Source organism: Enterococcus sp. BSD2780061688st2 D3, assembly GCF_005844145.1.
Taxonomy (GTDB): domain Bacteria; phylum Bacillota; class Bacilli; order Lactobacillales; family Enterococcaceae; genus Enterococcus_B; species Enterococcus_B durans.
Genome location: NZ_SPHN01000009.1, coordinates 57,672 through 115,342, shown reverse-complemented (window position 1 = coordinate 115,342; position 57,671 = coordinate 57,672). Strand labels below are relative to the sequence as shown.

At 37.9% G+C, this 57,671-nt stretch carries 55 protein-coding genes, 1 tRNA gene and 1 other annotated feature (2 of these 57 cut by a window edge); of the genes, 10 read left to right on the top strand and 46 right to left on the bottom strand.

Annotated elements, in window-relative coordinates; genetic code table 11:
• From FGQ66_RS09025 to FGQ66_RS09005, 5 genes are all read right to left on the bottom strand, one after another.
• A protein-coding gene (locus FGQ66_RS09025) for a methionine ABC transporter ATP-binding protein (protein ID WP_016176964.1) crosses the window boundary here: on the bottom strand, positions 1-926 show its 5' portion. 109 nt of this gene lie to the left of the window's left edge; 926 of the gene's 1,035 nt are visible here — the first part of the coding sequence; its start codon is at positions 924-926; its stop codon lies off the left edge, out of view.
• 65 nt (positions 927-991) lie between these two features.
• Positions 992-1,257: a binding site (T-box leader), on the bottom strand.
• 85 nt (positions 1,258-1,342) lie between these two features.
• The gene (locus FGQ66_RS09020) at positions 1,343-1,681 is read right to left on the bottom strand and encodes a glycine cleavage system H family protein (RefSeq protein ID WP_005879218.1); all 339 of its coding nucleotides are present in this window, start codon (positions 1,679-1,681) and stop codon (positions 1,343-1,345) included.
• A 1-nt stretch (position 1,682) separates the two neighbouring features.
• Complete coding sequence (locus FGQ66_RS09015; protein ID WP_005879220.1) at positions 1,683-2,039, bottom strand: arsenate reductase family protein; 357 nt, start codon at positions 2,037-2,039, stop codon at positions 1,683-1,685.
• Between the two features lie 6 nt (positions 2,040-2,045).
• Positions 2,046-3,233 carry an FtsW/RodA/SpoVE family cell cycle protein gene (locus FGQ66_RS09010; protein WP_081134546.1) on the bottom strand — a complete coding sequence of 396 codons (1,188 nt, stop codon included), beginning with the start codon at positions 3,231-3,233 and terminating at the stop codon, positions 2,046-2,048.
• A gap of 168 nt (positions 3,234-3,401) precedes the next feature.
• Entirely contained in the window at positions 3,402-4,241 is an 840-nt protein-coding gene (locus FGQ66_RS09005) for a LysR family transcriptional regulator (protein ID WP_005879224.1), read from the bottom strand.
• 478 nt (positions 4,242-4,719) lie between these two features.
• Between FGQ66_RS09005 and FGQ66_RS09000 the strand changes: the two genes are divergently transcribed.
• Positions 4,720-5,682 carry a TDT family transporter gene (locus FGQ66_RS09000; protein WP_138302240.1) on the top strand — a complete coding sequence of 321 codons (963 nt, stop codon included), beginning with the start codon at positions 4,720-4,722 and terminating at the stop codon, positions 5,680-5,682.
• Between the two features lie 159 nt (positions 5,683-5,841).
• A complete protein-coding gene (locus tag FGQ66_RS08995) occupies positions 5,842-6,882 on the top strand; it encodes a YeiH family protein (protein ID WP_138302239.1) in 1,041 nt (346 codons plus the stop codon).
• A 797-nt stretch (positions 6,883-7,679) separates the two neighbouring features.
• Here FGQ66_RS08995 and FGQ66_RS08990 read toward each other — a convergent pair.
• Positions 7,680-8,165 (bottom strand): methylated-DNA--[protein]-cysteine S-methyltransferase, encoded by a 486-nt coding sequence (locus tag FGQ66_RS08990; protein ID WP_113845309.1) that lies wholly within the window; start codon positions 8,163-8,165, stop codon positions 7,680-7,682.
• Positions 8,166-8,400: 235 nt separating this feature from the next.
• Here FGQ66_RS08990 and FGQ66_RS08985 point away from each other — a divergent pair, with 235 nt between their 5' ends.
• Entirely contained in the window at positions 8,401-9,348 is a 948-nt protein-coding gene (locus FGQ66_RS08985; protein WP_113845308.1) for a glycosyltransferase family 2 protein, read from the top strand.
• Positions 9,349-9,392: 44 nt separating this feature from the next.
• Here the strand turns inward: FGQ66_RS08985 and FGQ66_RS08980 are convergent, their stop codons facing one another.
• From FGQ66_RS08980 to FGQ66_RS08965, 4 genes are all read right to left on the bottom strand, one after another.
• Positions 9,393-10,622, bottom strand: coding sequence for a MalY/PatB family protein (locus FGQ66_RS08980; protein WP_138302238.1), 1,230 nt, complete (start codon positions 10,620-10,622; stop codon positions 9,393-9,395).
• Positions 10,623-10,644: 22 nt separating this feature from the next.
• A complete protein-coding gene (malX, locus tag FGQ66_RS08975; protein WP_171024590.1) occupies positions 10,645-12,210 on the bottom strand; it encodes a maltose/glucose-specific PTS transporter subunit IIBC in 1,566 nt (521 codons plus the stop codon).
• Positions 12,211-12,310: 100 nt separating this feature from the next.
• Entirely contained in the window at positions 12,311-13,084 is a 774-nt protein-coding gene (locus tag FGQ66_RS08970; protein ID WP_016176958.1) for a MurR/RpiR family transcriptional regulator, read from the bottom strand.
• A 489-nt stretch (positions 13,085-13,573) separates the two neighbouring features.
• Positions 13,574-13,646 (bottom strand) — tRNA-Thr (locus FGQ66_RS08965).
• A gap of 119 nt (positions 13,647-13,765) precedes the next feature.
• Here FGQ66_RS08965 and FGQ66_RS08960 point away from each other — a divergent pair.
• A complete protein-coding gene (locus FGQ66_RS08960; RefSeq protein WP_005879241.1) occupies positions 13,766-14,008 on the top strand; it encodes a hypothetical protein in 243 nt (80 codons plus the stop codon).
• 125 nt (positions 14,009-14,133) lie between these two features.
• Here the strand turns inward: FGQ66_RS08960 and upp are convergent, their stop codons facing one another.
• From upp to FGQ66_RS08905, 11 genes are all read right to left on the bottom strand, one after another.
• The gene (upp, locus tag FGQ66_RS08955; RefSeq protein WP_005879244.1) at positions 14,134-14,763 is read right to left on the bottom strand and encodes a uracil phosphoribosyltransferase; all 630 of its coding nucleotides are present in this window, start codon (positions 14,761-14,763) and stop codon (positions 14,134-14,136) included.
• A gap of 238 nt (positions 14,764-15,001) precedes the next feature.
• Positions 15,002-15,946 carry an alpha/beta hydrolase gene (locus FGQ66_RS08950; protein WP_138302236.1) on the bottom strand — a complete coding sequence of 315 codons (945 nt, stop codon included), beginning with the start codon at positions 15,944-15,946 and terminating at the stop codon, positions 15,002-15,004.
• 277 nt (positions 15,947-16,223) lie between these two features.
• Complete coding sequence (gene glyA, locus FGQ66_RS08945) at positions 16,224-17,468, bottom strand: serine hydroxymethyltransferase (RefSeq protein ID WP_113845304.1); 1,245 nt, start codon at positions 17,466-17,468, stop codon at positions 16,224-16,226.
• A gap of 145 nt (positions 17,469-17,613) precedes the next feature.
• A complete protein-coding gene (locus FGQ66_RS08940; RefSeq protein ID WP_095443733.1) occupies positions 17,614-18,639 on the bottom strand; it encodes an L-threonylcarbamoyladenylate synthase in 1,026 nt (341 codons plus the stop codon).
• A 191-nt stretch (positions 18,640-18,830) separates the two neighbouring features.
• Positions 18,831-19,670: a peptide chain release factor N(5)-glutamine methyltransferase gene (prmC, locus tag FGQ66_RS08935; RefSeq protein ID WP_005879253.1), complete on the bottom strand. Its 840-nt coding sequence runs from the start codon at positions 19,668-19,670 to the stop codon at positions 18,831-18,833.
• Positions 19,663-20,736, bottom strand: coding sequence for a peptide chain release factor 1 (prfA, locus tag FGQ66_RS08930; RefSeq protein ID WP_005879255.1), 1,074 nt, complete (start codon positions 20,734-20,736; stop codon positions 19,663-19,665). Before prfA ends, prmC begins: the two co-directional genes overlap by 8 nt.
• A 2-nt stretch (positions 20,737-20,738) precedes the next feature.
• Positions 20,739-21,323 carry a thymidine kinase gene (locus FGQ66_RS08925; protein WP_081134559.1) on the bottom strand — a complete coding sequence of 195 codons (585 nt, stop codon included), beginning with the start codon at positions 21,321-21,323 and terminating at the stop codon, positions 20,739-20,741.
• A 233-nt stretch (positions 21,324-21,556) separates the two neighbouring features.
• Positions 21,557-22,126 (bottom strand): signal peptidase I, encoded by a 570-nt coding sequence (lepB, locus tag FGQ66_RS08920; RefSeq protein ID WP_081134560.1) that lies wholly within the window; start codon positions 22,124-22,126, stop codon positions 21,557-21,559.
• 176 nt (positions 22,127-22,302) lie between these two features.
• Complete coding sequence (locus FGQ66_RS08915; protein WP_005879261.1) at positions 22,303-23,085, bottom strand: DUF6681 family protein; 783 nt, start codon at positions 23,083-23,085, stop codon at positions 22,303-22,305.
• Positions 23,082-23,573 (bottom strand): hypothetical protein, encoded by a 492-nt coding sequence (locus FGQ66_RS08910; RefSeq protein WP_171024591.1) that lies wholly within the window; start codon positions 23,571-23,573, stop codon positions 23,082-23,084. The genes FGQ66_RS08915 and FGQ66_RS08910 overlap by 4 nt, the downstream gene beginning before the upstream one ends.
• A 154-nt stretch (positions 23,574-23,727) precedes the next feature.
• Positions 23,728-24,459, bottom strand: a complete 732-nt coding sequence (locus tag FGQ66_RS08905) for an epoxyqueuosine reductase QueH (RefSeq protein ID WP_115235196.1) — start codon at positions 24,457-24,459, stop codon at positions 23,728-23,730.
• Positions 24,460-24,616: 157 nt separating this feature from the next.
• On the opposite strand from FGQ66_RS08905, the gene FGQ66_RS08900 reads away from it, so the two are divergent.
• From FGQ66_RS08900 to FGQ66_RS08890, 3 genes are all read left to right on the top strand, one after another.
• A complete protein-coding gene (locus FGQ66_RS08900) occupies positions 24,617-26,011 on the top strand; it encodes a TrkH family potassium uptake protein (RefSeq protein WP_373170868.1) in 1,395 nt (464 codons plus the stop codon).
• A 325-nt stretch (positions 26,012-26,336) separates the two neighbouring features.
• Complete coding sequence (locus FGQ66_RS08895) at positions 26,337-27,689, top strand: Mur ligase family protein (protein ID WP_005879268.1); 1,353 nt, start codon at positions 26,337-26,339, stop codon at positions 27,687-27,689.
• Positions 27,682-28,380 carry a type 1 glutamine amidotransferase gene (locus tag FGQ66_RS08890; protein ID WP_005879270.1) on the top strand — a complete coding sequence of 233 codons (699 nt, stop codon included), beginning with the start codon at positions 27,682-27,684 and terminating at the stop codon, positions 28,378-28,380. Before FGQ66_RS08895 ends, FGQ66_RS08890 begins: the two co-directional genes overlap by 8 nt.
• 273 nt (positions 28,381-28,653) lie before the next feature.
• Here the strand turns inward: FGQ66_RS08890 and FGQ66_RS08885 are convergent, their stop codons facing one another.
• The 21 genes from FGQ66_RS08885 to FGQ66_RS08785 form a co-directional block, all read right to left on the bottom strand.
• A complete protein-coding gene (locus FGQ66_RS08885) occupies positions 28,654-29,685 on the bottom strand; it encodes a hypothetical protein (protein ID WP_138302233.1) in 1,032 nt (343 codons plus the stop codon).
• Positions 29,686-29,733: 48 nt separating this feature from the next.
• The gene (locus FGQ66_RS08880) at positions 29,734-30,258 is read right to left on the bottom strand and encodes a hypothetical protein (protein ID WP_138302232.1); all 525 of its coding nucleotides are present in this window, start codon (positions 30,256-30,258) and stop codon (positions 29,734-29,736) included.
• Positions 30,258-31,937: a peptidoglycan amidohydrolase family protein gene (locus FGQ66_RS08875; RefSeq protein ID WP_230315275.1), complete on the bottom strand. Its 1,680-nt coding sequence runs from the start codon at positions 31,935-31,937 to the stop codon at positions 30,258-30,260. Before FGQ66_RS08875 ends, FGQ66_RS08880 begins: the two co-directional genes overlap by 1 nt.
• The gene (locus tag FGQ66_RS15575) at positions 31,906-32,028 is read right to left on the bottom strand and encodes a hypothetical protein (RefSeq protein WP_260607666.1); all 123 of its coding nucleotides are present in this window, start codon (positions 32,026-32,028) and stop codon (positions 31,906-31,908) included. The genes FGQ66_RS08875 and FGQ66_RS15575 overlap by 32 nt, the downstream gene beginning before the upstream one ends.
• Positions 32,029-32,118: 90 nt before the next feature.
• Positions 32,119-34,614 carry a VirB4-like conjugal transfer ATPase, CD1110 family gene (locus FGQ66_RS08870; RefSeq protein WP_138302230.1) on the bottom strand — a complete coding sequence of 832 codons (2,496 nt, stop codon included), beginning with the start codon at positions 34,612-34,614 and terminating at the stop codon, positions 32,119-32,121.
• Complete coding sequence (locus FGQ66_RS08865; protein WP_138302229.1) at positions 34,553-34,936, bottom strand: PrgI family protein; 384 nt, start codon at positions 34,934-34,936, stop codon at positions 34,553-34,555. Before FGQ66_RS08865 ends, FGQ66_RS08870 begins: the two co-directional genes overlap by 62 nt.
• A gap of 22 nt (positions 34,937-34,958) precedes the next feature.
• A complete protein-coding gene (locus FGQ66_RS08860) occupies positions 34,959-35,792 on the bottom strand; it encodes a VirB6/TrbL-like conjugal transfer protein, CD1112 family (RefSeq protein WP_138302228.1) in 834 nt (277 codons plus the stop codon).
• Positions 35,793-35,814: 22 nt separating this feature from the next.
• The gene (locus FGQ66_RS08855; RefSeq protein WP_005879285.1) at positions 35,815-36,018 is read right to left on the bottom strand and encodes a hypothetical protein; all 204 of its coding nucleotides are present in this window, start codon (positions 36,016-36,018) and stop codon (positions 35,815-35,817) included.
• A 1-nt stretch (position 36,019) separates the two neighbouring features.
• Entirely contained in the window at positions 36,020-37,567 is a 1,548-nt protein-coding gene (locus FGQ66_RS08850) for an immunoglobulin-like domain-containing protein (protein WP_138302227.1), read from the bottom strand.
• A gap of 144 nt (positions 37,568-37,711) precedes the next feature.
• Entirely contained in the window at positions 37,712-40,726 is a 3,015-nt protein-coding gene (locus FGQ66_RS15200; RefSeq protein WP_171024589.1) for an LPXTG cell wall anchor domain-containing protein, read from the bottom strand.
• Positions 40,727-40,801: 75 nt separating this feature from the next.
• On the bottom strand, positions 40,802-41,002 hold the full coding sequence (locus FGQ66_RS08835; RefSeq protein ID WP_005879291.1) for a hypothetical protein: 201 nt from the start codon (positions 41,000-41,002) through the stop codon (positions 40,802-40,804).
• Between the two features lie 337 nt (positions 41,003-41,339).
• Positions 41,340-41,594, bottom strand: a complete 255-nt coding sequence (locus tag FGQ66_RS08830) for a hypothetical protein (RefSeq protein WP_005879293.1) — start codon at positions 41,592-41,594, stop codon at positions 41,340-41,342.
• 130 nt (positions 41,595-41,724) lie between these two features.
• Positions 41,725-42,612 (bottom strand): ribose/proton symporter RbsU, encoded by an 888-nt coding sequence (gene rbsU / locus FGQ66_RS08825; protein ID WP_081134574.1) that lies wholly within the window; start codon positions 42,610-42,612, stop codon positions 41,725-41,727.
• Between the two features lie 21 nt (positions 42,613-42,633).
• Positions 42,634-43,029: a D-ribose pyranase gene (gene rbsD / locus FGQ66_RS08820; protein ID WP_005879297.1), complete on the bottom strand. Its 396-nt coding sequence runs from the start codon at positions 43,027-43,029 to the stop codon at positions 42,634-42,636.
• 18 nt (positions 43,030-43,047) lie between these two features.
• Positions 43,048-43,956 (bottom strand): ribokinase, encoded by a 909-nt coding sequence (gene rbsK / locus FGQ66_RS08815; protein ID WP_081134575.1) that lies wholly within the window; start codon positions 43,954-43,956, stop codon positions 43,048-43,050.
• Positions 43,957-44,347: 391 nt separating this feature from the next.
• A complete protein-coding gene (gene manA / locus FGQ66_RS08810; protein WP_081134576.1) occupies positions 44,348-45,298 on the bottom strand; it encodes a mannose-6-phosphate isomerase, class I in 951 nt (316 codons plus the stop codon).
• A gap of 38 nt (positions 45,299-45,336) precedes the next feature.
• Complete coding sequence (locus FGQ66_RS08805) at positions 45,337-46,362, bottom strand: serine hydrolase domain-containing protein (protein WP_113845290.1); 1,026 nt, start codon at positions 46,360-46,362, stop codon at positions 45,337-45,339.
• A 187-nt stretch (positions 46,363-46,549) separates the two neighbouring features.
• Entirely contained in the window at positions 46,550-47,398 is an 849-nt protein-coding gene (locus FGQ66_RS08800) for a VOC family protein (protein ID WP_138302226.1), read from the bottom strand.
• Between the two features lie 195 nt (positions 47,399-47,593).
• The gene (locus tag FGQ66_RS08795) at positions 47,594-49,480 is read right to left on the bottom strand and encodes an ABC transporter ATP-binding protein (RefSeq protein ID WP_005879308.1); all 1,887 of its coding nucleotides are present in this window, start codon (positions 49,478-49,480) and stop codon (positions 47,594-47,596) included.
• Positions 49,473-51,203 (bottom strand): ABC transporter ATP-binding protein, encoded by a 1,731-nt coding sequence (locus FGQ66_RS08790; protein ID WP_138302225.1) that lies wholly within the window; start codon positions 51,201-51,203, stop codon positions 49,473-49,475. Before FGQ66_RS08790 ends, FGQ66_RS08795 begins: the two co-directional genes overlap by 8 nt.
• Positions 51,204-51,218: 15 nt before the next feature.
• Positions 51,219-51,863: a TetR/AcrR family transcriptional regulator gene (locus FGQ66_RS08785; protein ID WP_005879313.1), complete on the bottom strand. Its 645-nt coding sequence runs from the start codon at positions 51,861-51,863 to the stop codon at positions 51,219-51,221.
• Between the two features lie 222 nt (positions 51,864-52,085).
• On the opposite strand from FGQ66_RS08785, the gene FGQ66_RS08780 reads away from it, so the two are divergent.
• The gene (locus FGQ66_RS08780; protein ID WP_138302224.1) at positions 52,086-52,706 is read left to right on the top strand and encodes an NAD(P)H-dependent oxidoreductase; all 621 of its coding nucleotides are present in this window, start codon (positions 52,086-52,088) and stop codon (positions 52,704-52,706) included.
• Between the two features lie 122 nt (positions 52,707-52,828).
• On the opposite strand, the gene FGQ66_RS08775 is transcribed toward FGQ66_RS08780, so the two are convergent.
• Positions 52,829-53,986, bottom strand: a complete 1,158-nt coding sequence (locus FGQ66_RS08775; protein ID WP_081134584.1) for an AI-2E family transporter — start codon at positions 53,984-53,986, stop codon at positions 52,829-52,831.
• Between the two features lie 8 nt (positions 53,987-53,994).
• On the bottom strand, positions 53,995-54,348 hold the full coding sequence (locus FGQ66_RS08770) for a PTS glucitol/sorbitol transporter subunit IIA (protein WP_005879320.1): 354 nt from the start codon (positions 54,346-54,348) through the stop codon (positions 53,995-53,997).
• 138 nt (positions 54,349-54,486) lie between these two features.
• Here FGQ66_RS08770 and FGQ66_RS08765 point away from each other — a divergent pair, with 138 nt between their 5' ends.
• Together FGQ66_RS08765 and FGQ66_RS15195 are read left to right on the top strand one after the other, a co-directional pair.
• A complete protein-coding gene (locus tag FGQ66_RS08765) occupies positions 54,487-55,509 on the top strand; it encodes a lactonase family protein (RefSeq protein ID WP_081134586.1) in 1,023 nt (340 codons plus the stop codon).
• 15 nt (positions 55,510-55,524) lie between these two features.
• Positions 55,525-55,686, top strand: coding sequence for a hypothetical protein (locus FGQ66_RS15195; RefSeq protein WP_005879324.1), 162 nt, complete (start codon positions 55,525-55,527; stop codon positions 55,684-55,686).
• A 352-nt stretch (positions 55,687-56,038) separates the two neighbouring features.
• Here the strand turns inward: FGQ66_RS15195 and FGQ66_RS08760 are convergent, their stop codons facing one another.
• Positions 56,039-57,172 carry a cysteine desulfurase family protein gene (locus FGQ66_RS08760; RefSeq protein ID WP_005879325.1) on the bottom strand — a complete coding sequence of 378 codons (1,134 nt, stop codon included), beginning with the start codon at positions 57,170-57,172 and terminating at the stop codon, positions 56,039-56,041.
• A 141-nt stretch (positions 57,173-57,313) separates the two neighbouring features.
• Positions 57,314-57,671: the end of a ribose-phosphate diphosphokinase gene (locus FGQ66_RS08755; protein WP_081134590.1), read on the bottom strand. The gene runs 617 nt beyond the window's last position; only the last 358 of its 975 coding nucleotides appear in the window; its start codon lies off the right edge, out of view; its stop codon occupies positions 57,314-57,316.

The following is a 57,671-nucleotide window of genomic DNA, read 5'->3' as shown; positions in this document are numbered from 1 at the left end:
GAGCCTTCTTTTGCTTGTTTGATTTTTCCGTAGACCACATTGATATCCACATTGTATTTACGGATTGCCTGTGAAATCACTGGTTCATTGGCATTCTTTTCATTAAATGTCAAAGTGACTAAGCGTCCTTTAGGGTTTTCTTTGATCAATGTCGCTAACAATTCACTCGAATCTGCCTCAGGTTCGATATCTTGTTGTACAAACCGTTTTGTGACTTCTTGTCTTGGATTTCTAAAGACCGTCAAGACATCGCCTTCTTCAACGACTTTCCCACGTTCCATGACTGCTACTTTATTACAGATTTTACGAATGACGTTCATTTCATGTGTGATTAAGACGATCGTCAAATTCAATTTTTTATTGATTGCTAACAAGAGATCTAGTACTTCTTCTGTCGTCTGTGGGTCCAATGCACTAGTTGCTTCATCACAAAGCAGGATTTCTGGGTCATTGGCTAACGCTCTGGCAATCCCGACACGTTGTTTTTGGCCACCAGATAATTGAGAAGGATATGCGTTTCCTCGTCCTTCTAAACCAACCAGACCGAGTAATTCTTCCGCACGTGCTTTGCGCTTTGCTTTAGGGACTCCAGCCAATTCTAAAGGAAGCTGAATATTTTCTAACACTGTTCGTGACCATAACAAGTTGAAATGTTGGAAAATCATCCCGATTTTTTTACGAAAACTTCTTAAGTCTTTATTTTTCAATTTAGTGATTTCTTGACCGTTGACGATGACTTCTCCGCTAGTGGGTAGTTCTAATCCATTCAGTAGTCGAACTAACGTACTTTTACCTGCTCCGGAATAACCGACGATTCCATAAATATCACCTTTTTCAACGTTTAATGAAACATCATCTACTGCTTGGATCGTTCCATTTTTTCCGCCGAATGTTTTTTTGACATTCGTTAATTGGATCAATGACATATCGCTCACATCTTCCTTTTATTTTTTACTTAGAAACAAAAAAGCCTTCGTCCCCTTGCTTTGAGCAAAAGGACGAAAGCTTAAACTTCCGTGTTACCACCTTGATTCGCTGCTATTTCACAATAACAACCTTAAACAGTACTTGGATAGAATTCTTCAAAAACAGTTCCGCATACCGCTGTGCTTTAACGGGCACTCCCGTAGTAAGTTTGCCATGGCTCACTTACTCTGCTCTAAGACCATCTTCCATCTCATGTTCGTTACCCATTTTCAGCAGACAGGGCTCTCTTCAAACGTCTATGACATGTACTCTTCTTTTCAAAGCTTTATCTATGATTGTTCTGATTATAGCAGTTGTAAAATTACGTGTCAATATTTTACCCAAAGCTTTTTACTATTTTCTGAAAGTTCTTGTTTTATATTTCTTCAAATTCTTTTGGATCGACCTCTTTGAAACTCAAGATCCATGCATTCATTTCATCTTCATCATTCAAGATGTTGATGTCTTCATTGATTTTTTCATTCACAGAAGAAATGGTTCCTGACAATGGACTAGCAAATTCATTGACTGCTTTTTCTGCTTCCACTTCGATCAACGGTTCACCGCTTTTAAATGTTTGTCCTTCTTTTGGTAAATTCGCAAAAGTGATATCCCCAAGTTCTTCTTGCGCTTCATTCGTTAAGCCAACACAATATTCTTTGCCATTGAACAATATCCAAAGATTATTCTTTTTCTTCAAGTGTTTCCCAGCCATTTTATATCAATACTCCTTCGTATGTTTTTTCATTAAAGCCAATTGCGACGAGTTGTTTGTCTTTGACGATCAACGGACGTTTGATGAGCATTCCATCAGTAGAAAGAACAGCACTAGCTTTTTTTACTGAAAAATCAGCGATTTGGTCTTTCAGCCCTAACTCCCGATACTTCATTCCGCTTGTGTTGAACAAACGGCGCATCGGTATTTCATTATGGGTGAGCCATTCTTCGATAGTTTCTGCTGATGGTGTATCTGCAATCATATCAACGACTTGATAGTCAATGTGATGTGCATCTAACCAAGCTTTTGCTTTTTTGCAAGTTGAACATTTAGGGTACCAATAAAAACGATACAACTGTTGTTACCTCCTAGAAGTTTTTGCAGGTGCCTCATTTTGGTATCTCATTGATAAGATCAAACCGATACCGATCATATTTCCTAAAATGGATGATCCCCCTTGGCTGATAAAAGGAAGAGGAATCCCGGTCAATGGTAATAAGCCAATGTTTGCACCAATGTTTTCGAAGACATGGAACAAGAGCATCATGATCAAGCCACTTGCGATATACGCATAAAATTCATTATTCGTATCAAAGCAGACCCGTATCATACGATAAATCAAGATAAAATACAAGAAAATGACAAAGGCGCCGCCAATAAAGCCAAAATTCTCACCAATGACTGTAAAGATCATATCTGACTCACGCACGGGCACATAGATATTACTTACGTTGAATCCTTTTCCAAACAAACCACCAGTTCCGATGGCTAATAACCCTTGAGCAGGCTGATAGCTCATGCCCGAGGTATCGTGAAACGGATCGAGCCAGGAATCGATGCGGGCAAACTGATATGATTTAAAGCCCACTTTATAGAGCAATTCTCTTCCGCCGTCTGTAGTAACTAAAAAAATCGTTCCTGCGCCAACAAGAACAGCTAAAGCAATCACAGGCACAATGATTCGCCAAGAAATTCCTGACATGAGGAATATTCCTCCAAAAATAGCTAAAAAGACAAGCATCGTCCCAAAATCATCTTGGGCCATTATCAGTGCTAAAACAGGGAGTGTCACGATCAACATTTTCCCTATCAGCCAAAAATCTGATTTTGCTGTCCGTTCTTTTAGTTGCGTGTTATGTTTCGTGACGATCAGTGCCATCATCAATATATACGCGATTTTCATCAATTCAGCGGGCTGAAAAGTGAAGGAACCAAAACTAAACCAGTTTTTCGAACCTGTAGACGCTTCTAAATTACGATCATAAAATTTCAATAAGAGCGCCATGACTACTAATCCTAGTCCGTATAGATAGGGAGTCAGTTTCCAGATCCATTTTGAATTCAAATGCATAATCACTATAATAGCAACCGATCCGACTAAGTACCAAAGAAGTTGCATGCCTACGCCCTTTATTACTGACGGATTGTTGGGATCATGACTAAGCGCAACGTATAAAGACAGTAAACCAATCAAACATAATAAAAAGACCGGTAAAATCACGCCATAATCGATCCGGTTATCGTTAGAAGCTTTTACTTTTTTTTCCATGTTTCATCCCTTTTCTTAAAAACCATACTGTTCTTTATTATAGCGGTCTCCCTAAATAAAAGAAAGTTAAAGCAAGGACATTTGAGAAATTTTAAACTCTCCCTCATTTAAGCATATCTGTCTCACTTTCAAGCTGTTTCTTTGCAGAAATCCCAAAGAAAAGCGACTTTATTCTCGATGGTCTTTTTCTTTTCTTTGATAGATTTCATTGTAAACAAGTATTTCTTTGGCAATCGACTGGAGAACTTCTGAAACTAGATTGGTTCGTTGAACGAGGTAAAATTTCCGTTTATACTCCAAAGATTCAAACTTCACGCCTTCTGGTACCGCACGTTTCGATAAAATCGATCGTCCGACTCCTTCTTTTAGTAAGGCAGCAATCACCTCATTACTTTTAACGAGCATCTTCTTTCCATGAATATTTTTTTCTTCAAAATAGCGTTGGGTGTAGTGAAAAACACCAGAAGTCGATTCTCTGACTAGCCAAAGTTTACTTTCTGGATCACCAGCAATCACCAATTCATCTTCCATCAAAGAAAACCGCTGTACTCCTGACGTTTCCAAGGGCTTTTCAATAAAACCAAAATCAGCGTCATGCTTCGCAATTTGATCCAACGAGTCATGGGAATTGGCAAAAGCTACAACAAAATTTACTTTTGGGAATTTTGGGATCAGATAACGCAAAAGTTTCGGCAACAAATATACTGCAAATGTATGCGAAGCAACGATCCGGCATACTTCTTCTTCATTTTGTTCATCTAATAGTTGCTGTTGTGTTACTTGCCATTCTTCCAACAGGATCAACGCTCGTTCATAGAGAAGATCCGCTTGTTTTGTCGGTCTCATTTCTTTTCTGCCATTCCTTTCAAAAAGAATGACGCCTAGCTCTCTTTCTAACTGTTTCACTTGGTTAGAAACAGCTGGTTGGGATAAAAACAATAGTTCTGCAGTACGTGAAAAGTTTCTCGTTTCGTAAACCACACGAAAAGTTGTCAATAATTTCAACATAAGCTCACTTCCATAACTTTTTATTATAATTACTATAATAACTATTTGATTTAAATATAACAGAATATGACTATAATAGTAAGTGTAAAGCACATCGCTTGAAATTGGAAAGAGAATAATTTCTTTTTCCAATAGTTGCTCAAGGAAGGAGGCTGGGACAGAAGTGTTCAACTCCGAGAAATAAGAAGAAATTAACGAAAATTGCTTTTCAAATTTTTGTGAATTTCGGCTTATTTAAGAAGGAGTTACTTCTACTCCCACCATCTATTCGTTTTTAACGAATAAGACAAAAGTGTTTCTTACTTTTGTCCCACGCTCGTAGCGATAAGTAAAAAACTCTTAACATATTTGTTTATTTCCCACTGAACAGTATAAATTTGTTCGAATTACTATCAACCCTTTCCAAATTACTTATCGCTACACCTTGAGTTTCTTGATTCAGTTTCTGACACAAAAAATTTATAGAAGGAGAATGTAAATGAAGAATTTTTTGAAGATTATTCCAATTCCTATTTGCGGGCTAATTCTTGGTTTAGCTTCTTTAGGAAATCTATTCAAAGAATATCATTTGGTTTCATTAGGTAATCTTGTCGGTGGCATAAGTATGGTATTGATGGTTTTGATGTTTATTAAATTATTCATTCTATTTGAACATACAAGACAAATGTTACACGACCCAATTATCGGTTCTGTTTCACCAACATTCACTATGTCATTGATGGTCATCTGTACTTACTTCGTTTCATTTACGAGTATTGCGCCTCTCGTGAAGGCGATTTGGCTGAGTGCAGTGGTTTTCCAAATTGTGTTGGTCCTTTACTTTACGTATCATCATGTCGTAAAAGCAGATCTATCGATTGAAGCCATTTACCCAAGTTGGTTCATCATTTATGTGGGCTTTGGTGTAATTACTGTAACAGCTGGAAATTTCTTCCCGCTTATCGGTAAAATCTTCTTTTGGATTTCCCTTGCCTGTTACGCATTTTTACTACCGATCATCATCAAGCGTGTCTTTTTTGTTAAAAATATGTCACAGCCAACCTTGCCACTGATCACGATCGTTGCGGCACCAGGATCACTGTGTTTAACAGGATACTTGAAAAACTTTGCACAGCCAAACCTCTACTTAGTTCTTGGACTGTTTATCCTGTCTCAAATTTTGTATTTTATCGTTCTGTCAATGTTACCGCACCTATTGAAATTACATTTCTACCCAAGTTACGCAGCCTTTACTTTCCCATTGGTAATCTCGGCAACTGCTCTATTCACAGCCGTCCATTACTTTGATTCATTGGGAATGAACACAGGTGTTTTAAATATTTTGAAAGTAATCGAATGTGGGATCGCTACAGTGATGGTCCTTTATGTGCTAGGTCATTACCTACTCTTCCTATTAAAGGAACATGGGGGAAATCGCCACTTATTCCCTAAAAAAATTTAATACATCTACACAACTTCTGTCTTTTTCAAAAAATGGAAAGGGCAGAAGAATTTTTGCGTTTCCAACATTTTGTCAAAAAATCGGAACAATGCTACTATTATCAAGATATCATTTACGCTTCTCTTTTTTTGCGTAACGATCATGAAAGGAATTTATGAAATGAATGTACACTCACCCATTAATCGCTTCAAACAATTGAATATACGGAAAATCTTGCCTGGGTTATTACTTGCCTTCTTGGTAGCTGTCGCCAGCAAATTATTGGCACTGCTAGTTCCTCAACTAGGGGCTGCCACCATTGCTATCTTGCTAGGTATCCTATTAGGAAATACTTTTTTTAAACAGGCTTCTCTTGCTACAGGTACAAAATTTGCTGAAAGCAAGTTGCTGGAATGCTCCGTCTTTTTGCTAGGTGCCACCGTCACAGCACAGACGATCGCTCAAATCGGCATCAAAGGAATCCTATTCGTTTTGTTACAGATGAGCGTAACGATTGTAGGCGTTTATTGGATCGGAAAAAAACTACGCTTCAGTGACACTTCTTCTTTGATGATGGCGGGGGGAAATGCCGTTTGTGGTTCTTCAGCGATTGCTTCTATTGCACCCGTCATCCACGCAGATGAAGAAGAAAAAGGCCAGATCATCACCCTGGTCAACTTACTAGGAACCGTTATGATGTTGACCTTACCCTTTTTAGGTTTGCATCTCTTCGGTGACAATCTGATTGAAAAAAGCGCATTGTTAGGCGGAACACTGCAATCCGTTGGTCAAGTCGTGGCAGGTGCCAGCTTGCTTGATGCTTCAGTCGTCCAATTTGCGATGCTCTTTAAAATACTACGCATCATGATGTTGGTCGTTGTCGTCTATCTATTTGAAAAATTTATGCAGAAAAAAACAGTTGCTAATACTAATGTGTCTCATACCAAACAAACGAAAAGAAAGTTGCCCTTACCTTGGTATGTTTTAGGATTTGTCATTTTTTGTTTGATCAATAGCTTGTTTACTCTACCAACATTTATCGATCATACCGCCCATTTTGTTAGTAACTGGTTTGAGATCACTGCCTTAGCTGCCATCGGCTTACGTTTGGATTTTGCTAAATTCATGAAAGAAGGCCCTCGTTTCCTATCCTATGGTCTATCTGTTGGTTTATTGCAGACAACGATGGCATTGCTCTTCATCTGGTTAACGAAATTGTGATGAGAAAGTTCTGAAAAGAGGGATTTTGCTCAAAAACTGGAGAACAGATCATCGAACAAATAACCATCACCACACAGCTTTATTAGTTGCTCTTGCATTTTTCTAGTATTAAAGCAATATAAAAAATTGGCTCATTGTCAAATGATGTTGATAAAAATCTTAGAATAATTGGGACGAGAATAGGACAAAAATCAGAAAAAACCTGATTTTTGTCCTATTCTCATCTCAATCCTACGCACGGAATCGTCACTTGGATCACTCTACTTGTATTCAGTTTATTTGGAATAATAAATTATTTTTATATTTATTGTTCGTATGTACAAGAGAAAGAGAATATTTACACCATCATTTTTCCCATAGTTGTTCTTTTACTTTTATTAAGGTAAAAATAAGAATGCTGTTCTTCATTTGAGCGTGGGACAAAAGTAAAAAACACTTTTGTTTCATTCTTTAAAAACGAATAAACGGTGGGAGCAGAAGCAACTCCTTCGGAAATAAACACTTCTGTCCCAACCTCAAATAAGTTTTAGGATACAAACAAGTACTGAACTAATGATTCAATCGCTTAAAGCTTCTGAATAATCTATCCATTTAACATACATAACGATTTTACGGAAATGAAAGGGGATACTAAAAATAAAATTTATAAAAAGAATTTTGGAATATTCGAAGGAACTATTTCTGCTCGTTTATTCATTTTTTAAGCGTGAGGCAACTACTTTTAAAGTGCGCCTCCAAAATTGTCCTTTACACATACAACTTTTGGAGCGCACCTCATTCTTGCCTACAGCTATTTTCTATTTAGAAACACCCTCTTCATTCTCCGAAAAATATCCTTCTAATACTAACAATTGACGTTTGATCGCAATCCCTTCTTCTGTATTTCCCATATATCCTGTTAATTGACCATTTTGACCAATAACTCGATGGCAAGGAATCACGATTGGCAAAGGATTCGTACGATTGGCTTGTCCAATGGCTCGTACTGCCTTAGGGCTACCTACAGCTATCGCAACCTCCTTATAAGTCCGTATTTCACCAAATGGAATAGCTTGTAGTGCTTGCCAGACTTTCTTTTGAAAAATTGTTCCTTTATTTATTGATAGTGGCACATCAAATGATTGTCGTTGCCCTCCAAAATACTCTAGGATTTGATTTTTTCCCAGCAGCAAAATTTCTTGATTGGCTTGTTGTCCTTCAGCAATTGGTTGAAACGAAACAGCTGTCAACCCGCTATTGTCCGCAGCCAACCATACATCGCCGATTGTTGTTTTTATTTTCATCTCATCGTCTAATGATCTTCATTGACCTAGACTTCCCCCGCTTTTACATATTTTCATTTATCTTCCTTTATTTTTATGAAATTTGCAATTTAAAAGTTTATTAAATTTGCTACAGATGGTAAACTAAAACTGATGTCTTCTCAAAATGACTATTCTTATCTGAGTATGTTATTTAAGGATAAGTTTACTAATCATAATAGTACAAAAGTAATCTCTACGTGAAAGGATCAAAACGATGAAAATATCAATTGTTGTCCCTTGCTTTAATGAAGAAAAAACGATACCGCTTTTTTTCGATGAAGTAGAAAAATTTAAAGGGGCTCATGAATTTGAATACTTGTTTATTGATGATGGTTCGAAAGATGGTACGTTACAAGCTATCAAACAGCTAGCGGGAAAATATCCCTACGTCAGATTCATTTCTTTTTCCCGAAATTTTGGTAAAGAAGCTGCTCTTTATGCCGGCTTACAAGCTTCAACTGGCGAACTGATCACAGTGATGGATGTGGACTTACAAGATCCACCCGAACTACTGCCAGTCATGATTGAAAAAATAACTACTACAGATATCGACTGTGTAGGAACTCGACGCTCGACACGCGAAGGCGAACCAGTGATTCGCAGTTTCTTTGCCCGAACATTCTATCGATTGATCAACAAAATCAGTGATACAGAAATGGTGGATGGCGCAAGAGACTTTCGCTTGATGACTCGCCAAATGGTCGACGCCGTATTAGAATTGACTGAATACAATCGCTTCTCAAAAGGCCTCTTTAGCTGGGTGGGTTTCAAAACAGAATACATCTCCTTTGAAAATCGTGAACGTGTTGCTGGTGAAACATCATGGTCATTTTGGAAACTATTCAATTATTCGATCGATGGGATCATCAATTTCTCTGATGCCCCACTAACAATCGCCTCCTTTGTAGGAGCCTTATCTTGCGTTGGTTCAGGAATCGCAATAATATTTATTATTTTTCGTGCGCTATTATTTGGAGATCCAACTGCTGGTTGGCCTTCTATGGTATCCATCCTCTTATTTATCGGCGGAATCCAATTGCTCTGTCTAGGCATCATCGGAAAATATATTGGTAAGATTTTCTTAGAAACTAAACAACGACCAGTTTATATTATTCGAGAAACAGAAAAGAAAAAAACACCTCGAATTGAAAAAGAAAACTAAAAAAAACTGTCTCGAATTATTCGAGACAGTTTTTTTGCTGATCTTTAGTCCATCCGCTGAACGATTTGATCATCACTTCTTTCGCTAAATGACGATACATCATACATGAAGTCCTTTTGAAGGCTTTTAGTCAATCGACGTAAGCCTTCTTCCAATTTTTGTCTAGGACACCCAACATTCAAACGTAAAAATTGTTTACCAGATGGACCATAAGTAGCTCCTGACATAATAGCGACTTTTCCTTCATCGACTAGTCTTGTCTGCAACTCGTCCATACTGTAAGGTAACGCACCACAATCCAACCACATCAAATAAGTCGCTTCACTTGGCGTAACGATGATCTCAGGATGGTGCTCTTTTAAATAACTCGTCACAAACACGATATTCTTATCAATATAATGATTCAGCTCATCTACCCATTGCGCTTCTTTTTTATAAGCAGCGATCGTTGCCACTAAACCAAAAATACTTGTAGAACTTAATCCATCTGCCCCTTTTAGTTGATCAAAGAATCGTTGGCGTAATCCTTCATCTGGAATCAGTACATAGGAGAAAATCAACCCCGGAAAATTAAACGTCTTACTCCCAGAGGTAACAACAGCCACCCTTTCCTGAACTAAATCAATTAAAGGAGTATGCTTATGCCCTTTTCTCAAAATATCCATGTGTATCTCGTCTGAAATAATGAAGACGTCATATGCTTTGGCCAGTTCGATTATCGCTATTAATTCCTGTTTTTCCCACACCCTTCCCGTTGGGTTATGTGGACTACAAAGCAATAAGATCTTGTTTTCTTTTTTAGCCATTTGCAAAGCTAGATCCTCTAGATCAAGATGGTATTTTCCTTTATCATAAATCAAATCGTTGGCAACAACTGTTCGTTTGTTTCCGATGATCGTCTTATAAAATGCATCATATGCTGGAGTCTGGATGATTACCCCATCCCCTTGAGCACTCAACAACGTAATAAGTTGCTTGACACTATAAATCACAGACGGACTATACCCAAGCCACTCTTTTTCTATAACAGTATCAAAACGATGAACATACCAATTTGTTATAGCTTCCTTGAAATCGTCATGATTCCATCTTGTATAACCAAAAATCGGGTGTTCCATCCGTTCTTTCAAAGCATGTTCGACTGCCGGCGGAACTTTAAAATCGGTATCTGAGATAGTGAAGGGCAACAAGTCGCTCTTTCCAAAACGATCTTCGATATAATCCCACTGTGTGCAATGGGTACCTCTACGATTGATTTGTTCATCGAAAAACATTTTTTTCACTCCTGCCTTCTTCTTATAAAATTGCATCTAATTGGTTTCTGACCGTGGTAACTTTCGTACCAATGATCACCTGAACATTGGTTTTATCCAAATGAATGACACCTAAAGCCCCCAGTTTTTTCAACCGATCGTCATCCACAAGGGAACCATCATTCACAACTAACCGTAGACGTGTGATGCAATTGTCAAGTGAAGTAATATTTGCTGTTCCTCCTAGTGCACGCAATATTTCCTCTGCGTCAAATCCGCCTTTGACTCTGTGCGCCATTTCCGTTTCTGTGTATTCTGCCTCAGCCGTTAGATCCTCGCGACCAGGTGTTTTCAAATTTTTACGTAAAATCACTGTTTTGAAGACAAAGTAATACACTACAAACCACACAACACCAACAAGCAGCACCATCCACCATTTTGTGTAAGAACCTTGCATCACACCGAAAATGATAAAGTCCAGTATCCCACCATCTGTATTTCCAATCGTCACACCTAACAAGCTCATGAGCATAAAGCCAGCACCTGTCATGATCACGTGGAAAATCCATAGTAACGGACTCAAAAATAGGAATAAAAACTCAATAGGCTCAGTGATCCCCGTTACAAAAGTCGCAATCACACCTGAAATCAATAATCCTTTGATCATAGGTCGATTCGAAGGCTTTGCCGTTCGATACATCGCCAAAGCAGCCGCAGGTAAGCCAAACATGAATGTAGGCATTTTTCCTTGAGATAAAAAGGCTGTAGCATTTGGTGAGATAGATAGTCCATGTTGCAATTCGCTATAAAAGATGTTCAATGCGCCAAATACTTGTTGTCCATCGATCAGTTGGCTTCCACCCGCTTCTGTAAAGCGAATCATCGAAACCAAGATATGATGCAACCCGAAAGGAAGTAATAAACGTTCCCCTGCACCGAACAAGAACGGACCAAATGGACCTGATCGTTGAATCAGATGACCGATCCCAGTGATGACCATCGCAAACATTGGCCAAATGATAGGGATCATCACCCCTACGATTGCTAGCGTGACCGAAGTAATGATCGGTACAAAACGCGTTCCTGAGAAAAAGGCAAAACTATCTGGTAATTGAAACTGATAGAATCTTGTGTGTAGCTGATAAACGATCAAACCTACAATGATCCCGCCAAGGACCCCCATCGATAGTGTTTGGATACCAAACACCATTTCTTGTCCTGATTCTCGTAATTGGGCACTCTCCGCTAATTGGTTCGTCTGTTGTAAATAAAAATTAATCGATAATTGCATCACGACATACCCAACAAAGCCAGAAAAAGCCGCTACTCCTTTTTCTTTTCGTGCCAAACCTAGAGGAATAGCCATCGCAAACATGACTGGTAAATAACTAAATGCGAAACCTCCAATCGTCGACATAAACCGAAAAATAACTTGTAACCATTCTGCCCCTAAAAAAGGAAAAGCATCGATCGCAGATTCTGCTGAAAATGCACTTCCTATTCCTAGAAACAACCCCATAAAAGCTAATAGGGCTACTGGCAACATAAATGTTTTTCCTAATCCTTGAAAAATCTCCATGTAACTAGCTTTTTTCCCCTTTTGCATCATTCATCCTCCTCTTCTTTTTTCTAAAATAAATGTAAGCGATTCCTAAGATTGTTACAAGTCTATATAAGAAAGAAGAATGAATATTCATAAATCGGAATGGCTATTCTGTTTTCATTTGTTTCGCATATTGGATCATCACAATATCAAGAAGGATATCTAATGAAGCTCTTGGGCTTAAGTCAATATCGTGGTGGTAGATCGTCATTATTTCTGCAATAAATGCAGCTGTCGAGGCAGCTTCTAAAGTACTTCTTTTTTGTCCTAGAAAAGAAAGAATAGGGACGTTTCGTTTATTTAATAATTCCGCATAGTTAATCATTCCCATCGTTTCGCCGCTATGACTAATAAAAATCGCTAGATCTTGCTCGGTCAATTGTTTACTGATTGCAGTCAGTTCATCCCAATCAGTCGAATGTCCTACGTTTTTCCCTAAAAAATGCAACTTACGATTCACTGAAACTGCCACAGGGATACTTTGCCCTAAAGCAAAAATCTCAATTCGATTCGCTTCTTTGAGCATTTCTACCGCGCGATCGATTTGTACCAAGTCAAGTTCTTCAAAAGTAGTGAGCATTTGTTGGAAAAGTTCATTGATCAATGGACTCAAGGAGGTTTGCTCATTTTCATGGACATCTTCTTGTTCAAAATGAAGATTATTTTTGATGGCAAATTTAAATTCTTGATAACCTTGAAAGCCTAATTTTTTCGCCATTCGAGTAATTGTCGGTTGACTGGTAAATGTTTTGCTTGCTAATTCGGCGGCCGTCATTGAAAAAATGTTTTCAGACGTACACAAACAATAATCAAGAACGTTCTTTTCAACTTGATTCAATTTTGGAATTTTATATTGGATTCGTTTATATACTTTGTTCATTCAATCGCCTCTTTTCTTGTTTTTGATCGATTTTTCATTTTCTAAATATTACTCTAACTATTATGTAAAATCTACATTAAATCGTACAAAAGTATAAATAATTTTATTCCTTGTTGCTCCTATAAAAACTAGATGAATCACTAGTATTTTCAGAAGATGCTCTTCATTCACTTTCCAACTTTTCTTATCCAATAATTTCTCCAATCCTTGGTCTATTTTCACAAATATAATACGCATAGTCTGGAGTATTTCTTTTATAAATACTACTTAGTATATTTATTTGTTCTGATATATCTATAAAGAAATCACAAGGTTTCACAGTAACTTCCAGTTTTCTATTTGTTTGTCATTTTTTTCTTCTCAATAATGTATTTTTCTCTTGTTCAATTTTCATATTCTTGCCCATATCTCTGCCCACGGAGCTAAAAAATGCAAACAAAAAAGCCATCATACTCAAGGTAAAACCTTGATATGACAGCTTATATATGATGCCAGCTATAGGAGTCGAACCTACGACCTACGCGTTACGAGTGCGTTGCTCTACCAACTGAGCTAAGCTGGCGTTTCCATATGAAATTATAAACGGAATTGGATTGAATGTAAAGCCAAAACTGTAAACTTTTACTTATTTCATGATTTTTTTCATAAAACGTGGTATAATTGATATGAAAGGCAGGTTTTATGAAAATGGCAACTTTTGGAAAATTTGATACAACCATCGTACCATCAGAATTTGGGGAAAAATTTACGATTGATACACATGTGACCTTCACGATTCATGGAAAACCGCAAACTGGAACGATTTCAAAACAACTTAAAAATTCCGCTGTTGTTGAGATTGATGAAACTGACGAAAATGCCAATTTGATGACGCAAAGCAAGGGTGTAGTAATTATCAACTACAAAGAATTGAAGAAGATTTGACACTGACCATCTCTATGCTTTGGGATGGTTTTTTATTATATAAAAAATTACGCAAGACGAAATGAGTTCTGAACCTCGTCTTGCGTATTTTATTTTGATTTTTTAGGTTGATCCGTGGAAAAACCTTACTTCGTACCGAATAAACGGTCACCAGCATCGCCTAATCCTGGTACGATATATCCATGTTCATTTAGTTTTTCATCTAATGCAGCAGTATAGATATCAATATCTGGATGTGCTTCTTGTAAAGCTTTCACACCTTCTGGAGCAGCAACTAAACATACAAATTTGATGTTTGATGCTCCACGTTCTTTTAATGCATCGATCGCCATGATCGCTGAACCACCTGTTGCCAACATTGGGTCAACAACAAATAATTGACGTGCATCGATATCTTCCGGTAATTTAACGAAATATTCATGTGGTTCAAGTGTTTCTTCATCACGGTACAATCCGATATGACCTACTTTTGCAGCTGGGATCAATTCTAAGATACCATCAACCATTCCGATACCTGCTCGAAGGATTGGGATGATTGCTACTTTTTTACCAGATAACGTTTTTTGTGTTGATTTTGTGATTGGTGTTTCAATGACAACATCTTCCAACGGCATATCACGTGATACTTCATATGCCATCAACATAGCAATCTCGTCAACAACCTCACGAAAGACTTTTGTCCCGCAATCTTTGTCTCGAATAATAGTTAGTTTGTGTTGGATCAATGGATGGTCGATCACTTGAAATTTGCCCATTTTTCTGGTCTCCTTTGTTCTGTCGTTTCTTTTTAATTGTAAAACAAATTACGTCAATTGACTAGTATAACTCATGAATTTTCTAAAGAAAATAGCCCAAATAAAAAAACAAATCGATCACACTAAAAAAAACAGTAAAAAATAACAAAAAAGTTAACTAACCACTTATTATTTGTTATTTTTACTGTTTCTGGTTACTATAAAATATTACAAGATACGATACACAGAAAGTATCATTCTAGTCTTCCTTTAGCCATTGTGTGGATAGAGCCATTGCTGCTCGGGCCGCTTTGGTTTGATCCATCGCATTGACCATCACGAAGTCATGGATGATTCCTTGGAAACGAGCTTGTGTAATGGGAACCCCTGCTGCTCTAAGTTTTCGAGCGTATGCTTCTCCTTCATCGCGTAACACATCTGCTTCCCCAGTTAAAATCATTGCTGGTGGCAGATCCCTCAATTCGTCTAAAGAAGCACGCAATGGGGAGGCTGTGATTTCTGCACGCTCTTTTTCATCTGTTGTATACTGATCCCAAAACCATTTCATACCTTCTTTAGTCAAAAAGTAATTTTCTTCAAATTCTTGATAAGAATCTGTATCGAAATTGGCATCTGTCACTGGATAATACAACAATTGTTTATGGATAGGCAGACCTTGACGCTGTTTCGTCAAAAGAGTCATAACAGTGGCCATATTACCGCCAACTGAATCACCTGCTACACTCAATTTCGTAAGATCTAATCCTTTTGATTCTGCTAATTCTCTTAATTTTTGTAAAACAAAATAATTTTGTTCGATAGCTACTGGATATTTTGCTTCATGTGAACGGCTGTATTCAGGAAATACTACCACTGAATTTGTTCGGACAGCTAACTCCCGAATTAATTTATCGTGGGTCTGAGCGCTGCCAAATACCCAACCTGCACCATGGATATAGAAGATGACTGGTAGCTTATCGACATTTCCTTCTGGTCGCACGAACCGAACATTGATTTTTCCCCAATCCTTTGTATCTACGATCAGATCTTCAACATCTACTGGTAATTTATCAACTGATGAATCTTGTACTTTTTCTAAAAGCGCACGCCCTTCTTCTGGCGGTAATTCATAAATTCTGGGGTGAGGTGCATTGGCATCGCTAAATTCAACTGCTTCTTTTTCTAATGAAATTCGTTCGGTCATCGTGATTCCCCCTTGTTTTGATAAAGAGCCAAATTACACCTCATATACTAGATAGCTAATGGGAAAAAGTCAAAAAATCAGTCTGTACTTCGAATTGGCTTCGAAAAAAAGAAGGACGTGACAAAATGCTTGTCCACACCCCTCTTTTTTGAGTAAACATTGTTCCAAAAGCAATTTTTCGCAAAATAAAGCGAAATTCTTAAAACTTGAAAAATAAATGCCGTACGTTTCTGCTTATTTCTTGCGGTACACCACTGCTCATCTTCAACCATATGTTTTATTTATTATATAAAGGATACTTTTCCGTTAATTCACGTACGCCTGCTCGCACTTCATCTAGTTGTGCTTCATTATCTTTTGCTTGTAGAGCCTTCACGACAAGTTCTGCTACTCTAGTGGCATCTGCTTCTTTAAATCCACGTGTAGTGATTGCTGGTGTGCCGATACGGATACCACTGGTTTTGAACGGACTTAGCGTTTCAAATGGAATTGAATTTTTATTGACAGTGATATTGACACTATCTAAGATACTTTCTGCTTCTTTTCCATTTAATTCCAACCCACGCACATCGATCAAGACTAAGTGATTGTCTGTTGCGCCAGATACTACTCGGGTACCGATTGCTTGATTGAACACTTTTGTCATGGCTTTTGCATTAGCAATGATCTGTTCACTATATTCTTTGAACTCAGGCATCAATGCTTCTTTGAATGCCGCTGCTTTACCCGCGATCACATGTTCTAATGGTCCACCTTGAATCCCTGGGAAGACAGCACTATTGATTTTTTTAGCTAATGCTTCATCATTGGTCAAAATCATTCCACCACGAGGTCCACGTAACGTCTTATGTGTCGTTGTTGTTGTGATATCTGCATAAGGAATTGGGCTTGGATGCATGCCAGTTGCTACTAATCCAGCGATGTGCGCCATGTCGACCATTAATTTTGCACCAACTTCATCCGCGATTTCTCTAAATTTGGCAAAATCGATCGTTCTACCATATGCACTCGCGCCAGCAACGATCAACTTTGGCTGATGTTTTCTTGCTAAGATCCGAACCACATTATAGTCGATGACTTCTGTTGTTGGGTCTACTCCATAGGCAACAAAATGATACGTTTTACCACTAAAATTAACTGGGGACCCATGTGTCAAATGGCCTCCTGCTGAAAGATCCATTCCTAAAATCGTGTCGCCAGGTTCTACTAAGGCAAGATATGCCGCCGTATTTGCTTGGGATCCGGAATGAGGTTGAACATTTACAAATTTTGCGCCAAATAATTCTTTTGCACGGTCAATTGCCAAATTTTCAACGATATCAACAAATTCACAGCCACCATAATATCGATGCCCAGGATAACCTTCTGCGTATTTATTCGTCAATATACTTCCTTGAGCTGCCATCACTGCTTCAGAAACAAAATTTTCGGAAGCAATAAGCTCCAGATTATTTTCTTGTCTTTGTTCTTCTTTTGCGATTGCAGCCCATAAATCAGGGTCAAACGTTTTGTAGTCTACCACAAACAACAGCTCCTCTATATTGTGTATCAAACAGATTTTCTAGCAAACAAAAATCAGTTCAACCTGTAAACTCTCATCTTTTTTTCAATTGAGTTTACTTTATTGCATTGTATCATAATAAAAGCTGGGAACAAGATACGTAAGATCATTTTTCAAAATATTTTTGGTTCGCCGATTTTTTGAGGCGATTCATATACGCATTGCCTAGACCATCTTCAGGAAAAGTTTCTACCAAAATCAGATCAAGCGCCAAGTTTTCCTCATCCAGCCCTCTTAATCCAGCAAATAATCCTTTAGTTGCCGCTTCAACAGAATCATTGAAATACATATATACAGCCGCTACATCAAAGCGAACAGCTTCCGCAATCGTTGGTCCTGCAATCACACCAACACGTAATGCCTTTTCTTTTGCCCAATGGACTGCCTCCTGCCAATCCTCTGGACGAACCATCATCACTTGGGTATCTGGTGCATAATGTTTATACTTCATTCCAGGAGATTTCGGTGTTTCTGAACTTTGCACTAAATGGCGATCGATCGTTACGTTACCGCCAATTACTGCTTCCAATTGTTCTTTAGTCACAGCGCCAGGACGTAATATCATAGGATCAGCTGCTGGATCACTAAGATCGATCACAGTGGATTCTACACCGATTCGAGTAGCACCATCATCGATGATCCCTGTAATCTTTCCTTGTAGATCATGGAAAACGTGAGCTGCAGTCGTAGGGCTAGGTTTTCCAGATGTATTGGCACTCGGACCGACCAGAGGAACTCCAGCCAGCTCAATCGTAGTCAAAGTTTTTTTGTTATCTGGCATGCGAAAAGCTGCTGTGGATAAACCACCAGTCACTATTGAAGGAAGACTGCCTTTTTTAATCTCAAAAATCAAAGTAAGTGGCCCAGGCCAAAAATTCTCAACAATTTTTGCCGTCGCTGGATGAAAGTTATCCACATACGTTTTCACCTGTTCAAATGATGATACATGGACGATCAACGGATTGTCTTGTGGACGTCCTTTTACTGAAAACACTTGCTTGACAGCATCTGGCAAAAGAGCATTCGCACCTAACCCATACACAGTTTCTGTTGGAAATGCCACCAGATCACCCGACTTCAATGCTTGAGCAGCTTCTTTTAATTGTTCTTCGTTATAATATTTTGTTTCCACAGTCTATCCACACCCCATTTTTATTGAATACTTGATTTATTCCACTTTATCCACTTCTTATCAACAGATTGTTGATAACTATTTTGTCAATAGTGGATAAGTCTGTTGATAAGTTAAAAAGTCGGTTACATCCTTGTTAAATCAATGTTTTTTTATAATAAAAAAACAGAAAAAAATATTTTCATCCACAACTAATCTGTTACGATGATCATCCGTTCATTTCCGAATAGATCTTTTCTGATACGCACTTTTTTATCAGGAAAAACGTCTTCAAAAATTCTTTTTACAGCAGCACCTTGCGTAAACCCTATCTCCAAAAAAATCTTGCCTTTTGATTTCAATAAGTCTTTTGCTTCTTTAGCAATTTTTTTATAGATTGCTAATCCTTGGTCTTCTGCAAATAATGCCATTTTCGGTTCATATGTCCGAACACTTTCATCCATCAGATCCCATTCAGCGATACTGATGTATGGCGGGTTTGAAATAATGATATCAAATTTTTCCGCACTCACTGGAGCCAATGTATCCCCATGGTAAAAGCAAATATCGACAGACTCCTGGTTCGCATTTTCCTTTGCTACTGCTAATGCTTGCTCTGATAGATCAACAGCCGAGACATTCCAAGAAGATCTTTTCGCTTTTAAACTGATTGCTATCGCACCAGTACCCGTACCGATATCAACAACGTCTAATCGTTCATCAGAAGTCTCGTCTAAACACAGTTGGACTAATTCTTCGGTCTCTGGTCGAGGGATCAACGTGTCTTTTGTCACTTTTAAACGATGACCATAAAAATCCGCATACCCTAAGATGTATTGTGGGGGCAAGTGTTTCAAAAGCAGTGCCATATCTTGATCGATCATTTCTTGATCTTTTGTTGATATTGGGTCATTCATATGGATCAACCAATCTGTTTTACTCCATTTTTTTCTTTCAAGAAACAGAAATTGGATACTGTATCCTTCGATCGTTTTGGATTCTAAAAAAGAAGAAGCCCGTGAGAGGACTTCTCGATATGTGGTCTTACCCATTTTGCATTGCTTCCAATTTCGATGTTTGATCGTACATGATAAGTGCATCAACGATTTCATCAAGTTTTCCGGCAAGTATTTGATCGAGTTTTTGGATGGTTAATCCAATACGGTGGTCTGTCACACGATTCTGTGGGAAATTGTACGTACGGATTCGTTCGGAACGGTCTCCTGTACCTACAGCAGATTTACGATTTGCATCGTATTCGCTTTGTGCTTCTTGTTGGATTTTATCGTACACGCGTGCACGTAAGATCTTCATTGCTTTTTCTCGGTTTTTCAATTGAGAACGTTCATCTTGCATCGCAACAACGATTCCTGTAGGCAAGTGTGTTAAACGAACCGCTGAAGCTGTCTTATTGACGTGCTGTCCACCAGCTCCAGATGCATGATAAATATCTGTACGGATATCTTTGTCTTCGATATCGATTTCGACTTCTTCTGCTTCGGGCATCACAACGACTGTTGCTGTTGATGTATGGATCCGACCTTGGGATTCTGTTGATGGTACACGTTGTACACGGTGAGCACCACTTTCGTATTTCAATTTAGAGTAGACATTATCCCCTGTAATCATCATGATCACTTCTTTGTATCCGCCAATACCCGTGATGCTTGCTTCCATGACTTCTGTTTTCCAGCCTTGTGATTCTGCATATTTTTGGTACATATTGAATAGGTCTCCAGCAAATAAGGCTGCTTCATCCCCACCTGCGGCTCCACGAATTTCCATGATAATATTTTTATCGTCATTAGGATCTTTAGGAAGTAGTAGAATCTTGATTTTTTCCTCTAATTCTTCCTTTTCCTTTTTCAATTCAGAAAGTTCTTCTTTTGCCATTTCAGCCATATCATCGTCTAATTTTTCACCAAGCAACTCTTCAGTATCTTTGATTCCTTGAACGACTTCCTTGTAGCGACGATAGACTTCAACTGTTTCACGAGTATTTGCTTCTTCTTTTGACAATTGCATAAATCGTTTTGTATCCGTGATCACTTCTGGATCGCTTAGTAACTCACCAAGCTCTTCATAACGGTCTTCAATTGATTGTAATTGATCGTACATGCTTATTCTCCTTCTGTAATAATCGATGGGTGGAAATAATGTTTCCGACAAACCGGGTAATAGGCTTCATTGCCACCAATTTGGACTTGGTCCCCTTCATATACAGGTTTCCCATCAATATAATGTAAATTCATAATTGCTTTTTTATGACAAAACCAGCAAATGGTCTTCATCTCTTCGATTTTGTCTGCATAAAGTAATAAATATTTTGATCCTTCAAATAATTCATTTCTAAAATCATTTTTCAAGCCAAACGCCATCACCGGAATGTTTAATTCATCAACAATTTTCGTGAACGCAATAACATGCTCTTTTTTTAAGAATTGCGCCTCGTCAATCAATATACAATACGGTTTGTTTTCCATTTTTAAAATGACATCATAGACATCTGTTTCTTCAAAAATCGGCATTGCTTCTCGTTTTAAGCCGATTCGACTAGAAACAACTCCTACGCCGTCTCTTGTATCGATACCACTTGTCATCAACACAACTGGTTTATTTTGTTCTTCATAATTATGTGCTACTTTTAAAATCTCGATTGTCTTGCCGCTATTCATTGCGCCATACTTAAAAAATAGTTGTGCCATTCCCTCGTTCACCTTCCAGTTTGTTCCTATGGTATTATACTTGATTTTCATCATTTTTTACAGTGAGAATTTTCAGTCCTGATTGGTTCGTTACCAAAAACCAAGTGCAAAGAGTTTTATAACTGATTAAAAGGGATATTTTCACTAGTTTTTATCACTATCCCCGAGGTCAGAAAAGACAGAAAAAAAGAGGCAGTCACTTCTATCAGTGATTGTCTCATTTTTACTCTCTATCAGATGACGTTGATTTCATTGAGTGGCCAGTAACGGAAAACAACTTTTCCTTGGATCATATCTTTATCGACAAATCCAAACATCCGACTATCTTTAGAAATCAGACGGTTGTCTCCCAGAACCAGATACTCTCCTTTAGGCACCGTATAGTCAAAATCACTTGTAAATTTTTGTGCATTTTCTGCTTGTGCCTGAAAAGCTTGGCTATAGGAATATTCATCTTGCAACTTATCATCAGCAAATTCTTTTTTGAATTCATCTAAGTAAGGCTCATCATATTTTTTTCCATTGATCGTCAACTGATCATTTTCCATTTTTACTGTATCTCCTGGTAAGCCGATGATACGCTTCACGATCATCCGATCTTCATCGCCAGGTTCTTTGGTTGTGATGATGTCAAAACGCTCATATTTTGAAATTTTTGATGAAATCAATCGCTGTCCATCATTCAAAGTTGGATCCATTGAATGTCCATTGACAGTGACTGGTGTGAATACGTAAACACGCGCTAATAGAAGGGCTGCTAGTACTAGGATCAGAATACCCCAATTTTTCAAAAATTCTTTCACAAAATACCTCCCGTATTTTTATTTTTAACCTTTTATTCGTGTTCCACTTTATTTTACCTTTTTTAGAAACTAAAGGAAAGAATAAGTGCACATTCAGTTTATACTATCAGATGTTTTTTTAAGTGTAGCAAAAGACTGGAACAGCTTTTTTAGTTCCAGCCTTTATCCGTTTTTTATCAATTACGGGAATGTTTTCTTCGTTGACTCCTACTGTAAATCATTGGTTCTTCTGCTTCCTCTGGTTGTTCTTTTTTGACAATCAGTTTCAAACGATAAGGTTCATGGTATCTTAAACCATCTTTGACAAAATCACCACCGACGATAAATAGTCCCACTGGTTCGATCGTATCTTCGGCAGATGCCACAGTCATTCGACCAACTGGCTCCATCTCAGAATAACTACGCCCAATATTTAAAATGTATTCTTTGTCAGAAACTTTTTTTACATAATAATAGGGATATAACGTATTGCGATCTACTAAAAAGCCATCCATTCTTCCAAGATCGTTAACCTTGATCTCACCATTACCGATCAGATAGCGCATGTTCTCGGCTAATTTCAATTGATAGTCTTCATCGTAAGAAACTACAGCTTCCTGCGTATTTACTTTGTCGATCGTTCCATTATTTGCCATTGTATTTTCTTCATCTTGGATATTAAATACTTCATCTGGCAGATACTTCACAAATAATTGCGTAACATCTGCCTTCACATTTTTATCAAGAAAATAGTAGAAAACATTTAAAATGATAAAATAAACAAGAATCAAAAAGGCGATTCCATATAGGAAAAATTGTAAATAATTTTGATTTTGCCATAGTCCATAAACGATACGCAAAAGATAGAGCGTTGGGATCACACTTAAAATCGTGTAACCGCGATTCAAATATTTCGGACTAATATCTAGGTAGCCTAAAAATTTATGCACACTATTGATAATATCTAATAAAAACGTCATTGTGAGTCACCTGCTTGCTGGTTATTCGTCTGTGTCTTTGAGTTTTGAGTCGGTGCAGCATTTTTTGCTGTCGCATCTCCGTTGTTTTGTATAGACGAACTTGGTGTTGTGCTGCTTGGCGTAGTGGTTGTACTTGTATCCGTACTGCTTCCACCGTTAAAATCATCTGTCGCCGTATCTTCTGAGCTGCTATTTTCTTGGTTGTTATCCTCATCTGTACTACTTGAAGGAACAGTAGAATATGTGGTTGTACTTGTTGTGTCTGTTGTATCTTGCGAAACACTTGATAAACTCGTAGACTCATCACTCATTTCAGTTGTTTGCGTTGTTGTATCCCCTGTAGTCGAAGCGGGCGTTGTCTCCTCTGTCGTAGTAGAACTTGATGGGGCACGATAACTCGAACTATTGACCACACCGGTTGCAGTAGCCACAATTGTTGAAATAGTCAAAACCGCTATTGGTTTCAAAATAGGTGCTACTTTTCGCATCATATCTCATCCTTTGTTTTTATTTATAGCTTTTTCATTTTTCTATCCAGTTTATGTGCCAAATCTTACGTGCCACAGAATAGTTATTATATCTTATATTTACCATAAATTTATTATTTTTTTCTTACGTTTGTTTGAAAGTTTTATTATAGCTTTAGTCAAAAGTGACTGTTGACTCTGCTAGGTATGCCTTTGCTTCACGATTCACTTGTTTCAAGTCACATCCTTGTTGTTTCGCGGCAAACACACAGCCACAATAGCATTGACGATAGATATCATACTCTTTGCACATCTGGATGGAACGTTCATATCCCTTATTTTTCTTAAAATCGCTGGGAAGATAATGGGTACCGTAGATTTTTTGGATATCCATGCCGATTTGATTGATCAATGCTGCATTCTTTTTAGGAGAAATCGTTAGCGCGCTTCCAAAATAATCATAGCCAAGTTCTTGGGCTTTTTGCGCCACTAGATCGAGACGCATATTGAAACAAGCGCTACATCTTGCTCCGCCTTCTCTTTCATCTGCTAACTTATTTTCTAAAACCATTTTATTGAATACACTTGGTCGATATTCATCAACGATCAACTCTACATGATTATTCGTTTGTTCATTAAATGCATCGACAAAACGCTTTTGCTCATGGAGTCGTCTTAAATACTCACTTTTAGGTTGGATATTCGAATTTGAGAAAAATAAAGTGACCTCCGCATGCTGACACATAAATTCTAATGTATGTGTACTACAAGGCGCACAACAAGTGTGAATCAATAATTTAGGTTTCGTTCCTTCTTTCTCCCATTGCTGAATCATTTTTTTCAAAACCGTATCATAATTTATCTTTTGGTTTTTCATTTTTTCAACAATCAACTCTGCATCAATCATAGTCCAGATCCCCACTCTACTCAAATATCTCTTATTATAGGCTATTTACTCCTAAATCGAAAGATAACGTCGTATTTGTTTAGAATTTCTTTGAGTATTTTTTTCAACCTCGGTATACTAGAAGAAATAACCTATAAAGGAGGGTCGCATCTTGCAATTGAACCTTTTCTATCGAAAATTAAAACGGCGAAGTCAGCGTTATGCTACAACCCATTTTTCATCCATCCAGATCATTGTTTTTTATTACGTATTGATGACGATCGTTTCTTTAGGGCTCTTCTATATTCCTATTTTTCGTCAACCAGATAGTCATGTTCCATTTGTTGATATGTTGTTCATGGCTATCAGTACAGTTAGTGTTACTGGACTGACGACTTTTGATATCAGTTCCGTATTTAATGATAATGGTGTCATTTTACTTGAAGTTTTGTTTCAAGTCGGTGGTTTGGGTATCATGATGATCTCTACTGCGTTCATCATCTTTTCTAAACGGAGAATTACTTTGAGACAAAGACAATTGATCATGACAGACATGAATCAACCACGTTTATCAGGAATCGTTCGTCTGATTCGGATCACATTTACGATCTTGCTGTGGTTCCAAATCATTTTTGGTACATTCTTCTCGATTTATTTTTATTATCGAGGCTATTTTGACCATTGGCGTGATGCCATTTTTTATGGATTCTATCAATCCATATCTGCTGTGACTAACTCTGGTTTTGATGTGACAGGCCAGTCCATCGAACCCTTTGCACATGATTATCTTTTCTTGATCCTTATCATGTTTTTGATTTTTATCGGAGGGATCGGCTTCCCTGTCTTGATGGAGTTTCGTGAATGGTTGCTTTACAAACGATCGAAAGCCAAGCTACCATTTCGTTTTTCCCTTTTTACAAAGTTAGCCGTACTAGCCTTTGTCATCTTGTTCATTGGAGGAACCATCTTGATCTATCTTCTTGAGAAAGATCATCTATTCCAAGATGCTAGTTTAAGTGTCCAGTGGATCAATTCGATGTTTTATTCTATGACCACAAGAAATGCTGGTCTGCAGATCCATGATTTAGGAAATTTCCAAATCACTACATTGATTGTTTTCTCCTTACTCATGTTTATCGGTTGTAGCCCTAGTTCAGTTGGTGGTGGTATCCGTACAACAACTGTTGCGATCATTGGCCTTTATCTTTATTCGTTCCTTAAAAGTGAAGATAACATCAATATATTCGGTCGAAAAATCGACGAAGATGATGTGCGAAAATCTGTTGTTGTCTTCATGTTATCTTTGGGAATGTGCTTTTTTTGCATCGTTTTCTTATCCGCAACTGAAAATCAGACCTTGATTTCAATCATTGTTGAAGTCACTTCTGCTTTTGGAACCACTGGTCTTTCTTTAGGGATCACTGGAGACTTATCGATTGTTGGTAAAATTACGATTGCGGCCCTGATGTTCATCGGCCGCATCGGCATGCTTTATACACTGATGCTCTTTATTCCTAAAGAAACACGAGATTTAGGTTACGAATACCCAACTGAAAAAATCATTATCGGTTGATTTCTTCACTCTGTTCGAATAAGTAGCGTGAAATGTGGGACAAAAGTAAGAAACACTTTTGTCCCATTCTTTAAAAACGAATAAACAGTGAGAGCAGAAACAACTCCTTCAGAAGTAAGTCAAAATCTGCAAAAATTTGAAAACAAATTCCGTGATCTCTCATTTTTCGGAGTGAAACATGGCACGATCGCGTTTCTTTTTCGTTTTTCTTCCTTGGTATCGTAATCATTTCTTAAAAAAAAGAAAAGCAATTTAACCTTTTTTTGAACATATGGTATTATTAGTTGAATTTACTCGTCGCTAAGACGTTTTTGGAGGTTACATAATGGGAATACGCAGCCAATTTGCGATTGCTGTCGGAAAGACATCACAATGGGCATTAAAAACCTTCTTAAAAGGAGGTTCAAGTTTACCTGGTCAACTTGCACTTAAGATCGATCCACATCTTTTAGATACCTTAGCTAAGGATTACCAAGTAGTCGTAGTAACCGGTACAAACGGAAAAACACTCACTACAGCCTTAACTGTAAATATATTACGTCAGCAATACGACGAAGTCTTAACGAATCCGACAGGAGCTAACATGGTCCAAGGAATCGTCTCCACCTTTTTACAAGCAAAACAAAAAAAGGGACAAAAGAAATTCGCTGTACTAGAAATCGATGAAGCTAGTTTAAGTAAAGTGACAGAGTACATCAAACCAGAATTATTCTTATTCACGAACATCTTCCGTGATCAAATGGATCGTTATGGGGAAATCTATACGACCTATAAAATGATCGTTGATGGTGCGGCAAAGTCTCCAGAAGCTACAATCATCAGCAATGGTGACTCACCGATCTTCAATTCTGTTGACACAGTTAATCCACGCAAGTATTACGGATTTGATCATGAAGAAGACCGTGAACAACTGGCTCACTACAATACAGATGGTGTTTTGTGTCCGAATTGCCATCATCTCTTACATTATAAAATGATCACTTATGCTAATTTGGGGAAATACTACTGTCCAAACTGCGATTTTAAGCGACCTGAATTAGATTATCGCTTGACTGACATGGTAAGAATGGATAATGTATCTGCTGATTTCGTCATCGATGACCATGAATACAGCATCGAAGTCGGCGGAATGTACAATGTCTACAATGCATTAGCAGCTACCGCTGTTGCAGAATATTACGGCGTTACTCCTGAAAAGATCAAGCAAGGACTTGGCTATGATGAAAAAGTCTTTGGGCGACAAGAAATCATCGATATCGCAGGCAAAAAATGCACCTTGGTCCTTGTAAAAAATCCTGTTGGGATCAATCAGGTGATCGACATGATCGGTTTAGCACCTTATCCGTTCTCACTTGTTGCATTATTAAATGCTAATTATGCAGACGGAATCGACGTTAGTTGGATTTGGGATGGGAACTTCGAAGATTTTGCAACTATGGATATCCCTGCTGTCGTTTCAGGTGGTGACCGTCATACGGATATGACATTACGTCTAAAAGTTGCGGGTGTACCAGAGGAAAAAATCACGGAAACGAAAGAAATTGCGGAAACGATTGAAGCAATCAAAAAACTACCGACTGACCATGTTTATATTTTAGCTACTTATACAGCTGTCTTACAGTTGCGTAAAGAACTAGCAAACCAAGGATTTATTAAAGGAGGGATGAATCGTGGCTAATTATGAATTGACTATTGCTCATCTTTATGGAAATCTCATGAATACTTATGGTGATAACGGAAATCTATTGATGCTCAAATATGTAGCAAAGAAGTTAGGGATTACCTGCCATACTGAAATCGTCAGCATCCATGAACCTTTTGATCCTGACAAATACGATTTAGTCTTCTTTGGCGGAGGACAAGATTTTGAGCAATTGATCATATCAAAAGATATCCAAGAGAAGAAAGAAGCATTGACAAACTATATCGAGAATAATGGCGTAATGTTGGCTATTTGCGGTGGCTATCAGCTTTTAGGCCATTACTATATGGGCGCAAATGGCGAAAAGATCCAAGGAATCAGTGCTCTGGATCACTACACACTAAGCCAAGAGAACAATCGTTTTATCGGGGACATCGTGATCCATAATGAAGAATTCGATGAAACGTATTATGGTTTCGAAAATCACAATGGGCGAACTTTTTTAGGTGAGGGTGAACGTCCCTTAGGTAAAGTCGTTCAAGGCCAAGGGAATAACGGAGAAGATAAATCCGAAGGTGTGATCTATAAGAATGTCTACGGTTCTTATTTCCATGGTCCGATCCTTGCTAGAAACGAACATCTGGCAGAACGTCTGATTCGCTTATCCTTGGAACAACGATACGGAAAAGATTTAGATTTACCAACGTTGCAAGAAGCACTTGCATAATAAATAAGAGACAGAGAATCGATTCTGACACACGAGCGTGGGACAAAAGTAAAAAACACTTTTGTCCCATTCTTTAAAAACGAATAAACGGTGGGAGCAGAATCAACTCTAAGAAATAAGCCGAAATTCACAAAAATTTGAAAAGCAATTTCGTTAATTTCTTCTTATTTCTCGGATTTAAACACCTCTGTCCCAGCCTCGTTCGAATGAATGGTTCCCTTGTCTCTTTTTTGTCCATTTTTTGTGCTATCACCTAAGTTGAACACTAAGCCTTCACTCTGTCTCCACAGCCCCCTCCCCTATTTTTTCTAATCTCTCTTGCCATAAAGAACTGTTTTTATGATCCTCTTTTTTCTCATAAAGCTCAATGAAATCATTGATGATCATTGTTTGATCGATATATGCACGTAAAATTTGTTTTTCCTCTTCCTGATTAATCAATTCAAGCGCTTGTTGGGCTTCTGAGATTTTTCTTTCTTTCAGAAACGCTAGTGCTTGCCGTTGATAGCCTTCATCTAATTTTCTGGATAATTCATCGCTTTTCAAACGTTTATTCAATACTTCTGCTTCTGCCAACATCTCTAATTCAAGGTAGGCCAATGCCAGCATTACTTGCCGTCTTTCTGACAACGTTTTAGGATAATGTCCGATCACTTTTTGCCATTCTTTCGCCACAAATGCTAGATCAAACTGAGCATTTTCCGATGGAAATCGATCATTTATTTTTTTTAACCAGACATATTCCTTTTCCTCAACTAGATAGTCGATCAATTCATCGTGCTGTTGCGGATAAGCTTCTACTGCTTCAAAGTAGGCTTTTTTTTGTAGTAATTGTTCCCAGCTGTCTTGTTTTACCAGCATTTCGCTTGCTGTTTTTTCAGAAGGAACAAAAAAATAGTCTAAGGTGAGTTTTCCCAAAATAATGAAAGTCGCTATACTGATACTCAAAAGAATGCATCGTTTAGCAAATGTATTGAATCTACCAGTCTTTGTATCATTTCGCATTTTTAACGGATTATTACGCTCCTTAAATCTCCCTTTCTTTACAGTAGTTTCATCCATTTCTACTGTATTGACATGCGCTGCGATGATCTCTTCGATGGGATCTTTGAAAGGAAACTGCAATTCTAACGTATACAGCAGTCGATTTCTTCGATTATAGATCCGTATTCGACAACTGCCTGAATGATTCACTGTTTGCTTATTTATGTTTTCTAATAGCGTTAGTGCCTCAAAAATTGGTAATCGGTCTTCTTCTATCCCTAGTCTTTGTATCCGATCAATCAGTACGATTTCTTTTGCCACTAAAAACACCCTTTTTTATTGGACCACGCTTCACTTTATTGTCTGCTATCAAGGCTTTGAGAATTCCAAATATTCATAGTCATCTACCAAATAATCAGTTTTTACTTCATCATACAAATAAGTAATCTTTAATGTTACTATTTTTTCAAGATTTCTTGTCACTACGTTTCCTTCTTGATTGACTAAATCAATTTTTCTCTTTATTTCACTTATAACTTCGAAACGCCGATCATTTTCTTTTCGAATATAATTTTTACTGTCAAGAAATACAGAGTGACTAAAAAAATGCGGATTTGATTTTCCTTGGTCAATTTTTAATTTTTCATTTTCTTTTGCCTTTTCTGTCAAAAAAATCTCATAGTTTGAATAATTTTCTCCACTTGTTTTAAATGAAAAAAATGAGAGTAAAAATTTATTTACTTGTGTATCTTTCAGCGCTTCTACCGATGGATCATGTGCTTTTTCTTGCAAATATGCCCCCTTTTCAAGTGATCTTCCTATACTGAACATCACGCTTGTACTTAAACAAAAAAATAACCCAGCCAAAACAAAAGCTTTTTTATGACGCATCATTAGTCGTTCCTTTCTACGATCCGGTAAAAATAAACTGGGGCTGCCTGTGCATCTCCATAATAGCCTTCAAATGGCGTGATCACAATATCTCCTTTCTGACCAAACCCTTTTTTCGTTGCAGGTGTACAATGTAAGATTGTTTGTCCTTCATTGTCTAAAAAAAAGCCTGTATGACCATAATCACCGGTTGAGCCTCCCTTTTCTCCCCAAATAAATAAATCACCCACTCTAATCTCATTGCGAGTGATTGCTTTCAAAACTGTTCCTTCCAAACCATATAGAGTTTCTGTGTTTCCAAAAGGTATGTTGCTCCCTAGCTCATTCATTGCCCATATCACAAAAGAAGAACAGTCATGATATGGCCATGTTCCTCGATTGCTTCCTTGTGAATATTGGACATTTGTTTGATGCAGACTTTTTGCTTTCACTAAAAGCTGTTGAGCGAAAGACGAGCCAGAGTTCCAGAGCAAACTCATATCTGTACTTCCTCCTAACTGAACCAACAATTGCTTGATAGCTGGCACCCAGTAATGATTCAGTCCTGTTGGATCGTTGTCTACACCTACTGGGCAATACACACTGCCAAGTCGTTCCACCGTTGTAAGCTGTCGCTCCACTATCAAATTTTTTAGCGTTCTTCCTGTTGCTTCAATCCCTTCATCTAAGCTTGGATAGCTAACAAGCCCATTTTCAGACATCAAACCGGCTGGATTATTGTTTTCAATAATTCCCTGACTTGTTCCCCAAGCACTTTCATGGATCATGATCGCAGCAAAAATGACAGGCGAAAGACCGTTTTTCTTTGCTTCTGTGATGATTTTGTCTGCTTTCTCACTAAAAGCATGACAATGTAGGACAATGATTTGACGAAAGCGTCCTTCATCAAATGACTGATTTTGAAAATCTAGCATTTCATCCGTTTTTTCCACATATGCTACTTGTGGAAAATAAAAGCTAGGATTTACCATGTTTGCTTTTTTCGAATATTCAATCGTCAACTCATTTTCTTTTATCACATTCCCGATAAGTTCACCTGCTTTGATTTCCGAGGTATTGTTGACCAGTGGTGAAACATTTGTCAACCGTAGTTTCCGATCATGTGATTCGACGTGAATCGCACCATCAGCAATGATTACTTTACCAGTTAAAGGAGCAAAAACTTCTTCATTCTCCTTTGCTTGTAGCTTGATTCCGTTGAAACACGCCTTTCCCTGACCTTTCACGTAATAGCCATAGCGCTGATTGATCTGTATGTTTCCTTCTTTGAAGGGCGAATGCAACTCAACTAGATGGTTGTATGGTCCAATTTCCATTTTAAGATGCAGCCGTTGTTTCAATTCCTCTGACCACTCGATGATTTGACTCAAATACCGAGTCCTTAGTTGGCTGTTCTTGGTATCTGGATCAAGTTCCCACAATTGATCATGTAACAAGTTCAATTTACTTTTGAATGCTTGATTTGCTAGCTGGAATTCATCTGCTTGTATATCTAAATAGGAAAGAATGCTATCAATATCACTTTTGATTGTCTTTGCTACATGCTCGGTACGCTCGTGATTGATTTTAGTGCCTGAATGTTTTTTGAGAATCAGTGTCTTGTCTGCATCTAATTCTGTTAAATATGTCCAAACCTTTGTCAACTCTAATTCATCCGCCTGGGTCACCATTGAAGAAACCATGCTGAAGATCCCCATTATCATAACTATCAATGAAAGTGTAAGGACTGCTGCAAATTTCAATAAAAAACTTTGTGTCGATGATTTCTTCCATTCTCTTTTTTTGTTACTTCGTCTTCCCTGAAAAAAGAAAAAATTTACTGTTCTTTCTACACGTGATTTACTTATTTTCCTGAGAAAAATTCTATTCCGTACTTCCTCTATCTGCTTGATCTTGTCCCTCACTTCTCTTTTCTTGAGCTGCATCTTGTTTTACTTTTATCCTTTCCTCTGGATCTGTCGTCATCAATTCATACAGTTTGGAAGGTGATTCTACGATATTGGAAAATGGTAGTATCACCTGACCTGCTCGTATCAGCCCAGCGCCCTTCGCAGGATGGATCAATTGCTTTTGCTGTTCAGCAGATAAGTGAAAAAGCAAAGCCAGTTCATCTAAATCACTTTTTGCTTGTTTTAGCATAATGATGAATTCAGTATTGCTCAACATTCGGCGTGCTTTGTCTGAAAGTAGTAAAGTTTCTACATTTTGCGTAATCCCTGTCGGAATAGCTCCCCATTTTCGAATACGACTCCACAATTCAAAAAAATAGTTTTCACAATAAGGATCGCTCAGCATCAATTGCATCTCATCGATATAAATCCAAGTTGTAATCCCTTTTTCCCGATTACGAACCACTCGATTCCACACTTGTTCTAATACAACCATCATGCCAAAAGTCTTTAATTGGCTACCTAATTGTTTGGTATTGTAGATAATAAATCGCTTATTCAACTGGATATTGGTTGGACGAGAAAAAATAGCTAATGATCCTTCAATATACAATTCTAAGTCCAAGACAAGCGCCTGTGCCTCTTCTTCTGGCTGTTCTTTTAATAAGGAAAACCATTCATTTCCCAGTGTCGGCATGCTTTTTCTCGCTGAATGATAATACTGGACATAAGTCAGCCGAGTCACTCGATCAATGATCGAACGTTGTGCAGAATTCAAGCCCACAGTACCCCCAATCAGTGCTTCAAAAGCAGTCAGAATGAAATCTGATTTCAATTTTATTGAATCTGTTTCACCTTGAAAATCACCTGAAATATCTAATAGATTTATGAAAGTATCTGTATTTGGTGCAATTTTGATGATTTGTGCATCGAAAGCTTTTCCGATCCGCGTATCTTCATCTTCTGGATCGATTGAAATGATTTCGTCTTCTGGATTTTTTAATAGCGTAGTGATTTCTTCATATTTTTTGGCTACACCTTTTCCTGACCCTGAACTTCCTAAAATCATCCCGCTAGGTGTATTCAATCGCTTACGATCAATTTGAATAGCATTTTTTGTTAATTCGTTTCTTCCATAATATTTTCCATTTTCATGACTAAGATCTTGTGCTGTAAAAGGAAGAAAGATTGCAGTACTTGTAGTTGTAAGGGTCCGCTGAGTCATGACCCAATTTTTGCCAAAAGGAAGAACAGAATTCAAGCCTTCCATCTGTAAATAATCTAAATGATTAAAGCCGCAGCCATACTTTCTGCCTATGCGTAGCACCTGCTTTGCAATATCCGCTAACAGCTCTTTTTTGTCTGTTTTAAAATAAACGAAAATAGAAACAAAAAATAAATTTTGTCCTGCTTTTCTCAAATCATCGAGTAATAATTTTGCTTCATCAATACTGGTTGTCAACTCATAGGGAACACTAGAATATGGATCATATCCTTTTTGTAGCGCTTTTCTTTGGGAAGCAACTTTATCTCCTTCCATATAGGCTTGTTTTCTTTGTATAAGATGATTCGCTTGGTCAGAGGCGATGGGATCAATATGAATAGACAATGTCATTTCTTCAGGAATCTCCAGCAATCCTGAAATAACTTTATCTGTTAAATTAGCAGGATAGTCTTTTAAATATAGTATTTGCCCATACGACTCTTCTATTTCAAAATAATTCTTCTTTTTAACATTTAGACTCATAGGTGCAATGCTTGCTTTTGTAGATAATCCGTTATAGATGAGATCAGAATAGTTGAAATCAAAAGAAGCAGTTGAGTGTAATAAATGATGTATCAGCCGTAATCGACTCAATCCGTCCATTTTTTGACATTTCGAACCGATTTCTGTTAAACTATCGCTCAATGTCTGTTCGGCTCTAGCTAATAGCTGTTTTGCTTGATCCAGTTCCTTGGCAGGCATGGTGAATGTTAAATAATTTTCTTTGATGAAGTTGTTCTCGCCTCCATGGATTTTTTTACTCAATAGATCATTCAATTCTTCGCGATACTCATCATGCGCATTGCCTATTTTTTTATAGAAAAGCTCCTTCTTTAATTTTTTCTTTCTGATTTTCTTTTTTACGAGTGTAACATTCAAGTGCATCGTCTCTTCGCAACTGTTCAGCAATGCGCAGTATTTAGTAAAAATACTTTGTTGTTCTTCCTTAGAGGCGATTTGATAATTGATATCAGAAAATTGGATACTCTTGGAATAGTAATTTGTACTCAATTCACAAATCCCACTCTCAAACATCTTTTCATAACGTAGCATTGATTGGACATCACGTTTAGGTGCCTGCTTTTTCTGTCTTTTTCCACGCTGTTGCTTTTGCTTTTTTAGTACGCGTAAAAATTTAGAATTCTTAATTGCTGTATTCTGTATATTTCTTGCTTCTTTTTGTTTCCTTTTTTGCCAAGGTCTCATCCAATCTCACCTCCATGATAGATGGATAAGTATAATAGCTGTCGAGTTTAACATAACGCCAACGAATCTGTAGATATTTTTCCATAGGCAGATCATTAGGTTTGATCCAACCAAAAGATAAGATGGGTGAACTAATTGCCATCAAACCGATGCCGAGATCATCAATAGAAAATTGCCAACTAAAATGATTCAAAAGACCGACGATCAGCGTAATACTCAAGGTTATCATCATTGATATAAATTGTCTTAATGAAAATCCAAAAAACAGCTTTTCTTTGTATAGTAAAATTTCTTTTCTAACCGGGACGTCAATTGCTATCATTCTCACCTCCTACTGCAGTCTATCAAGCGACAGCCATTATCGCCTTCGCCCACTTGTTCGTATAGAATAAACTGATGCATAAAGTCAAACAATTCCCCGAGATGATACAGATGACAGTGATCAATCCTTGGCGTTCTTGAATTGAAAAAAGGGTTTGTACCAACAGTGGATAAAAACTCAGTACCATGAACAATGAGACACCTTGTAACGAAGAGGCACAGATCATTCGAAAAAAATTTTTACCGATTTGATTGATTTCTTCATGAATAAACGTCACTAAAATTATAGGAGAAAGACTAAAGTAGAAATACAGCTCAAAAAAACGCAAAAATACAACGATTTTTGTCATGATATTTGTCAGTAGAGATAAGACTAAGGGAATGAATAACAGTAGTAAAAGCGTTAGTTTCTCAAAAAAATTCATTGCTTGTTCTTGCTCCATGATCAAGGAGAAATCAACTACTTGGTCCATCTCAGCTTGTATGCCTAGCTCACCGATCCCAACATTGATGATTGTACTAATACCAACAATCGCATGGATAAACACGGTTAAATTCCGCATCACCAATAAACTGAGCCCTAATTTTAAAAAAAGTGGTAGGAATAATTCGAATCCTCCGAATGCCGAATAATTACTATAAATTTTTTGAGCAATCTGATGGAATTCTAAAAGCAATAAAAAGCCTAAGACCGAATAGGCAATAGGCTTCACCACAATATCCATGATCAGCAAACTATAGTGATAAATATCTGGTAAGTAGGTCTCTAGATTTTGTACTAATACACTTTGGGGATCATTTGAAAAATTCAACTGTTCTGCAATCGTCTTTAAAACAAACTCGATGGCTCTATCCATGAATAATGCGTTGCTCCTCCCCTTATATCGAAATCGTTGCTATCCAAGAACCTGCTGCGAGAATCACTGCACCGCCAACAATTTGAAAGATAGCTTGTTGCATTGCTGGGCCGTTATGTTCTTTGATCGACATGCCTAGTTGGATGATCCCCCATACAGTAAGTAAACTTCCAGAAGCAAGTATTCCTTTGGAAAACAATGCCATTGCCTGTTCAAAATAGTCCATCTCACTCCCCCGTTTCCATATTTTCTTCTGTTGCAAGAACCTTTAATTGATAACTGGTCGTTACACGTTCAAAAGAGTCTCTGACACTTAAATACACGAGATACGTACCAGGTAAAGTACTATTGAATGTCCCGCTTACTTCTATTTCTGGAAGTAGCTTTTCTTCCTTGTCATGAACTGTGATCCCTGCTAATGGATCAAATACTTCACCTACAACTATTTCTCGGTCCTTTACACCTAAAAAAACAGGTGGTTCATTAATTACAGTGATCACTCCGTATGCTTTCGAAGATTTTCCATTCGTATCCGTCACCTGAAGTAAAACACGGTATTCACCTAGTTCACTGGTCTTGACTTGACTCCATGAATCTTCATCTACCTCAACAGTTAGTTTTTTTTCGGAGTCTTCACGATCTGAAACAATCACTTGTGCCAAATAAGCTTCTTTCGATAGTTGTGAAAAAACATTCACTTTCATATCTGCTTGGATGATCTCAGGTGCCTCATTTGTTATGGTGACTTCAACTATTTTTTCCACTGCCAGCTTTCCATATTGATCCTTTACGTTGCCGATTTTAAAATAATAGATGCCTTCTTTATTTGAGATGAAATTAGTTTCAACAATATTGGTTTCATTCAATGGGATGTTTCCATCTTCTGCATCCGTTACTTCCACATAATTGAAGATGTTGAATGACTCGTTGATCACCTGCTCGATTACGACAGGTGCTGAAATGATTGGTGCATCATTGACTACCCGTATTTCTACATGGGCCACATGTTGTGCACCATGTCGATCTTTCACCGTATAGATCACTTCGTACTCGCCTTCAACAGTTGTATCTAGATTTGTTTCAACGTGAATAGCGGAAGTCAGATCTCCTTCTTCGTTATCAGATGCGAAGACTCCTTTTCTTAAATCCAGTGGTTGACCTATTTTTTGAAACAAAAGTGGCTGTTCAACCGTTATTTTTGGTATGCTATTGATCATGATAGTGAATTCACTTGTCGTTACAAGTCCTTTAGAATCGGTGACTTGGATACGCACCTGTTGTTCACCAGGTATGGATGTATCCACATTGGTGTAACTGACGTTAGGAAACGGATCGCTCCCGTGAATGATCGTGAAATAGTTAGAAGGCTCAAAGAAACTATGTTGTTCGACAACGAGATAGGCCGAATGGAGGTTTAGTTTAGCTGCTTGCCACATTGTGGTGACAGAGTCATCTTTATTATTGACTCTAGATTCGAGTGGCTGAGATAGCGGATTTGATTGCTCATTAATAATACTTTCTGATTGAACAACTTTCTTTTTTTCTTTTACAAGCATCGTGGTAAAATGCTCAGTTGTATTCTCTAATTGCCGAATATCGGGCTTACTTTGCTCTGTTACTTGATCGATTGATGCAAAGTGTTCGATTACTGAAGAAACAGGATCCTGTTTTTCTTCTATCGTTTCGTTTTCCGTTGTCTCTTTTTTTGTCGTTGTTAAAACGCCAGTAATTTGCTTTTCAACAGATTGTTCTTGGTGGTGCTTTGCATTGATCATGTGACAGCTTCCTAATCCGATTAACCATCCACACAGTGTACTGATAAAAATATAATAGTTCTTTCTTGTTGTTTTTTCAGATCGACTAGCTAAGAGCAACTTTTTCATTTATTGTCTAACACCCTTTCTTGGTCTCTTGAGCAATTAATTACTTTTCTTTCGTTGACCATAGATTCGACTACTAACCAAAGCAACGAGTCCAACTCCTATGAATGTGACTATCAATGATCTAGTATCACCAGTTTTAGGTAACATCGGTTGTTCTTTTTTAGGCTCTTTTACTTTTTTCATTTGGATTGTTTGCTCTTTGTTTGTCAAATCATCTTCACGAGCCACCTCATTCTTTTTTTCCTCTTCATAGTAAAAGATGTGGGTCGCTGTCAGCTGCTCCCCATCCTTCAATGCATTTGCTTTTAATTCAAGAAGTACTTCAAAGGTATCTTCTTTACTTTGCGCTGTGTAGGTAGATACATTTTCACTGATGACTTGACCATTTTTAGTATTTTTATATCGTGTGACCACTGTATACATATGACCGATCTCAAGCCCTTCTCCTTTTATCCAGACCATATCTTTCAAACGATTGGTTACTGTTGGATCGATTTCCTTTTTGCCATACGCATCAGTAAATAAGGAAGAAACCACTAATTCTTCACGCTCATTATAGGCTTCTAGAACGATCCATTCGCCATCTTTTTCTACAGTGATCGAAAAATCTAATGCCGCTTCTAAGGGGAGATACCCTTCAAGGGGTTCTGATTCTATAAATTTATACTTTCCATAAGGCAATGATTCTACTTCTATTTTTCCATCTTTATCTGTGGCATACTCACCCATCAATATTTCTTTCGTTTCCTCATCCTGCTCGATTTTATACAATTCAAATAGGACATTTTTTAAGGGGCGGTCATTTAATCGGTCACGTTTGATCACTCTGATAGGTTGACGTGCTAGTCGATTCGGTACCTCTAATCGAATGAGTGGATTCGTCTCATTTTCAGTGATACTGAAAATGATGGGGTTCTCTAATGGTAGATATCCTTCTGGTGCCTTGATTTCATGAAGTTCGTAACGTTCATTTCCCCATGGTAAACTGTCAGTTGTCAGAACTTCTCCTTTTATATTCGTTTCAAAAATGGTTGTACTTTCAGTATCATTTGGTTTTTGCATAGAGACAAATGCCCCTTTACCATCATCTGCCCAAGTATCGAAGATTTTAAATTGCGCACCTGCATACGGAATCGCTTCTCCTGTATCCTCATCTACTTTGATGATATGTAACCGGGATTCAATGATTTTATCTTCTAAAAAGAAAAAATGTGTATAGCCATCTTCTGTAACAACTACCTCAAATGGTTCAATCAACAAATAACCATCTACCCCCTTTGTTTCTTCGACGATATAGCGATCGTAAGGGAGAGCCTCAAACTTAAAATACCCATTTTCTTGCGTCGTTTCCACATACTTCTTTCCTGTTGTTTGGGACGTTGCGGTTAATTCCACACCTGCCAGTGGTGGCTTGATCCCACGATCTTCTGTCAACAATTGATGTAAATTTTCCAGAACCGTACGTGGTATCAACGGACGAGATCCAAATTTATAGCCTTCGATATGCCCTTTGATGACACGATTTTTCACCGTTTTGCTATGGATAGCGACTGTTTCATTTTGCCCAGCATACGTGAGGTGTACGGTATACTTTGTGGGATCAAGAGTATAGCCTTTAGGAGCTTCGATTTCTTGTAGTGTATACGTACCTAGTTTCAACGCTTTTATTTGCCCTTGGACGATTCCTTCCGTTTCTTCCATTGTTATTTGCCCCACAGTTTCTCCTTGGCCATTTGTTAATTCATAAACAGCGCCAATAAGCTGTGCCGCTCCTTGTGGGGTATTGCCAGTTTCTTCATCTTCTTTGATCACTCGTAGATTTGCTAGTTGCTCTTGGTTATCCTTGATGATAGTCGTTGTTTCATTTGCTTTGATCGTCATTGTGTGTGGTGTCGTATCCAAAATGTACCCATCTGGCGCTTTGATTTCTTGTATCGTCACTTTTGTATCTACTAACAACTCATTCCAAGTAGCGTAGCCATCGGCATTGGTCATGATTTCTTGTACTTGACCAGTTGAAGTCGCAAAACGAAAAACGGCACCTGCCAGTGGTTGCTTCGTAGTTTCATCTACTTTGCGAACACGGGCATTGCCGTTTTTCGTGACATTTACAGTTAAACTTGTCTTCGTTAAATCATTTATTCTTCCTACCATCATATTTTGCGTATAAGGATGCTGGTAAATCAGTGGTACTCCACGGTAACTACTAGCAATGGCATAGTGAAAATCGATATTTCCGGATTTGTTTGCTTCCTTGGTCGCTGTGACCGTCAACTGATTTCCTTGCTTGTTTACCATAAGTCCTGGGGCTATAGCAGAAGGAGAGGATTCATAATTACTAAAAGACCCCGTCGTATCTAAAATCGTCTTGCTTTCGCCGACTTTCAATTCAACTATTTGGCGATCAAAACTTGGTTTGACAAAAAATTTATTGACGTTTGTCATCACACTTGCTTTAAATGTTTGATAGTCTGCCATCGTAAATACTCCCGAAATACTGGTCGGATAAATTCCTTGCTGTTCCCAAGCTAAAATTTGAGTCATCAATTCTTTTTGGAGTGTATGTCCAGTGACGATGATCCCATAATAGGTGATCAAGGAGATTTTCTTCAGTTGTTCAGTATTTTGCGGGGATGCTGTGTATCCCCCATTATTTCCTATACTAAGTGCTGCTCCTTGCTCGATGCATAGTGCAATCTCGCCATTTACTCGTTTCCCATACCAGCCATACTCGCGACCGCCATTGGATAAGTAAATATCGATATTTGCAATGTGTGCATTGGGATCTACATGTATGATTTGATTATCCCGAGTGTCTATTCTTCCGAACTTATCGTGAATCGAAGAGTGGATATAGTTGGAAGGAACTGTCGTATACAGTTTACCGTTTTCTTGTTGCATCAATTGGTTTTCCAGCAAAAAAGTTGTTTGCTGTTCTTTTTCATCCGTCATTTTTTCTAACGCTATAATTGAGGAACTTCCGAGAATGGAAGGGATCAGTAAACTAATCAGAATAAGCAATCGGAAACAAAACTGTCTATTTTTCTTCATTGAATCACTCCCGTTATCATTGATAGGTCTGTTTTATAAATTAGGTTCCTTTAACTTGTGAAATTGCACTCTCACTTAACGAACTAGTCGGATCACATAGCCTTTTTTACACCGTTCATAGCGTAAGATCCCACTTTTTTGGACTTGATTGATCAGCTTTGCTTTACTGCCCGTTGACCAACCTTCTTTATGAACAGATCGTTCATACTCAGATAAACTGATGGTCTTTCTTTTACCACTACGCATGAATGCTATCAACTGCTGTATTTCAGTCATATTCAACTTCCTTTTCAGCATTTTGGCATAGACACTTTTTGGATAAATGCCAACCTGACTATTTTAGGGAATAGACAACCTGTGACACGAATAAACCTTGAGAAAAACAAACGTAAGAAATCCTTCTTCAAACAAATAGCTATCACTAGCAATTATTTGCTCCATTTTCATCAAACATTTATAAGGACACATGATCTGCCAGTTTACCATCACTGACAGTACTGCCTTTTTAGTGAGCACCAACATGGATTGACAGTCAATCATCCACATCTCATCGTATCCGATACGAATGATGCTCTTTTTATGCAATTTTCAAAGAACAGACTAGGAATCGGAATCACCAAGATTTCACTTTAAGCGGTCTCTCTGTGTACTGCAATGCTTGTGTCGGATTCATTCTTTTGGCAAAAATCATCCCTCCTGAAGACACGGCTGTTTTGATGTGCCGATAAAGTTTATAATCCGGCAGCTCCTGTTTTGTTTCACGATCAATAAAGTAACCATTACCTAAATTGGCCCAAGTAGAACCATTAAATAAACGGACAGTTAACGCTTTACTTCGAATGGCTTTTTTCGAACAGATCCTTAACACATATATCCCTCCTCACTCTATAGTTACGAATTAATTGAGATTCTTCCAAAAAAAAAAGAAAGAGTGCACATCGCTTTGAACAAGCAATGTGCACTCTTCCTTCTTTTTTAATATGAATTTCTTTCTTCGATCAAATCAATACAGTAATAGTAGCTGCTGCTAAAATCAACACGAGACCAATAACTGTAATTGTCATTTCTTTTTTCGTTTTCTTTTGTCCTAAGAACCAAATACCCGTTAAAGTAGCTAATACAACAGATGTTTGTGATAGAATAAAGCCAGTAGCTAAACCATTCATATCAGGTTGTGCAGAGATAAGATAAGTCAATGCAGCAAAGGCAAAGAAGAAACCAGAAAAGATATGTTTATAAGAAACTACTTCAGTAAACGCTGATTTTTCGTTCCCTTTGAAACTTAAAACTGCTGTGTAGACTACTGCGACTAGCACCATTCCGATTGCTTGTGGTAAGAAGGCATGCATCCCGTCAATCGAAGTTGCTTGAGGTGCAGCTGAGTAAGCCCAATAACCAATTTCCCCTACAGCTAACAATAGAACTGCTTTTTTCAACAAATTGCTGTTTTCTTTATCTTTCTTTTCTGACCATACTGTCATCCAAGCACCTAAAATAATCAATACTAAAGCAAATGCACCAAGTAATTTTGCTGTAGTACCTGGCCAGTTACCTAACGCAAACACACCCCATAAAGATGCACCTAGCAATTGAAAGGCGGTTGTGATCGGCATTGCACGAGAAGAACCAATCAATGTGAATGACTGGAAGGTGATGATTTGTGCCGTTGCCCAACCGACACCTGATAAGATCGAAAAGACTAAATCCATTCCTGTAGGTAAGCCGATTCCTTTTATTACTGCAAAAACGATTGCAAAAATCAGTGTTCCTATAGTAGAGCCTAAAATTTGGTTGACTGGACGACCGCCAAGTTTAGAAGCAATCGTCGGGTATAACCCCCAACCTAACAGAGGTCCTAATCCAATTAAAAGTGCTGTCGCATTCATTCTATATCCTCCTTATTTGTTTTAAAATACAACGCCGCTTTCAAGAATGATATTCGCGTATGGTGTCATTTCCCCTGTGCGAATAAATGCATGGCAATTATTTAGATCTGCCTTCATTTCACTATGCGGAATAAACGTAATCGGCGTTTCTGGTAATCGTTCTTTGATTTCTGATAATACTTGAGGGTTTTCTGATTTGATTTCTTCTGCCAAGTAAATGCGCTGAACTTCTAATTCTTCTAAAACATTATTCAGTACTTGCATAAAACTTGGAATACCATTATCCACAGCTAGATCGATTTTTTCAGTAGTCATTGGTACAGGCATTCCTGCATCACCAATGCTCAATTTATCAAAATGACCCATTTGTGCGATAACTCGAGAAATATCTGAATTGATTACTTTTGACTTTTTCATACTAAAAACATCCTTTCTTTAATCCAATTCATTTTTATAAGGAATCGATGGTTGTGCGCCAAAACGTTGAACAGTAAGTGAAGAAGCTTTATTTCCATAACGAATTGCTTCTTCCAAATTACTAAAATCTTTTGCCAATAGACTACTCATTGCACCAATGAATGTATCACCAGCTGCCGTTGTATCTACGGCGTTTACTTTAAACGCTTTAACGATACCATTTTTTCCATCTTTTAGCGCGTAAAAAGCTCCTTTGCTTCCAATCGTGATAATCACGACTTCTATTCCTAACGCATGAAGTTTGGATGCTGCTTCTTGTAGACTTGCTTCGTCGCTGATCGTCACACCAGTTAAAATCTCTGTTTCTGTTTCATTCGGTATGATCATATCTGTTACTTTTAGTAATTCTTCTGGTACATTTTCTAATGCCGGTGCTGGATTCAAAATCGTTTTGACTCCTGCCTTCTTCGCAATCTTGAAAGCTTCAATCGTGCTTTCTATAGCGCTTTCAAATTGAGCAATGATAAAATCGCTCTTTTCGATGATTGCTTGGCTTTTTCTAACTTGTTCTGGGGTAAACGCGTTGTTTGCGCCTGCATGGATCATGATACTATTTTCACCTTGATCGTCAACGATGATATAGGCTTGACCAGTCGCTTGGTTTTCTAATGTAGCCACACCAGTTAAATCGATTTCTTCTTGGCTTAATAGCTCACTCATTGTTTTTCCAGCTTCATCCGTTCCCACTGCTCCAATAAAATAAGTATCTGCTTCAGAACGTCTAGCGGCTACAGCTTGATTTGCTCCTTTTCCTCCACCTGCTGAAAAAGTTTCTCTTGTATGGATCGTTTCTCCAGGTTTAGGCATATGTTTTACTCGAATCGTACGGTCTAGATTGATACTACCGATAACTGTTACAGTGTTCATTTCCACCACTCCATTTACATTATAAATTAGTTGAAACACTCTTTTAACAACAATTAAAACGTTTTAACTTTACAAAAAGAATATACCACAGATTGAAAGTGATTTCAAGAACTCTGCTACTAAGTGTAATTTTTCGTAATTTTCTGACATAAACATACGATGAAAAGAGCGTGAGGCAAAAGTAGGGAATACTTTTGCTTCACGCTCTAACAAGAATAAACAGTGGGCGCAGAAACAACACTTACGAGAAATAAACTGAAATTCACAAAAAGTTGAAAGCCTGTGAATCTCTACTGATTTCTCGGAGTGAAATATCTCTGGTCCGACCACTTGCTTCTATACGGTTTTTTCAAAGAAAAGAACATTTTTATCACTGTTACTTTTGCACGAATTATTTCCCTGGTTCAGAGGCAATGATTGTTAGTTCTCCTTGAACAGTCCATTCGTTGATCTCGTTCGGTAGAATGAAGCTTGTTCCTTTTTCTAACAGGTATGTCTGATTATCCACGATCAATTCCCCAGCGCCATCGATTACTGTCGCCAATGTATAAGGTGCTTGTTTTTTGAAAGAAGTGATCCCTTTGATATCCCATTCATACACATTGAAAAACTCAGTTTCTAAGTAAGTAACAATAGAAGATTGTCCTTTTCGAACTTCTTTGATTTGTAATTCTGGTGTTTTTGCAGGTACAGTAGTCACATCGATCGATTGTTGGATGTGTAGCTCCCGTTTCTGACCGCTTGCATCTTTTCTATCATAGTCATACACACGATAAGTCGTGTCTGAACTTTGTTGTGTTTCTAAAATCATGATTCCTTTGCCGATTGCATGGATCGTTCCACTAGGAACATAGAAAAAGTCACCTTTTTTGACGGGAACTTTTTTCAACAAATCGTCCCAGCGGCCTTCTTTGATCATTTCAGCCAATTCTTCTCTGGTCTTCGCATGATGCCCATAAATGATCTCAGCACCTGGCTCAGCATCTATGATGTACCAGCATTCTGTTTTTCCTAGTTCTCCTTCATGTTTCATTCCATAGGCATCATCTGGATGGACTTGTACAGAAAGTTCATCTTCAGCATCCAATATTTTGATTAACAATGGGAAAACTGGTTCCGTTGGATGACCAAATAACTCCTTATGTTCTTTCCATAGATCATCTAATTTTTGACCTTTGAATTCGCCATTTTCTACAACGCTAACGCCATGTGGATGTGCGCTGATTGCCCAATCTTCCCCGATTTTGTCATTAGGGATATCAAAACCAAATACGGATTTCAGCCGGCTACCTCCCCAGATTTTTTCTTGAAAGACTGGTTTTAAAAACATAGGTTCTTGCATCATTCTAACTCCTCTCGATTTTCATGATTATTATAGCATTATTTGTTTAATAACGCTTTCTCTTTCAAAAAATTTTCAACGATCTCATCGCGACATTCAATATACGCCTCACGATGGTCTTCTGGATGGACACGATTGGATAAAAAGATGAACGCTGTTTGATCGATCAAGTCAATCAATAAAAATGTACCCGTATAACCAGTATGAAAGAGAATTGGATGATGATCGGTCACATCTCTTTTCAAATCCCATCCCAATGATCGATCTCCATTTTGAAGTGGTGTTTGATCTTGCAAAAGCTCTTGGATCGTTCTTTCTTCTAAAAACTGACCATTCGCAGTTTTCCCTTTATCCAGATACATTTTGACAAATTTGATGCTATCTTCTAAATCGATAAATAAACCCGCATTGCCTGCATGTTCTGCTAAGACCCTTGCTTTTGGGTCATGTGTGATCCCCCGCAAGACTTCTCCTGATGCCAATTGTTGCGTTGGTACGATTCGTTTGGTTGGATAGGGTAAAAAGAGGCTATTCATCATCCCTAATGGTTCCAACACTTGTTCTTGGAACAATTCTGTTGCTGGTTCTTGAAAAATCTCTTCCAACATGAACCCTAACAAGATCGTGCCTGCATCAGTGTATTTCACAGCCTTTCCTAACTGATCTCCTGGTTGAAGTTTAAGGTAAGCAGCAATCAACTCTTCTTGTGAAAGTTGATCACGATCAGGAATCCACGTTTGGATATCAGACGTATGGGTCAATAAGTGCCGAATCGTGATCGTTTGATTGTCAAAAGCTGGTAAATAATCTGCAAGCGGACGATCCAACTCAATTTTTCCATCTTCCCACAAACGCAAGACCAAACTAGTTGTCGCAATCACTTTTGTCAAAGATGCTGCATCAAAAAGCAAGTCTTCTTCCATAGGCTGGATCTCCGGGACAACCTGAGCGTTTCCAGCAAAGAAACGTTCAACTTCATCTTTTCGGATGAATGCGCCAACGACACCAGGATAATAGCCTTCTTCTAATTTTTTTAAAATCAATTGTTTTGTTTCTGGATACATGTTCCTCTCCCTTTCTTTCGAAGGATACTCTTTCGTTCCATGCCCAAAGCATATAGCTTTCTTTCAGGAGAAGCAAGATTTTTCCAATATTTTAGACTTTTCTGCTAAAACTAAGGATGAAAAATATAAATAAAAAACTCCTACGTATGACATATCAATACGCTAGGAGCAACTTTCACACGCTAATTTATTTTTTTTCTTCTTTAGAATCTGTCACAAACCACCATTCGATTCCTATAGCATCATAGATAGTCAATACTGTATGCTTTTTATCTAAGAAGAAATCAACTGAATATTCTTTTAAATGTTGGACAAGTTCTTCCATATTCTCTTGGCTGATCACAAACTTCAAAAAGTCTAAGCCAATCACTTCGTGGGTCGGAAGTTGGATTGCTTCACTCGTTGCTTCAGTCAGACCAACATGGAAGTCCCCTTCATTTAAAACATACCATTCGTTTTTTTCGTTATGGACTTTTAAACCAAGCAAGTTTTCAAGAAACTTACGTTCTTTGACACTATCGATTACGTTTAAGTGGATTTTTTCAAAATAAGAGCCTGCTGATAATTTTTCGTACTTTTCTTCAGATTTTCGCAACAAAGATTCTTGATCCAAATTTTCTGGATCTGCAGACTTCTCTACTGTTCCATCTTCGTGATAGATCTCTAATTCATTACCTTCTGGATCTTTTAATAAGATACCCATACGGCCTTGGTCTTCTAATGCTTTTTCAATTACGTAATCCGTCTTGCGGATACGGCATAGAATATCTGCCATTTCTTCTACGCTTGGAATAATCAATGAGAAGCGGTTGAGCTTTTTGATCTCCCCGAAGTGATCATCTGCTCTGGGGCTTTCTTCAAGCAATAGCATTTCACTGTCACGCTCTTCCGTTCCTAGAATAGCTAGTTCGTTTTCTTCCCGTTTCAAATCAAAGCCAATTGTATTCTTATAAAAATCAATCATTTTATCTCGGTCTTTCACCCGGATTGCCACGCTTTTCAAATAGGTAGCAGACCCCAATTTAAAATCTTTCATCATTCTTGCTCCCCTCTACGTCAAGCTTTATTTTAACGATGGTTCCCATTTCTTTCAAGCGATAAATAGATTTTTATAAAAAAAAATGTGAGAATTCTCGCTTTTTCATATAATTTTAATAAAATAGTGAAAAAACGATAGTTATAAAAAATAAAACGCACGAAACAATCTATGTCTCGTGCGTTAATTTTCATTTTATGAAGCTTCTTCCTCTGAAAATTGACTGTTATACAAATCAGCATAAAATCCATCTTTTTCCATCAAAGTATCATGATTACCTGTTTCAACGATCGAACCATGATTCATAACAATGATGTTATCTGCATCACGAATCGTTGACAGACGATGAGCTACCACAAAACTTGTTCGGTTTTCTAATAAACGATTCATCGCTTTTTGAATCAAGATCTCAGTTCGTGTATCTACACTAGAGGTAGCTTCATCTAGGATCAAGACATCTGGATTAGCAAGGAATGCTCGCGCAATCGTAATCAATTGTCTTTGACCTTGAGAAATGTTGCTGGCATCTTCATTTAATACTGTATTATAGCCTTCAGGTAACTTGCGAACAAAGTCATCGACATGGGCTGCCTTAGCTGCTTCGATTACTTGCTCATCCGTTGCATCTTCGTTCCCATACTTGATATTGTCATAGATCGTCCCTGTGAATAACCAAGTATCTTGAAGTACCATGGAGAACTGTGCACGTAAGACATCTCGTGAAAGATCTCTCGTGTCAACACCATCGTAACGAATACTTCCGCCCGAAACATCATAGAATCGTTCTAACAGGTTGATCAAGGTGGTTTTCCCTGCCCCTGTAGGTCCTACGATAGCAACCATTTCTCCCGGTTTTACATCTAAACTGAAATCAGTCATCAATAAACTATCTGGAGAATAGCCAAATTGAACATTTTCAAAACGTACTTTGTAAGGTGTATCTTTTTCTACTGGCAATCCTGATTTTTCCTCTGTCATCTCTGCTTCATCTAAGACTTCAAAAACACGTTCTGCAGAAGCAACTGTTGATTGGATCGTGTTCATCAAACTTGCTAGCTGCGTGATTGGTTGTGAAAATTGTGTCGTATATTGCAAGAAGGCTTGAACATCACCAAGGGACATATTCCCATTCGCAACTTTGACACCCCCAAGAACAGCAACAAATACATATCCCAAGTTTTTAACAAAGTTCATCAAAGGCATGATGATTGCTGAAATGAACTGAGCTTTCCAGCCTGCCGCGTATAGTTTTTGATTTTCTTCTTCAAAGACTTCTTGGTCTTTTGCTGTATGGTTAAATGTTTTAACGATCGTATGTCCACTATACGTTTCTTCTACCTGATTATTTAAAAGTCCTAGACTCTTTTGTTGATCAGCAAAGAATATTTGTGATTTTGGCGCAATGATCATGACGATGATCAAACTTAAAGGAATCATCAATAATGCGACCAACGTTAACTGCCAACTGATAGAAAGCATCATGACGATGACCCCGATCAATGTGACGGCACTCGTTACAAATTGCGTCAAGTTTTGTTGAAGCGTACTTGCAATGTTATCCATGTCATTGATAGCTCTAGACATGATGTCCCCATTTGTATGTGTATCATAGTAAGAAATAGGTACTCGGTTCATTTTTGCTTCTAGATCATGTCGTAGTTCATACACTGTTCGTTGTGAAACTCTAGTCATGATAAATTGTTGTAAAAAGTTGAATACCGCAGAAATCAAATACATTACGATAACTGTCGCAATGATTTGTGCAATTTTATCAAAATCAATCGGAAATTTTGATATCTGTTGGCCTGCTTGCATCTGTTTAGCACCTGCCATGACACCATTGAATATTTCCGTTGTCGCTTTCCCTAATACTTTAGGTGTTTGGATTTGGAAGATTACAGCTGCAATCGCCAACACAAAAACGGCAATGATCGCAACTAAACGTTTGGACATATACCCAAATAATCGTCTAACTGTTCCCCAAAAATTCTTAGGTTTTTCTCCTTTAACGCCAATGTTGCGTCCAGGTCCATGTCCGCCACCCATTGGTCCACGAGAAGGTTTCGTATTTTCTTTACTCATGTAGATCCTCCTCTCTCAATTGCGAATGAACGATCTCTTGATACGTTTCATTTGTTTTAAGTAGTTCATCATGTGTTCCTTTACCGACTAATTTTCCTTCATCTAATACTAAGATCGTATCAGCGTCCATAACAGTACTTACACGTTGAGCAACTAATACCGTAATGCTTTGTGTCATATTTTGTTTCAATGCTTGGCGAAGATTTGCATCTGTTTTAAAGTCTAAAGCTGAAAATGAATCATCGAAGACATAGACATCTGCTGGTTTGACTAAAGCCCGTGCAATAGCCAGTCGTTGTCTTTGACCACCAGAGAAGTTCCCGCCGCCTTGTTCTACATGGCTGTCTAACCCATCTTCTAATTCTGAGACAAATTCTTTCGCTTGAGCAATTTCTAATGCTTTCCAAATCATTTCATCCGTTGCATCTGCTTTACCATATTGCATATTTTCTCTGATCGTTCCAGAAAAGAGCATCGCTTTTTGTGGAACAAAGCCCATCAATTCTCTCAAATCATGTTGCGTCACTTCACTGATGCTTGTTCCATTAATCTTGATGGCACCAGATTCAATATCATACAAACGTGGGATAAGATTGACTAAAGTCGTTTTCCCTGAACCAGTACCTCCAATGATTGCAACGATCTCCCCAGATTTGGCAGAAAAATCAATATCTTCTAAGGCTAATTTCTCCGCCCCATGATAGCGATAATTGACATGCTCAAAAGCAAGTGTGGCGTTTTTTCCTGCAAGAGCCAATTTTTTAGGATCTTTAGGGTCATTGATCCCTACTTCTTCATCTAGTACTTCATTGATACGATCAGCAGATGCTTGTGCTCTAGGCACCATGATAAAAATTGCTGACAGCATCATGAAGCTAATCAAAATCTGCATCGCATATGTCATGAATGCAATTAGGTTCCCTACTTCTAAAGTCATATCTGCTATGTAGTGACCACCAAACCAGGTAATTGCTACATTTGTTCCACTCATGATCAATGTCATCATCGGCATCATCAATGCAACGATCGTATTTACTTTAATCGCTGTATTCGTATAATCTTTATTCGCTAAATCAAAACGATTTTCTTCAAATCGTGTTTTATCAAAGGCACGAATAACACGCACGCCTGTCAGTCCTTCACGAAATACCAAGTTCAAGCGGTCTGTCTTTTTCTGCATACTCTTGAACAATGGAACAGCAAAAAACATGATCCCACCAATCAAAACGATCATGACAGGGATAACAACTAAGAAAATTTTCGTTAATTCATGGTCTTTTTGATAAGCTAAGAAACTTGCACCCACCAATGTAATCGGTGCATTGATCATCATTCTTAGAAACATTTGCGTAACCATTTGGATCTGGGTCACATCATTGGTTGTTCGTGTAATCAAAGAAGCTGTTCCATATTTATCAAAGGCGTCTTTGGTCAAGCTTTCTGATTTTTTATAGACATCTGTACGTAATTGTTTTCCTAATTTCTGTGATTCTCGTGTTGCAAAATAGGTATTTGCAATTGCCGCAAAAATACTGATCAAAGAAAAGCCGATCATAACAAAACCAGTCTGCCAGATATAATCGACATCTCCTTTTGCTACCCCTTTATCAATAATATTAGAGGTCAGTGTCGGCAAGTAAAGATCTGCGAAGACTTGGATAACCATAAATATCGTAGCAGCAATTGCCGAAGTCAATGATATCCGTTTAAAAACTTTTAGCATGTAGTACCCTTCTTTCTATTTATACACTCCATTTTTCAACCAAGACAATTTCAGTTTGAATTCTTCGATTGCTTGTTCAACAGAGTAATCTTTGGATTTTGAGAATGTTTTATAAGAATGAGCGATTGTCGTAAAAAATGTACTCATCACTACTTGGATCAGTAATTCCATCTCATGGTCATTTTTGATTTTTAGTGTAGTGCGATCGATCAACTCAACCAGTTCTTTCGCATCTTGTTTATGCTCTTCATGGGAGTGATGCTGATCCCCTCTAGCATGGGGCACCACTTTACGGGAAGCACGATAATCCATATTCATGAACAAATTTCGATAAAAAGCAGCATTTTCTCCCACTAAGATATCGCGGATCATCTTTGTAAAATAAAGTTCGAATCCCTTGAACAAATCACCATCGGCTTCTTTCATCAATTGGATCATATCTCTAGAACTATCACGTCGCACTGTTTCAAAGTAATAGAAATAAAGATCTTCTTTGTCCTCAAAATATTGATAAAAACTACCGCGAGGGATTTCAGCTATCTTCACGATATTTGCGATAGAAGCATCTTTTAACGGGACTCTTGAGAACTCAACTCTTGCTGCTTCTAATAGTCGTTTCTTTTTTTCTTCAGGTAAATGAAAAAAAGTCTGCTTAGGCATAGGTAGCCTCCTTCCTTCTAAAAATGACACGCTGTCATATGACACTATGTCATTATAACACCAGGTAATTGTTTTGCAAGTGATTTGCATGATTTTTTTCATGAAAACAACTTTTTTTTTTATTTGAAATGGAACCTTTATAAAAAAGCTTGATAGCCTTTTCTCTTTCAAGTAAACTTATTTTGTTAGCCACATAACAACAATTATAAAAGGAGAGATATTATGGCATCAGTATTAGTAGTAAAAGGTCACCCTTTAACTGCACAAGAATCTCGTTCAGTTAAAGCATTATCTACTTTTTTAGATAGTTACAAAGAAAGTCATCCGGACGATGAGGTTACCGTCCTAGAACTTTACCGTGATGATATCCCAGAAATCGATGAAGAATTGCTTTCAGGTTGGGAAGCGCTTCGTGCAGGTGCTGAATTCTCTACTTTATCCGAAAGCCAACAACACAAAATTGCTCGTTTCAATGAATTGACGGATCAATTTCTTGCTTCAGATAAAATCGTTATCGCCAATGCTTTATGGAATTTGAATATTCCTACAAAACTAAAAGCTTGGTTCGATACTGTCAATGTAGCTGGTAAAACGTTCCGCTACACTGAAAATGGTCCAGAAGGATTAGTTTCTGGTAAAAAAGCATTGCATATCCAATCAAACGGTGGAGTTTACAATGGTCAAGACTTTGCTTCACAATATGTCAAAGGGATTTTGAACTTTGTCGGTATCGATCAAGTCGATCAATTATTTATTGAAGGTATCGACTATGCGCCTGATCGTGCTGAAGAATTGATGCAATCAGCTTTGGATAAAGCCACAGAATTTGGTAAAACATTCTAAATCGATCAGCAAAAAATTTTTTAAAAGAAAAAAGATTCAAAAATAGGAATTTCTGAACCGATCTCTAAAAAGTTAGCGGACTAGCTTTTAAAGATCATTACAGCCTATTTTTGAATCTTTTTTTATAACTCGTTGTTTTTTTCTTCATATAAACTAGAAATAGTAGTGTACCATTCGAAGACATGTGAAATGATCACTTTCGCAGCAGCATATACCGGAATCCCTAAAATCACACCGATGATCCCAAATAATTTACCAGAAGTCAGCAACACCAGTAAGATGGTGACAGGATGAATTGCTAGCTGATTTCCTAGAACAAGCGGAGAAATCAAACGCCCTTCGATTGTTTGCTCCAAAGCAAAGACGATCAGCACTTTCACTAACATCACTGGCCCTGCAACGATTGCTAAAAACACTGCTGGAATCATTGCTAAGAATGATCCTAGATAAGGAATAAGGTTTAAAAATCCTGCGACTATCCCTAGAGTAACTGCATAATCCAAACCAATAATCGCAAAACCGATCATAAACATGATTGCTACAGCAAACGCAACAGTTAATTGCCCACGGATATAAGAAGACACTTGGTCATTCATTTCCCCTAAAACTTTTAATGTTGGTTTCCGCATACGAGTTGGCAAGAATTTAACAAAATACGGTGCAAGTTGTTTCCCATCCTTCAATAGATAGAAGAGAATAAATGGCATCGTCAACACAGCAACCAAGACCGTCGCTACAGCCCCGACAAAACTACCCAAACTTTGAACGGTACTTTTAGAGATATCTTGTAACATATCTCCAGCTGAACTTACGAACTTTTCTCCCGCAGATTCCAATTGATCTCTAAACTGATTAAATAGCGGGTCCCTTAAAATCTCCGTCAATTTATTATCGATCGTATCTACATATTTAGGAAAATTACCGACAAAACTGACTGTTTGCTCTTGGATTTTAGGAATGATAACCACTGATCCCCAAACGATCAAAGCCACAACGAGAACAAATAATCCAATGATACTGTAGATTCGCGGTATTCGTTGTTTCTCTAAATAATCAACCACTGGATTCATCAAATAGTACAAAATACCCGCTAAAATAATCGGCAAGCCAACGATCGCTAAAAACTGCCAGATTGGTTCAAATAAATAGGATACTTTCGTAAATAGAAAAACGATAAGTAAGACTAAAAGCACCACTAGTAATGACGTCACGACCTGATTATTCAAGAACCAACGCCAGAACCAAGAAATAGGTCTTGATTTTTTATTTTTTTCTTCCATTTTTCCACCTACCTGTATTTAATCTCTGTACCTACATGGAGTTCAGGAAGTTGATGTGGTGATAAATAGATACCATTTGCAATACCACTGTCTTCCGTATGACTCTCAAAAATCAACGTAACGTGTCCAACAGAAGTCAAATTTTCATTCGCCATCGTTCCCACATAATCGATTGTATATTCTTGCTGATCAAAAGAGATCATTCCACCTTTCTTCAATTGAAAGGCTTCTTTTGAACTGATTTCTTGAATAATTGAATAATTCCGCAAGGCAGATGTCGCTGTTTGATCGAATAGAATCAAGATCGGTTCTTGATCGCTCACTGCTTTGGCGCCAATTTCTTTTATCGTTGCATGAATCATAACATTCTCTCCCTCACTACAAAAAATTTCTTTGCGTACAAAACAAGTATAACATATTCTCTTTGTTTAACCGCCATGAATAGTTATGTGCTAAAATAAAAAAAGAAACCTATTTCATAAAATTTCAGGAGGGATAAAATGATGGAAAAAATCATTTTAGGGACATATACAAGACGTGTCAGTGAAGGAATTTATACAATCAATCTGGATAACGAAAAGGGTGAATTGACAGGTCTAGAATTAGCAACGAAAGAAAATAGCCCTACTTATTTGTCGAAAAGCAAAGCTGGTAATCTTTACACTGTCACAAGTATCGATGGATTAGGCGGAGCTGGTGCATACGATCGTGAATTTCAGTTTTTGAATGCGGTAACAGAATCAGGAGCTCCTTTGTGCTATGTAGCCGTTGATGAAACAAGACAGCTTGTTTACGGCGCAAATTACCACAAAGGTGAAGTAAATGTTTACCGTATTCTTGAGAATGGTGGATTAGAAGCTACAGATGCAGTGTTTCATCAAGAAGAAACTGGTCCGCACAAAAATCAAGACCATGCTCATGTCCACTACACAGACTTGACGCCTGATAATCGATTAGTTGTTTGTGATCTGGGAACAGATCGTGTCTATACGTACGATGTGTCAAAAGAAGGAAAATTGACTGCTGTGGCTGAATTCGTTGCAGAACCCGGAACTGGCCCACGTCATCTTGTTTTTCATCCCACAAATCAAAAGATTGCTTATTTATTTGGCGAATTAGATAGTACGGTCCGCGTACTACAATATGATGCAGCACACGGAAGCTTTACTGAAAAACAAAAAATCAGTACTTTACCCGAAGATTTCCAAGGAGAAAACGGTGGCGCTGCGATCCGTATCTCTAAAGATGGCAATTATGTCTATGCTTCAAATCGTGGGCATAATTCAATTGCGGTGTTTGCTGTTTCGCCTGATGAGTACACCTTAGAAAACATTCAAATCATTTCAACTGAAGGGGATTTTCCAAGAGATTTTGCACTGGATCCAGAGAATAACTATCTAGTATGTGCAAACCAAAACACGGATAATCTTACTCTTTATTCTCGTGATGCAGCTACTGGTTTACTGTCAGTACGCCAAAAAGATATTTATGCGCCAGAATGTGTCTGCGTTTATTTTGACTGATCATGGAGGAACAAAATGGATAAAGAAGAAGTTTTAGATCGTCTACGAGAAGACTTGGAGATTCCTTTCTTTCAAGGGAAACTTGAGGACAAAGTCTACAGTGAAGAAGACTATCAGAAAATAAAAAATGATTTGATCAAGTATTTTGATGATTATGTGAGAAATGTGGAAAATTAAAAAAGCGTGTTGATTTGAGTCACACTGAATCAAAACCATAATTAAAACGAACGAGGATGGTCCTTTTTACTGCTTGGGGCCATCCTTGTTTTGAATTCAAGATATCCCACATACGTTCTTTGTTCTTCCTTCTTTTCGTGTAGTTTTTTATCCTTGAACAATACTAAAAACTACAAGCCCGTTGTCATTGAGAACTTCTACAACATTCGCCGTTTTTTCATTTGATTTCTTTCAATAGCAAGCACTAGAAATAGCCCTGTGAAAATAAGAAGGCAACCACAGAAATCGAACAGTAGATTCTCGTGGTTGTCTTCTTATTTCTCAGAGCTGGACACTTTTTCGAACACGCTCTTTACTTGATAGCACCGACTAGTTGCTGAATAAATTTTTGAATGTCTTCTTTCGTGTTGCCATAACCAAAGCTGATCCGAATCGATTCTTTCAAGATTGGTGTGTCTTTTCCATACATTGCTTCTAATACATGGGAAGGTTCGATATTCCCTGCTGTACAAGCTGACCCAGTGGAAATAGCGATACCGTTAAGGTCTAATTTCATTAACAGCAAATCATTTACGACCCCTGGCAAACGAAGGTTCAGCACGTGAGGCAATTTATTTTCTAGGTCCCCGTTTACTTGAACATCAATCCCTTGTTTTTCTAATTCCTCTAAAATCATTTGTTGGAATCCCGCGTATTTTTCACTTCTTGCTTCACGTTCTTCAACCGTTAGAAGTTCCGCTGCTTTTGCCATTCCCCAGATTCCTGCAAGATTTTCTGTTCCAGCACGGCGTTTTTCTTCTTGTTCACCACCTAGAAGCATTGCGGGAATATTGACCCCATCTTTCTTATATAAAAAGCCGACCCCTTTAGGTCCATTGATTTTATGCGCTGAAACGCTTAGTAGATCAATACCTAGATCTTTGGGATGGATCGTTTGGTTGCCATAAGCTTGGACTGCATCGGTATGGAAATAAGCAGGATGCTCGCGTAGTCTTTCTCCGATCTCCTTGATTGGCATCAAGTTCCCGATCTCATTATTCCCGTACATGATCGAAACTAGGATCGTATCTTCTCTTAAGGCTTGTTCAAAGTCTTCCAATGAAATATTTCCTTTTTCATCTACAGGTAAATATGTAACCTCAAATCCTTTTGTTTCTAAATACTTCATCGCATTCAAAACTGCAGGATGTTCGATGGCTGTAGTGATCAGGTGCTTGCCTTCCGCTTTTCTTGAAAAAGCTGTTTCTAGGATTGCCGTATTATCTCCTTCTGTTCCGCCACTGTTAAAAATGATTTCATGGTCATTCACCTGCAAAGTATCCGCAATGATTTGTCTAGCGGTCTCCAATTTTTCGTGCGCCAAGCGACCAAAGCCATGGATACTTGACGGATTGCCGAATGTTTCTTGCATGATCATAGTCATTTCAGTGATTACTTGTGGATGCATCGGTGTGGTCGCCGCATGATCCAAATAAATTTTTTCCAACTTTTTTCATCCCTTCCAGATATAACTAGGCACATTCTAGCACAGAATATCAAAGTTACCAAAAATAAAAAATAAATTCGCTCAACTGCTTACTAAGTAGAAGCTAGTTGGGCGAATTTCTATTTGTCCTATCGCTAACGATTAATCAAACTCTTTTTCTTCTAGACGGAACAATGGACTCATTGGTGTATTTTCGTGGATACGTTTTACCGCTTCTCCCATCAATTCAGAGCATGTAACGATCGTCAAGTTTTCTGGATGACGATCTTCAGTTGTGAAGACAGAATCAGTGATACAAATATCTTTGATTGGCGCTTCATCTAAGATTTGTTTCGCAGGAACAGATAATAATCCATGAGATGCACAAGCATAAACATCTTTCGCACCATTTTCTTTCAATACATTCGCTGCACGGGCAAATGTCGCACCAGTATTAAGGATATCATCTACCATGATACATGTTTTTCCTTGTACGTTCCCGATCACATAACCGCTATTC

Excerpts from the sequence above, each read along its gene's own strand:
- FGQ66_RS09020 (WP_005879218.1), bottom strand. The coding sequence starts at position 1,681 with ATGGCTGGGAAACACTTGAAGAAAAAGAATAATCTTTGGATATTGTTC.
- FGQ66_RS09010 (WP_081134546.1), bottom strand. The coding sequence starts at position 3,233 with ATGGAAAAAAAAGTAAAAGCTTCTAACGATAACCGGATCGATTATGGC.
- FGQ66_RS09005 (WP_005879224.1), bottom strand. The coding sequence starts at position 4,241 with ATGTTGAAATTATTGACAACTTTTCGTGTGGTTTACGAAACGAGAAAC.
- FGQ66_RS09000 (WP_138302240.1), top strand. The coding sequence starts at position 4,720 with ATGAAGAATTTTTTGAAGATTATTCCAATTCCTATTTGCGGGCTAATT.
- FGQ66_RS08995 (WP_138302239.1), top strand. The coding sequence starts at position 5,842 with ATGAATGTACACTCACCCATTAATCGCTTCAAACAATTGAATATACGG.
- FGQ66_RS08990 (WP_113845309.1), bottom strand. The coding sequence starts at position 8,165 with ATGAAAATAAAAACAACAATCGGCGATGTATGGTTGGCTGCGGACAAT.
- FGQ66_RS08985 (WP_113845308.1), top strand. The coding sequence starts at position 8,401 with ATGAAAATATCAATTGTTGTCCCTTGCTTTAATGAAGAAAAAACGATA.
- FGQ66_RS08980 (WP_138302238.1), bottom strand. The coding sequence starts at position 10,622 with ATGTTTTTCGATGAACAAATCAATCGTAGAGGTACCCATTGCACACAG.
- malX (WP_171024590.1), bottom strand. The coding sequence starts at position 12,210 with ATGATGCAAAAGGGGAAAAAAGCTAGTTACATGGAGATTTTTCAAGGA.
- FGQ66_RS08970 (WP_016176958.1), bottom strand. The coding sequence starts at position 13,084 with ATGAACAAAGTATATAAACGAATCCAATATAAAATTCCAAAATTGAAT.
- FGQ66_RS08960 (WP_005879241.1), top strand. The coding sequence starts at position 13,766 with ATGAAAATGGCAACTTTTGGAAAATTTGATACAACCATCGTACCATCA.
- upp (WP_005879244.1), bottom strand. The coding sequence starts at position 14,763 with ATGGGCAAATTTCAAGTGATCGACCATCCATTGATCCAACACAAACTA.
- FGQ66_RS08950 (WP_138302236.1), bottom strand. The coding sequence starts at position 15,946 with ATGACCGAACGAATTTCATTAGAAAAAGAAGCAGTTGAATTTAGCGAT.
- prmC (WP_005879253.1), bottom strand. The coding sequence starts at position 19,670 with ATGGGTAAGACCACATATCGAGAAGTCCTCTCACGGGCTTCTTCTTTT.
- prfA (WP_005879255.1), bottom strand. The coding sequence starts at position 20,736 with ATGTACGATCAATTACAATCAATTGAAGACCGTTATGAAGAGCTTGGT.
- FGQ66_RS08925 (WP_081134559.1), bottom strand. The coding sequence starts at position 21,323 with ATGGCACAACTATTTTTTAAGTATGGCGCAATGAATAGCGGCAAGACA.
- FGQ66_RS08915 (WP_005879261.1), bottom strand. The coding sequence starts at position 23,085 with ATGACGTTTTTATTAGATATTATCAATAGTGTGCATAAATTTTTAGGC.
- FGQ66_RS08910 (WP_171024591.1), bottom strand. The coding sequence starts at position 23,573 with ATGCGAAAAGTAGCACCTATTTTGAAACCAATAGCGGTTTTGACTATT.
- FGQ66_RS08905 (WP_115235196.1), bottom strand. The coding sequence starts at position 24,459 with ATGATTGATGCAGAGTTGATTGTTGAAAAAATGAAAAACCAAAAGATA.
- FGQ66_RS08895 (WP_005879268.1), top strand. The coding sequence starts at position 26,337 with ATGGGAATACGCAGCCAATTTGCGATTGCTGTCGGAAAGACATCACAA.
- FGQ66_RS08880 (WP_138302232.1), bottom strand. The coding sequence starts at position 30,258 with ATGATGCGTCATAAAAAAGCTTTTGTTTTGGCTGGGTTATTTTTTTGT.
- FGQ66_RS08875 (WP_230315275.1), bottom strand. The coding sequence starts at position 31,937 with ATGGTTTCTTCAATGGTGACCCAGGCGGATGAATTAGAGTTGACAAAG.
- FGQ66_RS15575 (WP_260607666.1), bottom strand. The coding sequence starts at position 32,028 with ATGGAAGAAATCATCGACACAAAGTTTTTTATTGAAATTTGCAGCAGT.
- FGQ66_RS08870 (WP_138302230.1), bottom strand. The coding sequence starts at position 34,614 with ATGAGACCTTGGCAAAAAAGGAAACAAAAAGAAGCAAGAAATATACAG.
- FGQ66_RS08865 (WP_138302229.1), bottom strand. The coding sequence starts at position 34,936 with ATGATAGCAATTGACGTCCCGGTTAGAAAAGAAATTTTACTATACAAA.
- FGQ66_RS08860 (WP_138302228.1), bottom strand. The coding sequence starts at position 35,792 with ATGGATAGAGCCATCGAGTTTGTTTTAAAGACGATTGCAGAACAGTTG.
- FGQ66_RS08855 (WP_005879285.1), bottom strand. The coding sequence starts at position 36,018 with ATGGACTATTTTGAACAGGCAATGGCATTGTTTTCCAAAGGAATACTT.
- FGQ66_RS08850 (WP_138302227.1), bottom strand. The coding sequence starts at position 37,567 with ATGATCAATGCAAAGCACCACCAAGAACAATCTGTTGAAAAGCAAATT.
- FGQ66_RS15200 (WP_171024589.1), bottom strand. The coding sequence starts at position 40,726 with ATGAAGAAAAATAGACAGTTTTGTTTCCGATTGCTTATTCTGATTAGT.
- FGQ66_RS08835 (WP_005879291.1), bottom strand. The coding sequence starts at position 41,002 with ATGACTGAAATACAGCAGTTGATAGCATTCATGCGTAGTGGTAAAAGA.
- rbsU (WP_081134574.1), bottom strand. The coding sequence starts at position 42,612 with ATGAATGCGACAGCACTTTTAATTGGATTAGGACCTCTGTTAGGTTGG.
- rbsD (WP_005879297.1), bottom strand. The coding sequence starts at position 43,029 with ATGAAAAAGTCAAAAGTAATCAATTCAGATATTTCTCGAGTTATCGCA.
- rbsK (WP_081134575.1), bottom strand. The coding sequence starts at position 43,956 with ATGAACACTGTAACAGTTATCGGTAGTATCAATCTAGACCGTACGATT.
- manA (WP_081134576.1), bottom strand. The coding sequence starts at position 45,298 with ATGCAAGAACCTATGTTTTTAAAACCAGTCTTTCAAGAAAAAATCTGG.
- FGQ66_RS08805 (WP_113845290.1), bottom strand. The coding sequence starts at position 46,362 with ATGTATCCAGAAACAAAACAATTGATTTTAAAAAAATTAGAAGAAGGC.
- FGQ66_RS08800 (WP_138302226.1), bottom strand. The coding sequence starts at position 47,398 with ATGAAAGATTTTAAATTGGGGTCTGCTACCTATTTGAAAAGCGTGGCA.
- FGQ66_RS08795 (WP_005879308.1), bottom strand. The coding sequence starts at position 49,480 with ATGAGTAAAGAAAATACGAAACCTTCTCGTGGACCAATGGGTGGCGGA.
- FGQ66_RS08790 (WP_138302225.1), bottom strand. The coding sequence starts at position 51,203 with ATGCTAAAAGTTTTTAAACGGATATCATTGACTTCGGCAATTGCTGCT.
- FGQ66_RS08785 (WP_005879313.1), bottom strand. The coding sequence starts at position 51,863 with ATGCCTAAGCAGACTTTTTTTCATTTACCTGAAGAAAAAAAGAAACGA.
- FGQ66_RS08780 (WP_138302224.1), top strand. The coding sequence starts at position 52,086 with ATGGCATCAGTATTAGTAGTAAAAGGTCACCCTTTAACTGCACAAGAA.
- FGQ66_RS08775 (WP_081134584.1), bottom strand. The coding sequence starts at position 53,986 with ATGGAAGAAAAAAATAAAAAATCAAGACCTATTTCTTGGTTCTGGCGT.
- FGQ66_RS08770 (WP_005879320.1), bottom strand. The coding sequence starts at position 54,348 with ATGATTCATGCAACGATAAAAGAAATTGGCGCCAAAGCAGTGAGCGAT.
- FGQ66_RS08765 (WP_081134586.1), top strand. The coding sequence starts at position 54,487 with ATGATGGAAAAAATCATTTTAGGGACATATACAAGACGTGTCAGTGAA.
- FGQ66_RS15195 (WP_005879324.1), top strand. The coding sequence starts at position 55,525 with ATGGATAAAGAAGAAGTTTTAGATCGTCTACGAGAAGACTTGGAGATT.